The organism is Micromonospora sp. NPDC050495 (genome assembly GCF_040655175.1).
Lineage (GTDB): Bacteria > Actinomycetota > Actinomycetes > Mycobacteriales > Micromonosporaceae > Micromonospora.
The window spans coordinates 1-56,217 of record NZ_JBFAJK010000029.1; the positions used below are offsets into that span (position 1 = coordinate 1).

50 protein-coding genes (1 of these 50 only partly in view) are annotated in these 56,217 nt (G+C 74.1%); 24 read left to right on the plus strand and 26 right to left on the minus strand.

What is annotated here, in order from left to right; genetic code table 11:
• Positions 1-88 precede the first annotated feature (88 nt).
• The 5 genes from AB0I11_RS23825 to AB0I11_RS23845 all read left to right on the plus strand — a co-directional run bounded on the left by AB0I11_RS23825 (position 89) and on the right by AB0I11_RS23845 (position 5,794).
• Positions 89-1,450, plus strand: coding sequence for an ABC transporter permease (locus AB0I11_RS23825; protein ID WP_357324471.1), 1,362 nt, complete (start codon positions 89-91; stop codon positions 1,448-1,450).
• 2 nt (positions 1,451-1,452) lie between these two features.
• Positions 1,453-2,733, plus strand: coding sequence for an ABC transporter permease (locus tag AB0I11_RS23830; protein ID WP_357324475.1), 1,281 nt, complete (start codon positions 1,453-1,455; stop codon positions 2,731-2,733).
• A gap of 93 nt (positions 2,734-2,826) precedes the next feature.
• Positions 2,827-3,540: a cytidine deaminase gene (locus AB0I11_RS23835; protein WP_357324478.1), complete on the plus strand. Its 714-nt coding sequence runs from the start codon at positions 2,827-2,829 to the stop codon at positions 3,538-3,540.
• Between the two features lie 193 nt (positions 3,541-3,733).
• Complete coding sequence (locus AB0I11_RS23840; protein WP_357324481.1) at positions 3,734-5,017, plus strand: thymidine phosphorylase; 1,284 nt, start codon at positions 3,734-3,736, stop codon at positions 5,015-5,017.
• Positions 5,018-5,113: 96 nt separating this feature from the next.
• Complete coding sequence (locus tag AB0I11_RS23845) at positions 5,114-5,794, plus strand: DUF4272 domain-containing protein (RefSeq protein WP_357324484.1); 681 nt, start codon at positions 5,114-5,116, stop codon at positions 5,792-5,794.
• A 5-nt stretch (positions 5,795-5,799) separates the two neighbouring features.
• Here the strand turns inward: AB0I11_RS23845 and AB0I11_RS23850 are convergent, their stop codons facing one another.
• Complete coding sequence (locus AB0I11_RS23850; RefSeq protein ID WP_357324487.1) at positions 5,800-6,657, minus strand: putative RNA methyltransferase; 858 nt, start codon at positions 6,655-6,657, stop codon at positions 5,800-5,802.
• 1 nt (position 6,658) lies between these two features.
• Entirely contained in the window at positions 6,659-7,138 is a 480-nt protein-coding gene (locus AB0I11_RS23855; protein ID WP_357324490.1) for a MarR family transcriptional regulator, read from the minus strand.
• Between the two features lie 57 nt (positions 7,139-7,195).
• On the opposite strand from AB0I11_RS23855, the gene AB0I11_RS23860 reads away from it, so the two are divergent.
• Genes AB0I11_RS23860 through AB0I11_RS23875 form a run of 4 tightly spaced genes read left to right on the plus strand, consistent with a single transcriptional unit; the run spans position 7,196 to position 9,920 of the window.
• Entirely contained in the window at positions 7,196-7,825 is a 630-nt protein-coding gene (locus AB0I11_RS23860) for a hypothetical protein (protein WP_357324493.1), read from the plus strand.
• Positions 7,813-8,382, plus strand: a complete 570-nt coding sequence (locus tag AB0I11_RS23865; protein WP_357324496.1) for an NAD(P)H-dependent oxidoreductase — start codon at positions 7,813-7,815, stop codon at positions 8,380-8,382. The genes AB0I11_RS23860 and AB0I11_RS23865 overlap by 13 nt, the downstream gene beginning before the upstream one ends.
• The gene (locus AB0I11_RS23870; RefSeq protein WP_357324499.1) at positions 8,379-8,792 is read left to right on the plus strand and encodes a PPOX class F420-dependent oxidoreductase; all 414 of its coding nucleotides are present in this window, start codon (positions 8,379-8,381) and stop codon (positions 8,790-8,792) included. Before AB0I11_RS23865 ends, AB0I11_RS23870 begins: the two co-directional genes overlap by 4 nt.
• A 51-nt stretch (positions 8,793-8,843) precedes the next feature.
• Positions 8,844-9,920, plus strand: coding sequence for an adenosine deaminase (locus tag AB0I11_RS23875; protein WP_357324502.1), 1,077 nt, complete (start codon positions 8,844-8,846; stop codon positions 9,918-9,920).
• On the opposite strand, the gene AB0I11_RS23880 is transcribed toward AB0I11_RS23875, so the two are convergent.
• Positions 9,921-10,337, minus strand: a complete 417-nt coding sequence (locus AB0I11_RS23880; protein WP_357324505.1) for a hypothetical protein — start codon at positions 10,335-10,337, stop codon at positions 9,921-9,923.
• Between the two features lie 385 nt (positions 10,338-10,722).
• Between AB0I11_RS23880 and AB0I11_RS23885 the strand changes: the two genes are divergently transcribed.
• From AB0I11_RS23885 to AB0I11_RS23900, 4 genes are all read left to right on the plus strand, one after another.
• A complete protein-coding gene (locus AB0I11_RS23885; protein WP_357324508.1) occupies positions 10,723-14,352 on the plus strand; it encodes a nitrate- and nitrite sensing domain-containing protein in 3,630 nt (1,209 codons plus the stop codon).
• Positions 14,349-14,753, plus strand: a complete 405-nt coding sequence (locus AB0I11_RS23890; protein ID WP_013283992.1) for a roadblock/LC7 domain-containing protein — start codon at positions 14,349-14,351, stop codon at positions 14,751-14,753. Before AB0I11_RS23885 ends, AB0I11_RS23890 begins: the two co-directional genes overlap by 4 nt.
• 100 nt (positions 14,754-14,853) lie before the next feature.
• The gene (locus AB0I11_RS23895) at positions 14,854-15,231 is read left to right on the plus strand and encodes a DUF742 domain-containing protein (RefSeq protein WP_091061496.1); all 378 of its coding nucleotides are present in this window, start codon (positions 14,854-14,856) and stop codon (positions 15,229-15,231) included.
• Position 15,232: 1 nt separating this feature from the next.
• On the plus strand, positions 15,233-15,826 hold the full coding sequence (locus AB0I11_RS23900) for an ATP/GTP-binding protein (RefSeq protein WP_357324512.1): 594 nt from the start codon (positions 15,233-15,235) through the stop codon (positions 15,824-15,826).
• A gap of 145 nt (positions 15,827-15,971) precedes the next feature.
• Here the strand turns inward: AB0I11_RS23900 and AB0I11_RS23905 are convergent, their stop codons facing one another.
• The 3 genes from AB0I11_RS23905 to AB0I11_RS23915 all read right to left on the minus strand — a co-directional run bounded on the left by AB0I11_RS23905 (position 15,972) and on the right by AB0I11_RS23915 (position 20,705).
• Positions 15,972-17,195, minus strand: a complete 1,224-nt coding sequence (locus AB0I11_RS23905; RefSeq protein ID WP_357324514.1) for an ABC transporter substrate-binding protein — start codon at positions 17,193-17,195, stop codon at positions 15,972-15,974.
• Positions 17,196-17,350: 155 nt separating this feature from the next.
• A complete protein-coding gene (locus AB0I11_RS23910; protein ID WP_357324517.1) occupies positions 17,351-19,654 on the minus strand; it encodes a transposase in 2,304 nt (767 codons plus the stop codon).
• A 40-nt stretch (positions 19,655-19,694) separates the two neighbouring features.
• Positions 19,695-20,705 carry a DNA primase gene (locus AB0I11_RS23915; protein WP_357324520.1) on the minus strand — a complete coding sequence of 337 codons (1,011 nt, stop codon included), beginning with the start codon at positions 20,703-20,705 and terminating at the stop codon, positions 19,695-19,697.
• A 148-nt stretch (positions 20,706-20,853) separates the two neighbouring features.
• On the opposite strand from AB0I11_RS23915, the gene AB0I11_RS23920 reads away from it, so the two are divergent.
• Positions 20,854-21,192 carry a helix-turn-helix transcriptional regulator gene (locus AB0I11_RS23920; protein WP_357324523.1) on the plus strand — a complete coding sequence of 113 codons (339 nt, stop codon included), beginning with the start codon at positions 20,854-20,856 and terminating at the stop codon, positions 21,190-21,192.
• A gap of 96 nt (positions 21,193-21,288) precedes the next feature.
• Here AB0I11_RS23920 and AB0I11_RS23925 read toward each other — a convergent pair whose 3' ends face one another.
• The 10 genes from AB0I11_RS23925 to deoC all read right to left on the minus strand — a co-directional run bounded on the left by AB0I11_RS23925 (position 21,289) and on the right by deoC (position 32,939).
• Positions 21,289-21,960, minus strand: a complete 672-nt coding sequence (locus AB0I11_RS23925) for a permease prefix domain 1-containing protein (RefSeq protein ID WP_357324525.1) — start codon at positions 21,958-21,960, stop codon at positions 21,289-21,291.
• 99 nt (positions 21,961-22,059) lie between these two features.
• A complete protein-coding gene (locus tag AB0I11_RS23930) occupies positions 22,060-24,081 on the minus strand; it encodes an ATP-binding cassette domain-containing protein (protein WP_357324683.1) in 2,022 nt (673 codons plus the stop codon).
• Between the two features lie 131 nt (positions 24,082-24,212).
• Entirely contained in the window at positions 24,213-25,889 is a 1,677-nt protein-coding gene (cydD, locus tag AB0I11_RS23935; protein ID WP_357324528.1) for a thiol reductant ABC exporter subunit CydD, read from the minus strand.
• A complete protein-coding gene (locus tag AB0I11_RS23940) occupies positions 25,886-26,926 on the minus strand; it encodes a cytochrome d ubiquinol oxidase subunit II (protein WP_357324531.1) in 1,041 nt (346 codons plus the stop codon). Before AB0I11_RS23940 ends, cydD begins: the two co-directional genes overlap by 4 nt.
• A gap of 11 nt (positions 26,927-26,937) precedes the next feature.
• The gene (locus AB0I11_RS23945; RefSeq protein WP_357324534.1) at positions 26,938-28,185 is read right to left on the minus strand and encodes a cytochrome ubiquinol oxidase subunit I; all 1,248 of its coding nucleotides are present in this window, start codon (positions 28,183-28,185) and stop codon (positions 26,938-26,940) included.
• Positions 28,186-28,285: 100 nt separating this feature from the next.
• Complete coding sequence (locus AB0I11_RS23950) at positions 28,286-29,191, minus strand: M56 family metallopeptidase (protein ID WP_357324537.1); 906 nt, start codon at positions 29,189-29,191, stop codon at positions 28,286-28,288.
• Positions 29,192-29,201: 10 nt separating this feature from the next.
• On the minus strand, positions 29,202-29,645 hold the full coding sequence (locus tag AB0I11_RS23955; RefSeq protein ID WP_046566475.1) for a BlaI/MecI/CopY family transcriptional regulator: 444 nt from the start codon (positions 29,643-29,645) through the stop codon (positions 29,202-29,204).
• An 81-nt stretch (positions 29,646-29,726) separates the two neighbouring features.
• Positions 29,727-30,551: an aldehyde dehydrogenase family protein gene (locus tag AB0I11_RS23960; RefSeq protein ID WP_357324541.1), complete on the minus strand. Its 825-nt coding sequence runs from the start codon at positions 30,549-30,551 to the stop codon at positions 29,727-29,729.
• Positions 30,544-31,974 carry an aldehyde dehydrogenase family protein gene (locus AB0I11_RS23965; RefSeq protein WP_357324543.1) on the minus strand — a complete coding sequence of 477 codons (1,431 nt, stop codon included), beginning with the start codon at positions 31,972-31,974 and terminating at the stop codon, positions 30,544-30,546. The genes AB0I11_RS23960 and AB0I11_RS23965 overlap by 8 nt, the downstream gene beginning before the upstream one ends.
• Before the next feature lie 5 nt (positions 31,975-31,979).
• Complete coding sequence (deoC, locus tag AB0I11_RS23970; protein WP_357324546.1) at positions 31,980-32,939, minus strand: deoxyribose-phosphate aldolase; 960 nt, start codon at positions 32,937-32,939, stop codon at positions 31,980-31,982.
• A gap of 126 nt (positions 32,940-33,065) precedes the next feature.
• Here deoC and upp point away from each other — a divergent pair, with 126 nt between their 5' ends.
• Positions 33,066-33,698, plus strand: a complete 633-nt coding sequence (upp, locus tag AB0I11_RS23975; protein WP_357324549.1) for a uracil phosphoribosyltransferase — start codon at positions 33,066-33,068, stop codon at positions 33,696-33,698.
• Between the two features lie 99 nt (positions 33,699-33,797).
• On the plus strand, positions 33,798-34,475 hold the full coding sequence (locus tag AB0I11_RS23980) for a GPP34 family phosphoprotein (protein ID WP_357324552.1): 678 nt from the start codon (positions 33,798-33,800) through the stop codon (positions 34,473-34,475).
• A 76-nt stretch (positions 34,476-34,551) separates the two neighbouring features.
• On the opposite strand, the gene AB0I11_RS23985 is transcribed toward AB0I11_RS23980, so the two are convergent.
• Positions 34,552-36,216 (minus strand): phospho-sugar mutase, encoded by a 1,665-nt coding sequence (locus AB0I11_RS23985; protein WP_357324554.1) that lies wholly within the window; start codon positions 36,214-36,216, stop codon positions 34,552-34,554.
• Positions 36,217-36,264: 48 nt separating this feature from the next.
• Positions 36,265-38,346 (minus strand): serine/threonine-protein kinase, encoded by a 2,082-nt coding sequence (locus AB0I11_RS23990; protein ID WP_357324557.1) that lies wholly within the window; start codon positions 38,344-38,346, stop codon positions 36,265-36,267.
• Positions 38,347-38,553: 207 nt separating this feature from the next.
• Between AB0I11_RS23990 and AB0I11_RS23995 the strand changes: the two genes are divergently transcribed.
• The gene (locus AB0I11_RS23995) at positions 38,554-40,137 is read left to right on the plus strand and encodes a methylmalonyl-CoA mutase family protein (protein ID WP_357324560.1); all 1,584 of its coding nucleotides are present in this window, start codon (positions 38,554-38,556) and stop codon (positions 40,135-40,137) included.
• Between the two features lie 683 nt (positions 40,138-40,820).
• On the plus strand, positions 40,821-42,080 hold the full coding sequence (locus AB0I11_RS24000; protein WP_357324562.1) for an amidohydrolase: 1,260 nt from the start codon (positions 40,821-40,823) through the stop codon (positions 42,078-42,080).
• Here the strand turns inward: AB0I11_RS24000 and AB0I11_RS24005 are convergent.
• A complete protein-coding gene (locus AB0I11_RS24005) occupies positions 42,037-43,047 on the minus strand; it encodes a DUF4349 domain-containing protein (protein ID WP_357324565.1) in 1,011 nt (336 codons plus the stop codon). The two genes, AB0I11_RS24000 and AB0I11_RS24005, sit on opposite strands and share 44 nt — an antisense overlap.
• Positions 43,048-43,167: 120 nt before the next feature.
• Here AB0I11_RS24005 and AB0I11_RS24010 point away from each other — a divergent pair, with 120 nt between their 5' ends.
• From AB0I11_RS24010 to AB0I11_RS24025, 4 genes are read left to right on the plus strand one after another with little or no spacing between them, the layout of a single operon-like run.
• Positions 43,168-43,797, plus strand: a complete 630-nt coding sequence (locus AB0I11_RS24010; RefSeq protein ID WP_357324568.1) for an MBL fold metallo-hydrolase — start codon at positions 43,168-43,170, stop codon at positions 43,795-43,797.
• 3 nt (positions 43,798-43,800) lie between these two features.
• Positions 43,801-44,739 (plus strand): hypothetical protein, encoded by a 939-nt coding sequence (locus tag AB0I11_RS24015; protein WP_357324571.1) that lies wholly within the window; start codon positions 43,801-43,803, stop codon positions 44,737-44,739.
• Between the two features lie 43 nt (positions 44,740-44,782).
• Entirely contained in the window at positions 44,783-45,529 is a 747-nt protein-coding gene (locus AB0I11_RS24020; protein WP_357324574.1) for a hypothetical protein, read from the plus strand.
• 38 nt (positions 45,530-45,567) lie between these two features.
• Positions 45,568-46,533: a GNAT family N-acetyltransferase gene (locus AB0I11_RS24025; RefSeq protein WP_357324577.1), complete on the plus strand. Its 966-nt coding sequence runs from the start codon at positions 45,568-45,570 to the stop codon at positions 46,531-46,533.
• A gap of 70 nt (positions 46,534-46,603) precedes the next feature.
• Here the strand turns inward: AB0I11_RS24025 and AB0I11_RS24030 are convergent, their stop codons facing one another.
• Complete coding sequence (locus tag AB0I11_RS24030; protein WP_357324580.1) at positions 46,604-47,059, minus strand: gamma-glutamylcyclotransferase; 456 nt, start codon at positions 47,057-47,059, stop codon at positions 46,604-46,606.
• 224 nt (positions 47,060-47,283) lie between these two features.
• On the opposite strand from AB0I11_RS24030, the gene AB0I11_RS24035 reads away from it, so the two are divergent.
• Complete coding sequence (locus AB0I11_RS24035) at positions 47,284-48,687, plus strand: NAD(P)H-quinone dehydrogenase (protein ID WP_357324583.1); 1,404 nt, start codon at positions 47,284-47,286, stop codon at positions 48,685-48,687.
• On the opposite strand, the gene AB0I11_RS24040 is transcribed toward AB0I11_RS24035, so the two are convergent.
• From AB0I11_RS24040 to AB0I11_RS24055, 4 genes are all read right to left on the minus strand, one after another.
• Positions 48,665-49,342 carry a DUF998 domain-containing protein gene (locus tag AB0I11_RS24040; protein ID WP_357324586.1) on the minus strand — a complete coding sequence of 226 codons (678 nt, stop codon included), beginning with the start codon at positions 49,340-49,342 and terminating at the stop codon, positions 48,665-48,667. The genes AB0I11_RS24035 and AB0I11_RS24040 overlap by 23 nt on opposite strands.
• Before the next feature lie 96 nt (positions 49,343-49,438).
• Positions 49,439-49,771 carry a helix-turn-helix transcriptional regulator gene (locus AB0I11_RS24045; RefSeq protein ID WP_357324589.1) on the minus strand — a complete coding sequence of 111 codons (333 nt, stop codon included), beginning with the start codon at positions 49,769-49,771 and terminating at the stop codon, positions 49,439-49,441.
• A complete protein-coding gene (locus AB0I11_RS24050; RefSeq protein WP_357324592.1) occupies positions 49,768-50,136 on the minus strand; it encodes a type II toxin-antitoxin system RelE/ParE family toxin in 369 nt (122 codons plus the stop codon). The genes AB0I11_RS24045 and AB0I11_RS24050 overlap by 4 nt, the downstream gene beginning before the upstream one ends.
• 65 nt (positions 50,137-50,201) lie before the next feature.
• Positions 50,202-50,825 (minus strand): VTT domain-containing protein, encoded by a 624-nt coding sequence (locus AB0I11_RS24055; RefSeq protein WP_357324595.1) that lies wholly within the window; start codon positions 50,823-50,825, stop codon positions 50,202-50,204.
• Between the two features lie 493 nt (positions 50,826-51,318).
• Here AB0I11_RS24055 and thrS point away from each other — a divergent pair, with 493 nt between their 5' ends.
• Entirely contained in the window at positions 51,319-52,536 is a 1,218-nt protein-coding gene (gene thrS / locus AB0I11_RS24060; RefSeq protein ID WP_357324598.1) for a threonine--tRNA ligase, read from the plus strand.
• Positions 52,537-52,690: 154 nt separating this feature from the next.
• Here the strand turns inward: thrS and AB0I11_RS24065 are convergent, their stop codons facing one another.
• Complete coding sequence (locus AB0I11_RS24065; protein WP_357324601.1) at positions 52,691-54,730, minus strand: ABC transporter ATP-binding protein; 2,040 nt, start codon at positions 54,728-54,730, stop codon at positions 52,691-52,693.
• Positions 54,727-56,217, minus strand: the 3' portion of a protein-coding gene (locus AB0I11_RS24070) for an ABC transporter ATP-binding protein (protein WP_357324605.1). 243 nt of this gene lie beyond the right edge of the window; 1,491 of the gene's 1,734 nt are visible here — the last part of the coding sequence; its start codon lies off the right edge, out of view; its stop codon occupies positions 54,727-54,729. Before AB0I11_RS24070 ends, AB0I11_RS24065 begins: the two co-directional genes overlap by 4 nt.

Consider the following 56,217-nt stretch of genomic DNA (forward strand, 5'->3'; position numbering starts at 1 on the left):
CCTCACGAGTCGAGCGAGCAGGGCGATGGCCCGACGGTCACCGGTGCACTCGAACCAACATCAGCTCGAGTGAGACAAGGGTGCACCAATGAGCGACGTGAACCCGGTCTCCGGCTCCCCGGACAAGGAGCCGGCGACCGAGGCGCAGGAGGCGCGCAGCGAGGCACGGGCCACCCCGACCGCGCCCGCCGGCGACCCCGAACGCGCGGTGCCGGCCACCGCGACCAAGGCGCCGGACGCCGACAAGGAGTCCCGCCCCACCCTGGGCCGGCTCTTCCTGGAGAACCTCTGGGCGGCCAACACGGTCACCGTGACCGTGCTCGCGGTGCTGCTGGCGATGCTGGTCGGCGCGGTGCTGATCATCGTGTCCGACCCCGAGGTGCTGAGCACCTTCAGCTACATCACGGCCCGCCCGGCGGACGCGTTGAACGCCAGCTGGACGGTGGTCAGCGAGGCGTACGCGAACCTGTTCAAGGGGGCCATCTTCGACCCGGACGCGGTCGGCTTCACCGCCACGCTGAGCCCGATCTCGGAGACGCTCACCTACACCGCGCCGCTGGTCTTCACCGGCCTGGCGGTGGCGCTCGCCTTCCGCGGCGGCCTGTTCAACATCGGCGCCCAGGGCCAGGCCACCATCGGTGTCATCCTCTCCGCCGTCGCCGGCTTCGCGCTGCCGCTGCCGGTGGGCGTGCACCTGCTGGTCGCGCTGATCGCCGGCGCGCTCGGCGGCGCGCTCTGGGGCTTCATCCCGGGCATCCTCAAGGCGCGCACCGGCGCGCACGAGGTGATCAACACGATCATGCTCAACTACGTGGCGGTCTACTTCCTGTCCTGGATCATCATCCAGAGCGGGGTGCAGAACCCGAACCGGTCGGACGCGATCAGCAAGCCGGTCGAGTCCTCCGCCCAGCTGCCCCGGCTGCTCGGCGCCGACCTGCGGGTGCACAGCGGCATCCTGGTCGCGGTGCTGGCCACCTGGTTCATCGCCTGGCTGCTGAACCGCTCGACGCTCGGCTTCGAGCTGCGCGCGGTCGGCGAGAACCCGGACGCCGCCCGGACCGCCGGGATCAGCGTCACCAAGACGTACGTGCTGGTCATGGTGATCTCCGGGCTGCTGGCCGGGCTCGGCGGGTCGAACATGGTGCTCGGCTCGACCGCGAACGCGCTCACCCCGCTGGTGATCGCGCAGATCGGCTTCGACGGCATCCTGGTCGCGCTGCTCGGCCGGGTGAAGCCCTGGGGCGTGCTGCTGGCCGCGCTGCTGTTCGGCGCGCTACAGGCCGGCGGCAACCGGATGCAGTCGTACTCCGGGATCTCGCTGGAGCTGGTCACCGTGCTCCAGGCGCTGATCGTCATCTTCATCGCCGCGCCGGCCATGGTGAAGGCGATCTTCCAGCTCCGGGCGGCCCGCGCGGCCCGGCTGCAGACGAGCCTCGCGAAGGGCTGGTGAGCATGTCCACCACCGCTGTCCCCGAGGTCGCCGTGACCGCCGTGGACGAGGGTTTTTGGACCCGCGCCCGCAAGACCGGAGCCGTCCTGCTGGGTCTGGGCGTGCTCGCGGCGGTCCTGTTCGGTGCGCTCGCCACCGGCCAGCAGGCCCGGTTCACGCTCAGCGAGACCGAGGGCGGCGCCGCCCTGGAGATCAACGGCACGGTCGGCGCGATCCTGTTCGGGATCATCGCGGCGGCGGCCGGTGCCGCCCTGCTCGCCGGGGTGCCGAAGCGCTGGTTCACGCTGGTGCTCGGCGTCGGGCTGGTCGCGTTCGTGCTGAGCTTCCTGTGCTGGCAGGTGTCCGCCGCCCCCGAGGGCCGCAACTTCATGCCGCTGGTCAACGTCGTCCGGGGCACCTTCATCCTGGCCCTGCCGCTGATCTTCGGCGCGCTGGCCGGCGTGCTCTGCGAGCGTTCCGGCGTGGTGAACGTGGCGATCGAGGGCCAACTGCTGATGGGTGCCTTCTCCGGCGCGCTCTTCGGCAGCATCACCGGCAGCGTCTGGGTGGGTCTGGTCGCCGCCGCGATCGGCGGCGCGCTGATCTCCCTGCTGCTCGCCGTCTTCGCCATCCGCTACCTGGTCGACCAGGTGGTCATGGGCATCGTGCTGAACCTGCTGGCGGTCGGGGTCACCGGCTTCCTCTACGAGCGGCTGATGCAGACCGACGCCACGAAGTACAACAGCGCGCCGCGGTTCAGCAACTGGGAGATCCCGCTGCTCAAGGACATCCCGCTGCTCGGCCCGGCGCTGTTCCGGGGCAACATCTTCCTCTACGTCGGCCTGCTGCTGGTGCTGGTCATCCACCTCGCGCTGTTCCGTACCCGGTGGGGCCTGCGGACCCGGTCGGTGGGCGAGCACCCGACTGCGGCCGACACGCTCGGCGTGCGGGTGCTGCGGCTGCGCTACCGCAACGTGATCATGGCGGGCATGGTGGCCGGCATCGGTGGCGCGTCGTACACCCTGGCGCTCTACTCGTTCACCAAAAACATGATCGGCGGTAAGGGCTTCATCGCCCTGGCCGCGCTGATCTTCGGCCGGTGGAGCCCGACCGGAGCGCTGCTCGCGGCGCTCTTCTTCGGCTTCGCCGACCAGCTCGCCACCTACCTGGGTGCGATCGGCAGCAGCATCCCCAGCCAGTTCCTGGCGATGCTGCCCTACCTGGCGACGATCCTGGCCGTGGCCGGGCTGGTCGGCCGGGTCCGGGCGCCGGCCGCCGACGGCAAGCCGTACATCAAGGGCTGACGGCCCTCGGCGCAGCGTGCCCGGTGGGGGGAGACCCGCCGGGCACGCCCGTCTCCGGCGGGCAGCGCGACCGATCGGGGTGAATTGGGCAGAATGGGAGGCGTGATGGAGATCGACTGGGAGCGGCTGCGGGCCGCCGCCACCGAGGTCATGCGACACGCGTACGTGCCGTACTCGAAATTCCCGGTCGGGGCGGCCGCCCTGGTCGACGACGGCCGGGTGGTGGTCGGCTGCAACGTGGAGAACGCCGCGTACGGCGTGGTGCTCTGCGCCGAGTGCGGCGTGGTCTCCTCGCTGCACGCCACCGGCGGCGGGCGGATCGTCGCCCTGTCCTGCGTCGACGCCACCGGCGAGCCGCTGATGCCGTGCGGCCGGTGCCGGCAGCTGCTCTGGGAGAACGGCGGCCCGGAGTGCCTGATCGAGGCGAAGGGCGGCACGCTGCGGATGGCCGAACTGCTGCCGCACGCGTTCGGCGTGGAGGACCTGGAGGCGGTGACCGGCGAGACGCCGGTGCCGGTGGTCCCGGAGCGGCTGGCCGCGTGGCGCGGGCGGGGCACCGTCTTCGTGCATCCGGACCTCTCCGCCGGGCAGCAGGTCTGGACGGCGTACTGGGAGCGGTCGGCCGGGGACTCCGAGGGCGCCGAGACCGGCGTGCTGGAGGAGGGCCCGTCCTGGGAGGACTCGGCGGAGGCGATCACCTGGGGGCTGGCGCGGACGCCGCGGGTCGTCGTGGTGGACGCGTCGGGCACCATCTTCTGGGCGGGTGAGGGTGAGCCGCCCGCGGAGATCCCGGTTCGTTGGGGTTGAGCTGATGGGGATCGGGGCCTGCCGTGACCGGCTCCGGGCGGTCGGGGGTTGAGCTGGTGGGGATCGGGCCGAGGGTGACCGGCTCCGGGCGGTCAGGCTTGATCCCTGCGCCGGTCACCCTCGGCCCGATCCCTCGGTGGTCCTCCTTCGCGGGTCGGTGCGACCCCGCACGATTACTGATTGGAACTCAAAGGTGAGTGTGTTCACGGCGGTTGACGTCATTCGGGCCAAGCGGGACGGGGGTGTGCTGAGCGACGGGCAGATCGACTGGGTCGTCGACGCGTACACCAAGGGGCTGGTGGCCGACGAGCAGATGTCGGCGCTGGCCATGGCGATCTTGCTGCGCGGGATGACCGCGCCGGAGATCGCCCGGTGGACCGCGGCGATGATCGCCAGCGGGGAGCGGCTGGACCTGTCCCCGGTGACCCGGCCGACCGTGGACAAGCACTCCACCGGCGGCGTCGGCGACAAGATCACCCTGCCGCTGACCCCGTTGGTCGCCGCCTGCGGCGGGGCCGTGCCACAGCTCAGCGGCCGGGGCCTCGGGCACACCGGCGGCACGCTGGACAAGCTCGAGTCGATCCCCGGCTGGCGGGCGACGCTGCGCAACGACGAGTTCATCGCCCAGCTCCGGGACGTCGGCGCGGTGATCTGCGCGGCCGGTGCGGGGCTCGCCCCGGCCGACCGCAAGCTGTACGCGCTGCGCGACGTCACCGGCACCGTCGAGGCCATCCCGCTGATCGCCAGTTCGATCATGAGCAAGAAGATCGCCGAGGGGACCGGCGCGCTGGTCCTCGACGTGAAGGTCGGCTCCGGCGCCTTCATGAAGAACGTGGCCGATGCCCGCGAGCTGGCCCGGACCATGGTGGAGCTGGGCGGGGCGCACGGGGTCCGCACGGTGGCCCTGCTCACCGACATGTCCACCCCGCTCGGCCGGGCCGTCGGCAACGCGGTCGAGGTCACCGAGTCGGTGGAGGTGCTGGCCGGCGGCGGCCCGGCCGACGTGGTGGAGCTGACCCTCGCCCTGGCCCGGGAGATGCTGGCCGCGGCCGGTCTGCCGGACGTCGACCCGGAGGCGGCGCTGCGCGACGGCCGGGCGATGGACGCCTGGCGGGCGATGATCCGCGCGCAGGGCGGCGACCCGGACGCGCCGATGCCGACCGCCCCCGAGGTCGAGGTGGTCCGCGCCACCGAGGACGGCTACGTCGCCGAGGTCGACGCGTACGCCATCGGGGTGGCCGCGTGGCGGCTCGGCGCGGGCCGGGCCCGCAAGGAGGATCCGGTGAGCATCCCGGCCGGCGTGGTCCTGCACAAGCGCCCCGGCGACCCGGTACGCGCCGGCGACCCCCTCTACGAGCTGCGGGCCGAGCACGCCGCCCGGATCCCGGCCGCCCTCGACGAGGCGCAGCGGGCGGTCCGGGTGGCGCCCACGGCTCCCGCCGCGAAGCCGCTGGTCATCGAGCGGGTCGGCGGCTGATCCCGGTCATGGTGCGGCGCCGGTCGAGGGGCTATCCTCCCTGGTCGAGGGGGAAAGACCGGCGCTGAGCCGATGCGAGCAGACAGGGACTGAGCCGTGCGCGTACCCGCCCCCGACCCCCGGGCCGTCCGTGAGGCGAGCCTCGACGAGCTGTCCCGGCTGGGCCTGCCCCTGCCGCCGCCGCAGTATCCGCTGGTCTGGGAGCCGGGGGACGAGATCGAGTTGCGGCCCACGCCCGACATCGAGGCCCGGATCGCGGTGCTGCACCTGATCCTGGCCCGCTGCTTCGGGATGCCGCCGCAGGCGGCGATGAGCTGGCTGCTGGATTCGCACCTCGTCGAGTCCGTCACCCCGCCCGAGTGGCAGTTCGTGATGGGCGGCAAGGGCGACCACCGTTCGTTCGTGCTGCACCACGACGCGCTCTTCTCGCTGGCCTGGGTGCTCGGGCTGACCAAGGAACTGGACCCGACGGTCCCGGTGGACCCGCGGCTGGTCGAGCGGATGCCGAACCTGGTCGGCGGGGAGACCTTCCCACAGTGGCGGGCGCGCATCCTGGCCGCGCCGCAGCACCCCGGCGACGCCGCCGCCCTGCTCGACCTGCACTACTGCCTGGACTGGGCGTACCTGGAGTCGGAGCAGGCCGGCCGGGCGCTGCCCGGGCTGGTCGACGCGAACGCCATCGGGCAGCGCCGCTGGGCGCTGGAGTGGGCGGTGGTGCTGCGCGGGCCGTACCACGAGGAGCCGCCGGGCTGGGAAGAGGTCGACCTCTCCACCTGAGCCGGTCAGCGCGGCCGGTGGACGCCGAGCCGCACGGCGAGGGTCACCTCGACCGGCTCGGGCAGCGCGGCGATCCGGCCGGCGAGCCGGGCCGGGTCGGTGTGCCAGGCGCTCGGTCCCATCCCGACCAGGGTGGCCACCTCGGCGCGGCTGAGCGCGAGCCGGCGGCGGTGCTCGGTGCCGGACTCCTCGGTGAAGTGCCCGGCCAGGCTGCCGGCGACCCGGTCGGCCTTGGCCGGGTCGACCCGGAGCAGGTCGAGCGCGTCGACCAGCTCGCCCAGGTGCGCCGTCGCCGGGGTGACCACCAGCAGCGCGCCGGCCGGGTGGAGCACCCGGTGGAACTCCGGGCCGTTGCGCGGCGCGAAGACGTTGAGCAGCACGGCGGCCGAGCCGTCGGCCAGCGGCAGCCGCTGCCAGGTGTCGGCCAGCGCGGCGGCGGCGCGGGGATGGGCCCGGGCCGCGCGGCGCAGCGCCGGCTTGGCGACGTCCAGCGCCAGACCGACGGCGTCGGGCAGCGCCGCCAGCACCGCCGCGAGGTACCAGCCGGTCCCCGCGCCGGCGTCCACGACCAGCGGGTACGCCTGGTCGGTGCGGGCGGCGTGCGGCGGCGCGGCGGCGGCCAGGGCGGCGGCGACCGGGTCGTAGTGGCCGGCGGCGAGGAAGTCGGCGCGGGCCGCGACCATCTCGGCGCTGTCCCCGGTGTGCGGGGCGCGGCCGGCGAGCAGGTTGACGTACCCCTGGCGGGCGAGGTCGAAGCTGTGCCGGCGCGGGCAGCGCAGCGCCCGGGCGGTGCCGGCGGTGGTCTCGGTGAGGGGCTCGGCGCAGACCGGGCAGCGCAGCCGGGCCAGGATCCGGGGGTCCATCTCAGGCGTCCGCCCGGGCGGGGCGGTCGCCGGCGAGGTGGTCGACCACCCGGTGGGTCAGCGCGCCGAGCGCGGCGATCTCCTCGGGGGTGAGCAGGTCGATCAGGTGCCGGCGGACGGCGGCCACGTGGCCGGGGGCGGCCGCCTCGATGGCCTGCCGGCCGGCGGGGGTGAGGGTCACGATCGAGCCGCGCCCGTCCGACGGGCACTCCTCCCGGCGGACCAGGCCGCGCTGCTGCATCCGGGCCAGGTGGTGGGAGAGGCGGCTGCGGGACCAGAGCATCCGGTCGGCCAGCTCGCTGAGGCGCAGCCGCTGCTCGGGCGTCTCGGAGAGGTCGGAGAGGACGTCGTAGTCCGGCTCGGAGAGGCCGGCGTCCTGGGTCAGCTCCCGGGCCAGCTCGAGGTCGAGCAGGCGGCGCATCCGGCGGTAGCCGCGCCAGGCGCGCTCCTCCCGCTCGTCCAGCCAGCGTGGTCCGTCCATGCGCCGATCCTAGCCGTGTGGTTGACATGTCACCAAGGCATCCGTACGGTCGATGACATGTCAACCACATTGCCGGCGAGACTGGCCCGGCTCCTGGCCGGCCTCGCGCTCTTCGGCGCCAGCGTGGCGCTGATGGTGCGGGCCGATCTCGGCCTCGCCTCCTGGGACGTCCTGCACCAGGGCCTCGCCGCCCGCACCGGGCTGCCGATGGGCGTGCTGGTCAACGGCGTGGCGCTGGCCGTCCTGCTGCTCTGGATCCCGCTGCGTCAGCGGCCCGGTGTCGGCACCGTCGCCAACGTCGCGCTGGTCGGCCTGGCCCTGGACGCGGTGCTGGCGGTGCTGCCACCGGTCGACTCGCTCGCCGTCCGTGTTCCGCTGCTGCTCGCCGGGATCCTGCTCAACGGCGTCGCCACCGCGCTCTATCTCGGCGCCCGGCTGGGCCCCGGCCCGCGGGACGGCCTGATGACCGGCCTGGCCACCCTCGGCCTACCGATCGGACGCGCCCGCACCCTGATCGAGCTGGCCGTGCTCGCCGTCGGCTGGCTGCTCGGCGGCACCGTCGGCCCGGGCACCCTGCTCTACGCGCTCGGCATCGGCCCGCTCGCCCAGTTCCTCATCCCTCGACTCGCCACGCCGGCCGCCGGCCGTCCCGTCCCGACAGGAGTGACCCCGCCATGCCCCGCCTGAACGTGATCGTTGCCAGCACCCGCCCCGGTCGGGTGGGCCGGCGGATCGGTGACTGGTTCACCGCGGCCGCCGTCCGCCACGAGGGCTTCGACGAGGTACGCCTGGTCGACCTCGCCGAGGTCGGGCTGCCGTTCCACGACGAGCCGCACCACCCCTCGGAGGGGCTCTACCTGCACCCGCACACCCGGGAGTGGAGCGCCACGACCGCGGCCGCCGACGCCTTCGTCTTCGTCATGCCGGAGTACAACTACGGCTTCAGCGCACCGCTCAAGAACGCGATCGACTACCTCTACCATGAGTGGCAGCACAAGCCGGTGGGCTTCGTCAGCTACGGCATGACCTCCGGCGGTCTCCGCGCGGTCCAAATGATCAAGCAGGTGGTGACCACGTTGAACATGATGCCGGTGAACGAGGCGGTGACCATCTTCCTGCGCCAGGCCCTCGACGAGGCCGGCGAGCTGGTGCCGGACCCGGGCCGAGAGGCCGCCGCCGAGGTCATGCTCGACCAGCTCGCCCGGCTGGCCGTCGCGCTCGCGCCGCTGCGGGTGCCGGCGTGACCGCCCGGCTGTGGGAGCTGTTCGGCGAACGGGGGCGCGGGGTGCTGGTCACCCTGCGCCGGGACGGCCGGCCGCAGCTCTCGAACGTCGACTACCTGGCCGAGCCGGGGTTGATCCGCTGCTCCACCACCGGCGACCGGGCCAAGGTGCGCAACCTGCGTCGCGATCCGCGGGCCAGCTTCCACGTCACCACCGCCGACGGCGGGGCGTACGCGGTGGCCGAGGGCACGGTGACGGTGACCCCGCCGGCCGCGGCCACCGACGATGCCACGGTCGAGGAGCTGGTCGAGGTCTACCGGCGGATCCGCGGCGAGCACCCGGACTGGGCGGACTACCGGACGGCCATGGTGGCCGACGGCCGGGTCGTGCTCCGCCTGGCGGTCGAGCGGGTGTACGGCTGGCGCCCGTGATCCGACCCGGTCCGTTGCCGGGTCCGGACCGGCGGTGACTAGGGTCTGAGCATGGTCGCAATCTCGTACGCGGACATCGTTAAGGTCCCCAAGGCGCTGCTGCACGATCACCTCGACGGCGGGCTGCGGCCCGCCACGATCGTGGAGCTGGCCACCGAGGTCGGCCACGAGTTGCCCACCACCGATCCGGCGGCGCTGGGCCGCTGGTTCGTCGAGGCGGCCGACTCCGGCTCGCTGGAGCGCTACCTGGAGACCTTCGCGCACACCGTGGCGGTCATGCAGACCGCGTCGGCGTTGCGCCGGGTGGCCCGCGAGTGCGCGCTCGACCTGGCCGCGGACGGGGTGGTCTACGCGGAGGTCCGGTTCGCCCCCGAGCAGCACCTGGAGCGGAACCTGACCCTGGACGAGGTGGTCGAGGCGGTGGTGGCCGGCTTCGCCGAGGGCAGCGCCCTGGCCGCCGAGGCGGGCACCCCGATCCGGGTCGGCACCCTGCTCACCGCGATGCGGCACGCCGCCCGCTCGCAGGAGATCGCCGAGCTGGCGGTGCGGCACCGGGACACCGGCGTGGTCGGCTTCGACATCGCCGGCGCCGAGGCGGGCTTCCCGCCCACCCGGCACCTGGACGCCTTCGAGTACCTCCAGCGGGAGAACTTCCACTTCACCATCCACGCCGGCGAGGCGTTCGGGCTGCCGTCGATCTGGCAGGCGATCCAGTGGTGCGGCGCCGACCGGCTCGGCCACGGCGTCCGGATCGTCGACGACATCACCCCGGGCGATCCGCCGGTGCTCGGCCGGCTGGCCGCGTACGTGCGGGACAAGCGGATCCCGCTGGAGCTGTGCCCGTCGTCGAACGTGCAGACCGGGGCGGCGGCGTCGATCGTCGAACACCCGATCGGGCTGCTGCGCGACCTGCGCTTCCGGGTGACGGTCAACACCGACAACCGGCTGATGAGCGGCACCTCGATGTCCCGGGAGATGGCGTTGCTGGTGGAGGCCTTCGGCTACGGCTGGAAGGAACTCCAGTGGTTCACCATCAACGCGATGAAGAGCGCCTTCATCCCGTTCGACGAGCGGCTGGCGATCATCGACGAGGTGATCAAGCCGGGGTACGCCAAGCTGATCGGCTGATCAGGAATGCTGCTGCGGGTGGCCGGCGAGCAGGTCGGCCACCCGGCGCAGCACCTCCCGGGCCCGGGCCGCCTCGGCGCCCAGCCCGGTCTGCCGGCGCAGCACGTGCGGCTCGGTCCGCAGCAACGCCAGCCCGCGGCGGAACAGCACCCCCGGCGCCTTGCGCTGCTCGGCGAGGTCGCGGGCCAGCCGGCGGAGGAAGGTCGCCCCGCGCGGGCGGCGCAGCGCGTACGCCCCGGCGAGCAGGCCCCGGCGGCGGCACTCCGCCACGATCTCGGCGGCGAAAATCCCTTCGGCGATGAAAAATGGCGATCCGGTCACGTCGAATGGCCGGGTGGCCACCCTCCGGTCCGCGCCGATCGCATAAACCGGCACTTCGGCCTTGCCCTCCCGGGCCAGTCGGGCAATGGTTTCCACCGCTGTGTCCGCATCCCAGGACAGCGGGGACTCCCAGTCCACCTGTCCGTTCTGGCGTGGACACGTAGGGTCATCGGCGTCCTTGTAGAAGTCGTCCAGGCAGAGGACGGGAAGTCCGGTTCGTTTGGCAATGTAGGACTTTCCGGAGCCGGAAGGCCCGGCGAGCAGGACGACGCGGTGAGGGTGTGCCATTACTTTGAGTGACTCCGGCCAGACGGATTGCTATCAAATTGCATCAACATCTCATCACACCACCGGCGAGGTACAACCTGGTCTTTCTCTTTGCGGGGCGGCGTGATGGAATCTCGGAGGTCCGACCCGCCGGGTCGGTCGCTCGGCGTTGCCCACAGGCAACGCCCGGGCGCGGTAATGCGAGGGCGGTGACGTGAGCAAACGGCCAACGACGGCGGGCTCCTTCCTGTCGCGTCTACGTCGGCCGGCCAGCCGGCTCCGCGACATGCCGATCTGGTCCAAGCTCGGTCTGATCATGATCGTGCCGACCATCGCCACGGTTGTGGTGGGCACCAGCGGGCTGGTCGACCACCTGCAGACGCTCAACAATGCCAACCGGGCCGGGAACCTGGCCAACCTCATCGAAACGTCCGGTGACCTGGTCGACAGCCTGCAGGACGAGCGGGTGGCGGCGGTGCTCTGGCTGGGCGCCAACCGCAAGGGCCAGACGACGGCCGAGCGGACCCAGAGCAACGCGCAGTACCAGGAGGCGTACAACCGGGCGACCCAGCGGGTCGACCAGCGGAAGAACCCGTACTCCGACCAGCGGCTCGACATCGAGGGCCTGCCCTCGACCTTCGAGCAGCTGCTGGACGACATCGACCAGAGCCTCGCCGACCTGCCCGGCACCCGCAGCCAGGTGCTCAACGGCAAGATGACGATCCCCGAGGCCCAGCAGATGTACGCCGGCCTCATCAGCGGCCTGCTCGGGATCCGGGACTCGTCCAGCCAGCTCGCCGGCGACACCAACCTGAGCGACCAGATGCGCGCCGCGGCCGCCACGGCGCGGCAGAAGGAATACATCGCCCAGCGCCGCGTGGTGGTCCACCGGGCGCTGGTGCAGGGCACCCTCACCCCGGCCCTGCGCGACGACTACATCGCCACCGTCACCGGCGAACAGCAGGCCGCCGAGACCTACAAGTCCGTCGCCAGCCAGGCCGACCAGGACTTCTACCAGCAGACCGTCGCCGGCCCCGACCTGCGCGAGTCGGTCAACTACCAGAACGAGATCAGCAGCAGCAGCGGCGACCTCTCCGAGCTCCGCTTCGGGTCGGACCAGTGGGACCACGCCATGGTGGCCAACACCGAGCTGATCCGTACCGTCGAGTCGCGGCTCGACGCCAACGTGGTCCGCAAGGCCGAGCAACTCCGCTCGAACACCCAGACGCAGGTGTTCCTGGAGACCGGCCTGCTGCTCATCATGCTGCTGCTGGCCATCCTCTTCGCCTACCTGGTGGCCCGCTCGATGGCCCGCTCCCTGCGGGAGCTGCGGCAGGGCGCCCTCTCGGTGGCCCAGTACGGCCTGCCCCAGGCGGTGGCTCGGCTGCGTGACCCGCAGGTCACCGGCCAGCTCTCCCCGATCCAGCTGGCCAACCAGATCGCCGAGCCGCTGCCGGTCCGCAGCAAGGACGAGTTCGGCCAGGTGACCGAGGCGTTCAACGCCGTCCACCTGGAGGCGGTCCGGACCGCGGCCGAGCAGGCCGCCCTGCGGGCCTCCGTCGCGACCATGTTCGTCAACCTGGCCCGCCGGTCGCAGATCCTGGTCGACCGGCTGATCGGCCACCTCGACCGGCTGGAGCGCGGCGAGGAGGACCCGGACCGCCTCGCGGAGCTGTTCCAGCTCGACCACCTGGCCACCCGGATGCGCCGCAACGACGAGAACCTGCTGGTTCTCGCCGGCGCGGACTCCACCCGCGTGCAGCGCGAGCCGGCCGCCCTGATCGACGTGCTGCGCGCCGCGCAGTCCGAGGTCGAGCACTACACCCGGATCGAGTTCGGCGTGATCGACCGGGACATCGAGATCGCCGCGCACGCGGTCAACGACCTCGTGCACCTGGTCGCCGAGCTCTTCGACAACGCGACCGCCTTCTCCCCGCCGGACAGCCACGTCATGGTGGAGGCCCGCCGGGTGGGCGACCGCGCCTCCCTCTACGTGGAGGACCGCGGCATCGGCATCGGTCCGGAGCAGCTGCGCGAACTCAACGAGCGGCTCGCCACGCCGCCGCAGGTGGACGTGGCGGTCTCCCGGATGATGGGCCTGGTCGTGGTCGCCCGGCTGGCCTCCCGGCACGGCGTCAAGGCCGAGCTGCGGCCCGGCGCAGACCGGGGCACCGTCGCCGACGTCACGCTGCCCCCGTCGGTCCTCGTGCCGCGGGCGCTGAGTGGCCGGGGCCACCCGGCGGCCGCGCTGCCGGCCGCCGGCCCGCAGCAGCCCGGCCCGGCGCCCGCCTTCGGCGCGCTGGCCGCGCTCGGCAACGGCCCGTACACGCCGCCCGCGCCGCCCGCGCAGCGGCCCAGTGGCTCCGGCAACCAGGTCACCCTCGGCGGCCGGGCGTTCGAGCCCGCGCCGCGGAACGGCTCCGGCACCCCGGCCAACACGGGCGGATCGCGCGGGATGCCGGCCTGGTCCGACCTCACCGGCGCCAACGCGCTGGCCGGCGGGGACGGGTTCCCGCCGCGGCCGTCCAACGGGCAGTCGGTCGACCCGCTGCCGCAGCGGCGCGGCCCGGAGGGCGACCCGAGCAGCACCGGCCAGCAGCCGGCCATCCCGCGGCAGCTGCCGAGCAGCCCCGAGCGGCCGTACAACCCGCCGCCGGTCTCCGCGCCGCCGGTGCCGCCGGTGTCGGCCCCGCCGCTGCCGCCGGTCTCCGGCGCCCCGGTCTCCGCCTCGCCGGTCTCCGGTTACCCGGTCTCGGCCTCGCCGGTCTCCGGCCACCCCGTCTCCGGTCAGCCCTATCCGGGCTACCCGGTCTCGGCGCAGCCCTACTCGGGCCAGCCCTACTCCGGTCAGCCCTACCCGGGCCAGCCGGTGTCGGCCGCGCCCGCGTCCGGCCAACCGGGCTCGGTGCCGCCGGCCAACCAGCTGCCGTCGCGGCCGGTCCCGCAGGCCGGTACCCAGGGTGCCGGTGCGCCGCCGGCCTGGCCGCCGGTCGCCGCGCCCGACCAGGGTGCCCCGCCGGTGCCGGAGCGTCTCGCCGCCGGCCTGGACATGACCACCGAACTGCCGCGGGTGACCCGGCCGGAGCCGCGGCAGGCCGCCGCGCCGCCGGCGGCCAGCCGCCCGATGGCCGCACCGGCTCCGGCGGCCCGGCCGACTCCGCAGCAGGCGGCCAACCGCCAGCGGTACGCGGACGAGACCATGGAGCTGCCGATCTTCCGGGAGCTGGAATCGGCCTGGTTCCGCACCCGCCGGCCAGGGCCGAACGAGGAGACAACCGCGCCGCAGGCGGCCGCCACGAACGCCGCCGCGACCCAGCAGTTCGCCAAGGTCGACGTCGCCGGTCCGGCCGCGCAGCAGCCAACACCCGCAACGACAGGTAACACGCCGATGGCACACACCCCGGCGGCCGGCGCAGGGCCCCGCGAGAACGGTTCGGCCAACGGGGGCGGGCGTTCCGGCTTCGCCGAGGCGCTGCCGAACCGCCGGCCCCAGCAACCGCAGTCGCCCGGCTGGCAGACCGCGGCCGACGACGGCTGGCGGGCGGCCACGGCCGCCACCGAGGTCCCGGTCGCCGAGACGACCCAGAAGGGTCTGCCCAAGCGGACCCCGATGGCGCAGCTCGTGCCGGGTGGCATCGAGAAGCCGTCGGCCTCGGTCCAGCGCCGGACGCCGGAAGGCGTACGGGGCCTCCTGTCGGCCTACCATCGAGGTGTGCAGCGGGGGCGTAGCAGCCCCACCGACAGCAACTCGACCGGTCCGGAGGGCACTCCGGACGGGCAGCAGTCCTCGCAGTCTGGCTCAGGCCCAGTGGCCGGGAGCGGGCAGAAGGAGCAACAAGGATGACAACTACGCAGGATCTCGGATGGCTGCTCGCCAACTTCGCTGACCGGGTGCCCGGCGTGGCGCACGCGGTCGCGGTCTCCGCCGACGGCCTGCTCCTGGCCTCGTCCCGGGACCTCCCGCGGGACCGGGCGGACCAGCTGGCGGCGATCGCCTCCGGTCTGGTCAGCCTGACCCAGGGCGCGGCCCGCTGCTTCGAGGGCGGTGCGGTGCTCCAGACGGTGGTCGAGATGGACAACGGCTTCCTGTTCCTGATGTCCATCAGCGACGGCTCGTCGTTCGCGGTCCTCGCGGCCCGCAGCTGCGACGTCGGTCAGGTCGGCTACGAGATGGCTCTGCTCGTCGACCGGGTGGGTGACGCCCTGACCCCGCAGCCGCGTACGGCTGTGGGGATGATGGGCTGATCGACGCGCTGACCGGTGGGTCAGGAGCGGCAACAACTACGACATCGACGGACACCACCGGGGAGAGCCGGTGCCGGGTACGAAGGAGGTGAGCGGCGACATGGTCGATCGTGACGAACCGACCGGAGCGTTGGTCCGTCCATACGCCGTGACCCGCGGTCGTACCCGTCCCCGGCTCGACATTGCCCTGGAGGCGCTCGTCGAGACGACGGTGCGCGGTCGCGCCGTTGCCACCGGCAACGGCGGCCAAGGCCGTGAACACCAGTACATCGCCGCGCTGTGCGACGGACGTGTGCAGTCACTCGCCGAGATCGCGGCGCGTATGCAGCTTCCGCTCGGCGTGGCCCGGGTGCTCATCGCCGACATGGCGACGGACGGCCTGGTCGCGGTCCACGAGCCGACCATCCTGGACGACTCCGACGACGCGGTGGGCACTGAACTGCTGGAGAGGGTGCTGAGTGGACTTCGCAGGCTCTGACATGTCGCACCGGCCGCCGGCCCCGAGCGGGCGCGTGACGTCAGCGAAGATCGTTATCGCCGGCGGGTTCGGCGTCGGCAAGACGACGCTGGTCGGCTCGGTCTCGGAGATCACGCCGCTGACCACCGAGGCGATCATGACCTCCGCTGGTGTGGGTGTCGACGACAACCGGCAGGTGCCGGGTAAGACGACGACCACGGTGGCGATGGACTTCGGGCGTATCTCGATCGACCGCGACCTGATCCTGTACCTGTTCGGTACGCCGGGTCAGACCCGGTTCTGGTTCATGTGGGACGAACTGGTCCGCGGCGCCATCGGCGCGGTGGTGCTGGTCGACACCCGCCGGCTGGCCGACTGCTTCGCCGCCATCGACTTCTTCGAGCATCGGCGGCTGCCGTACCTGGTGGCCATCAACTGCTTCGACGGCATGCAGTACCACGACCCGCAGGACGTCCGGGACGCGCTGGCGATCTCGCACGACGTGCCGGTGGTGGCCTGCGACGCCCGTAACCGGGAGTCGACCAAGCACGTGCTGATCTCCCTGGTCGAGTACGTGCTGACCATGCGGCGCTCGCGGGCGGTCGCGCCCGCCTGACGGCGGCAGCACAAGCACCCGGTGACCTGAGGTCACCGGGCGCTTATCGCTGTCCACGTCACGGCCGCGCCGCTGGGCGGGCCCGCCACCCCGACCGGCCCGGGTGGACGGTCAGGCGTAGCGCTCCGGCTGCCGTGCTGGACGATCAGGCGTAGCGCTCCCAGACGCCCTGGTGGACCTGGTAGATGCCGAGTGAGTCCGGTTCCATGCCGCCGTGCCGGGTCGGCGTGAACGCGTAGGCGCCGGCCATCCCCTCGACCACCTGGGCCTGTAGGAACGCCCGCAGCCGGCCACGGTCGACATTGGTCGCCATCCGGGCCGCGGAGACGAGCAGTTGCAGGGCGTCGGACGCGTACGGGGCGAAGCCGGTGTAGCTGCCGTGCCGCCGCAGGTAGCGGTAGGTGAAGTCCTTGCGGGCCACCTCCGCCGAGTTGGCCGCGGTCAGCGGGGAACTGCTCAGGCAGGCCGGGTGGACCACGTAGGCGCCCTCTACGGCGGCCGCGTTGGGCCGGGCCAGGGTGTCGTCGGCGACCGCCCCGGCGTCGAAGAAGAGCGGCCCCCGGTAGCCGGCCCGACGCAGCTCGCGGGCGGCGGCACCGGAGTCGGGCGCGGTGCCCCAGACGATCACGCCGTCCGGCTTACCGGCGGCGGCCCGTGCCGCGGCGGCGCCGAAGTCCTGCCCGCCGGCCGGCAGCCGGACGGTCCGGGCCAGTTGGACGTCGGCGCGGGGCAGCGCGGCACGGACCGCCCGTACCCCGGAGTCGCCGTGCAGGCCGTCGGCGGCCAGCAGGGCCACCCGCCGGATCTCCAGCGTGCCGAGCAGCCGGGCCAGCCGCCGGGCGACCTCCGCGGCGTCGGGGGTGAGCTTGAAGACGAAGGTGCGTTCGGCCAGCGGCAGCGCGATGCCGTCGCCGGCGGCCAGCGACAGCAACGGCGTCCGGAGTTCCTCGGCCACGTCGATGACGGCCATGGAGGTCTCGGCGAGGGTGCCGCCGATCAGGGCGTGCGCCTGGGTCCGCTGGACCAGGTCGGTGGCCTGCTGCGCGGCCTGGGCGGGGTTGCCGCCGTTGTCGCGGATCTCCAGCCGCACCGTGCGGCGCAGCTTGCCGACCGGGAAACCGGTGACGTTCAGCGTGTCGGCGGTGATCTCCAGGGCGCGCTGCTGGAGCACGCCGAGGGCGGCGCCCCTGCCGGTCAGCTCCAGGCTCGCGCCGACCACCAGCTCGTGGTCGTCCGGTGCGTCGCTGGCCGGGCCGTCGTCGGGCCGCTGGCCGGGCTGTCCGCACGCGGCGAGGAGCAGGGTGCTCGCCGCCGCGGCGAGCACGCCGCGCCGGGTCAACACGGACGGGTCGAATGCCGGTGTCGCCATTGGAGTCGCCTTCCCACCCCGGCGACGCCCGCGCCGGCTGGTCCGCCGGGTATGGTTCCGGCCGGCCAGACCCGACGTCAAATTATCCGGGTGTGGGCAGGAACACCCCGGTAGTCCGGAGTGCCGCGCTGCTCAGGAACGGAGCGAGGCGGTGCTCAGGAGCGGTACCCGGCGGAGCGGTACTCGTACTCCCGGTCATCGTCGCGGTCACCGGAGTCGCGGGTGAAGTCCCAGCCGCCGGCGGCCTCGCGACCCGGGCGGCCGCCGACGGCGAAGCCGCCGATCTCCTGACCGCGCCGCCAACCCCGGAAGTAGCCGGTGGTGTTCTCGGCGAGGCTGGCCGCGTTCCGCACGATCCGTAGTGGACGCTCGTCGCGCAGCGGCGAGCCCGGCACCAGGTTGGCCTGGGGGACCCGCTTGGGCAGGCCGGCCTTGGTCTCGTCGCCGACCGCCGGGCGGGCCGCCTGCTCGGCGGCCTGCCATCCGGTGTCGGCCGTGCTCGCCCACTCCAGGTCGGCCTCGTCGCCGTGCCCGACGAACCAGGCGGACTTCGCCTGCGCGAAGATCAGCAGGTCGCCGTCGCCCTCGTCGGAGACCGGCGGGGGCCGGTGCTCCTTCGGCGCGGGACGCCGCTCCAGCGGGGGCGGCAGCTCGGCCCGGGGGGCCGGCGGGCCGGAACGCTCGGCGCCCCGCTCGACCAGCCGCAGCGGCGGGGTCTCCAGCCCGGGATCGGTCGGCGGGTTCTGCTCGTCCCGCAGCGCCCGGTCGGCCAGTGGCGGCGGCTCGACCAGCCGCAGCATCGGCGGCTCCTGCGGCAGGTCGTCCGCGAGCCACGGCGGGGTGACCCGGCCCGGGTCGCTCGGCGCGTCCACGCTCCGGCCGCCGTACCCGTAGCCGGGCGCGGCCTCCTTGGCGCGGTCGTCCTCGTCGCCGGTGTTGACCAGCGGCCAGTTGGCCCGGGAACCGGGGGGAGCGGACTCCTGCCCGGGACGCGGCGCCGGCACCGGGATGGTCAGGTCGGTCGCGCTGAAGCCGCCGGTCGGCGACTCCGGCGTGATCTTGGGCCGGGGTGGGATGACCGTCCGCTGGCGCTCGGCCCGGGCGCTGTTGATCGCGGCCGTGGTCAGCGTCGGGCGGAACGGCTCACCGGCCTCGGCCGGCGGCACGGTGCCGCGCTGGGCCGGGGTGATCGGGGTGATGCCCGGCGGTGGCGGGGGCGGCGCGGAGATCGGCCGATTGGTCGGGGCGTCCACCCGCGACGGCAGCGGCGCGCCGGCCGGCTCGGGACGGGTGGCCGGCCGGTTGGCGGCGGCCGCCGGGGCGACCGGAGCGGGCGCCACCGGCGGTGGCGTGACCGGGGCCGGGGCGACCGGCGGCGGCGCGAGCGGCCGCGGCGAGGGTGGCGCGGCGGGACCGGAGACCGGCTCGGGACGGCTGCGCCGGCCCACCGGCTCGGGCCCGGCGGGGCGGCCCGGGCGCAGGCCGGTCAGCTCGCCGACCGACTCGCCGCGCCGGGCGGCCGCCCGGCGACCGGCGGTCGGGGCGGGTGTGGTGACCCGGGCGGCGAGCGCACCGACGAGCGAGTCGCAGCCGGCGTCGCAGGCCCGCACGGAGGCGACCGCCTGCCGCACGGTCTCGGCGACGGCCGCGGTGAGCGCCCGGTTGACGGTGGCGCGCCGGGGGGTCTCCGAGATGGCCACCCGCAGCGCGGTGACCGCGTCGTTGACGGTGTCGGCGTCGGCGACGCCCTCGGCCGTGAGATGCGCGGCGACGGCGTCCGCGGCGACCGGGACGTCCCGTCCGCCGGCCACCGTGCCGCTGAGCATGCCCGGCTCGGGCAGCGCGTCCAGCACCGCCAGGGAGACCGGCTCGGCCGGGTCCGGATAGGCCCGCAGGGCCGCCGGGTAGAGCTCGCGGAGCACCTCGCGCAGCGTCACGGCGGCGGAGTGCCGCCCGCTGGCCAGCGCCGCGTGCGCGGCGAGAACCTGCTTGTAGCCGGCGAGGTCGCGGGGCGCCGGGAGGGTGATCGCGGAGAGCGCGCCGGCCTGGAGGGCGCGGGCCAGCCCGACCGCCCGACGCTCGGCCGGCGGGGACTGCATCTCCTCCAGCGAGTCGTCATCGGCGAAGCGCTCGGCGAAGTCGTCGACCGAGTCGTCGTCCGCGATCGCCAGCGGTCGGCCGGCCGCGCTGAGCAGCGACGTGACCGTGTGGTCGTCGCTGTCCGCGGCGATCGCCGCACCGCTCGGGCCGCCCGATCGCTCGACGAGCAGCGCGACCAGCTGGGCGTAGCCGGCGGGGTCGTCGCCGATCTCGCAGACATGCAGCAGCCGGCCTGCGTCGTCGACCACAGCGGACGTCAACGTCGAACCGGCCGAAGCCGGCCGGTCGGCCGGATCCGCCGAGGCCAGACCGCAGTACACGCGCACGAGCGCCAAGGCGTCGTCCTCCTCCCGGGACACAAGGCTTTCTCTGCCAGAGACTGATGCTCCCCGCTTCGGGTCAGTCGCGCCAGTCCACAACCGCAGAGATCTTGCCGACAATGGTGCGCCAACCCAGACTTGCGGTTTGTGCCCCGATTTTCTTCAACCGGCGCCGGCCGAGGAAACCACCGATTCCGCCGTTGACACTGGCCCGCAGCGCCTCGTCGAGGTCGTCCAGGCTGGAGCCCGCGGAGAGCATGTCCAGCACGGCGGGTAGCCGCAGCGCGTACGCCAGGTCACGGGCGATCTCGCCGGCCTCGATCAGGAGCGTGGGATCCCAGGCGTCGTGGCCGCCGCGCAGGTTCTCCACGACCAGGTCGAGCTCGTAGGTGTCCTCGTCCAGCGGCGTGATGTCGGCCGGCTCCACCCGTTCGGACAGTTCATTCCAGCTGTCCAGTTGAGACAGATCGTTGGGCGCACCGGAACGGATGAATGACACCAACGATTCCGGGCTCTTGAAGAGCAGCAGCTTGCCGCGGTGGGTGAGGAAGGCCGGCACCTCCTCGTCGCCGGCGTCGTCCGCCTCGTCCTCGTCCTCGTCCGCCTCGTCCTCGTCCGCCTCGTCCTCGTCCGCCTCGGCCGCCGCATCGGCGTCCTCGTCGGTCTCGGCGTCGACGTCCTCGGCCGTGTCGGTGTCGGTGTCGGTCGCCGCCGACTTGCCGCGCCGGCGGCCCGCGGGGCGCTCCTCGTCCTCGTCCTCGGCGGTGAGGGCGGCGTACTCCTCGTCGAGGATCACCACCTCTTCCTCGTCCTCGGTGTCGACGACCTGGCGGCGGGCCAGGAACGGGTCGTCCAGGTCGCGCTCGGCGACGTCCGTCGGGGTCAGCTCCCGCGCCGACCGGTACGCCCGCAGCGTGTAGCCGGTGCCGGCGGGCAGGTCGATCTCCACCGGGTCGATGCGCAGCTCGTCCCAGAGCGTGCGGTCCGGGGCCGGGCGGTCGACCTCGACCTCGTCATCTGCGGCCGACGCGGTGGTGTCGTCGAGCTCGGGCTCGTCGGCGTCGGGCCGTTGGGGCGACTGGCGGGCCACGCTGACCTCCGGGTGCTTTCGGGTTGCCCACGCGGCGGCCCCTTCCGGCCGCCGAGTGACTCTGCGCACATACCCTAGTGGGCGACGCGGCGGACTGGGAGCGCACCCCGGTGGCGTCCCGAGCGGCGGACAAGTAGTCTTGCTACACATGAGGGCCCAGGCGCTGCACGGACACCTGGACGCGCTGCTGCTGGCGGTGCTGGAGCAGGGCGAATTGCACGGCTACGCGATCATCGAGGCGCTCCGGGCCCGCAGCGGCGGCACCCTCGACCTGCCCACCGGCACCATCTATCCGGCGCTGCGCCGCCTCGAGCGCGCCGGATACGTGGCCAGCTCGTGGAGCACGGTCAACGGCCGGGAACGGCGCACCTACCGGCTCACCGACGCCGGGGTGCGGGCGCTCGCCGGCGAACGCGCCGGCTGGCGCGAGTTCAGCGACACGGTCGGCCGCTTCCTCGGCACCGACCAGCCGCCCGCCCCGGCCTGACCCGCCCACCCCCGCCTGACCCGCCCACCCCGGCCTGATCCTGCCGGGGCCCGGGCGGCCGGGCGGGCGTCGCGGTGGAACCGGCAGGCCCGGCCGTCAGCGGACCGCCACCAGCCAGCAGCGGGCCGCCCTGGCCAGCGCGAACCAGCCGGCGCTGACCAGCACCGCCCCGATGATCATCGGGGGCCAGGTCAGGGCCGCGTCCCAGAGACTGACCGACCAGCCGAACAGCGCGCCGCCCGCCACGGCACCGCCGGCCAGGCCGGCGGTCAGCCCGTAGCCGGCCGCGCGGGCGAGCCGGGGGAGTCGTGGCGACGGGTGCCGGGCGGCGAGGAACCCGAGCAGCAACCCGGCGACCGCCAGCCCGGCGACCAGGCTCCAGATGCCGTTGAGGGAGGTGGAGAGGAGCTGGTAGCCGGCCGGCGGGTGCGGGCCGTCGCTCCAGCTCGACCCCTGCCAGGTCAGGTCGCCGGCGGCCAGCAGCACCCCGGCCACGGCGAGCGCGCGCGCCGCCAGCCCGCGCAGCGCCCCGGCGGCCAGCTCGGCCTGGTAGTCGGGGGCGAGCTGGGCGGCGCTGCCGAACTCGGCCACCGCCCGCCGCTCGGCCTCCGCCGCCGGCAGCCCGTCCTCCCGGTACGCCTCGACCGCGTCCCGCAACGCGTGCCGTGCCTCGGTCAGCAGATCGGACTTGAGGCGGGCCGGACCCCGCAGCCGGCCGGCCAACTCGTCCAGCCGCTCCTCGACCAGCACTTCCGCGTACCCCCGCATGCGACCACCCTGCCACCCGGCGCCGCCCGCCGCGTCCGGGGTTTTCCCGGAATGGGATCGGGGTCCACCCGGGCCGGCGATCCGGGCCGGGCGAGGGTGTCAGGCGGCCGGTCCCAGGGCGAGGTAGCCGCGCTCGGCCGCCTCCTGGAGCAGCCACTGGTCCCGGTACCAGCCGGGCCGGGCGATCAGGTCGGCGTGCCGGCCGCGCTCGGTCACCCGGCCGGCGTCGAGGACCAGGATCTCGTCCAGCCCGGCCAGGCCGCTGAGCCGGTGGCTGATCAGCAGCACCGAGTGTCCGGCCGGGGTGGCTGCCAGCGCCGAGGCGAGCACCGCGTCCGCGGCGGCCGGGTCGAGCCCTTCGGTCGGCTCGTCCAGCACCAGCACGGCCGGGGCGGCCAGCAGCGCCCGAGCCAGCGCGAGCCGCTGCCGCTGCCCGCCGGAGAGCTGCCCGCCCTGCTCGCCGACCACGGTGTCCCAGCCGTCCGGCTGGGCGCGTACCCAGTCCAGCAGGCCGGCCGCCCGGGCCGCGGTGGTCAGCTCGGCCTCGTCGGCGCGGGGCCGACCGAGCAGCAGGTTCTCCCGGACGGTGGCGTGGAAGACGTACGCCTCGGCGAGCAGCCCGCCGATCGCCCGGGGCAGTTCCTCGGGCGGGTACCCGGAGACGTCCACCCCGTCCAGCGTCACCCGGCCGGCGTCGGGGCGCACCGCGCCGGTGAGTACGGCCGCGAGGGTGCTCTTGCCGGCGCCGCTCGGCCCCACCACGGCGACCCGGCGGCCGGCGGGCAGGTCGAGGTCGACCCCGGCCAGGGCCGGCGGGGCGCCGGGACGGTACCGCACGGTCACGCCGGCGAACCGCACGTCGTGGCCGGCCGGTGTGGGGCCCGGCCCGGCGGGGGCCGGCTCCCCGCCGACCCGTTCGCCGGCGGCCGGAACCGCCGCACGGCCGGCCGGAACCGCCCCGGCGACGGTCGGCTCGGCGGCGGTCGGCTCGGGAGCGGTGGGCTCGGGAGCGGTGGGCCCGGCGGTGGAGGGCTCGGCGGTGGTGGGCTGCGAGGCGGTGGGCTCGGGGGCGGTGAGCAGGGCGGCGACCCGGTCCAGGCCGGCCCGGAGCTGGGTGCGCTGCCGGGCGGCACCGACCAGCGCGAGGGCGATCTCCACGGCGGTCAGGGTGCCCACCGCCAGGACGCCGACCAGCACCCCGCCGACCCCGGCGCGGAGCGCCACGTACACCACGGCGGCGGCGGTCAGCCCGGCGACCAGCACCCCGACCGCGTCGACCGCGAAGCCGGCCGCGGCGAGCCGGCGTTCGAGCCGGGCCAGGCGGTTGGCCCGCGCCTCGGCGGCGGCCAGCGCCGTGCCGGTCGCCCCGAACGCGGCCAGGTCGGCGGCTCCGTGGGTCAGGTCCACCGCGTCGACGGCGAGCGCGCCGCGCAGCGGGGCCACCTCGTCGGCGGCCCGCCGGGTGAGCGCGGTGGCCAGGGCGGGCAGCACCGCGCCGGCCACCAGGAGGCCGGCGGCGAGCACGCCGGCGGCCGGCGGTGAGATCAGCGCGGCGCTGCCGACGGCGAGGATGCTCACCAGCATGGCCGCCGCGCCCGGCACCAGCACCCGCAGCAGCAGGTCCTGCACCGCCTCCACGTCGGAGACCAGTCGGCTCAGCGCGTCGCCGGTCCGCTGGGTGGCGGCGTCCCGCCGGGCGGCCAGGGTGCCGAAGACCCGGGCCCGGACGTCGGTGATCATGCGGAGTACGGCGTCGTGCCCGGCGAGCCGTTCGGTGTAGCGGAACACGCCCCGGCTGACGGCGAGGGCGCGGACCGCGACGATCGCCACGGTGAGCCGGTCCAGCGGCGGCCGGCCGGCGGCGCTCATCAGCAGCCAGGTGGCGGTCGCCATCAGGGCCAGCCCGGCGAACTCGGTGGCTGCGGCGAGCAGTCCGGCGCCGACCAGCCGGCCCAGGTAGGGCCGGGCCAGCCGCAGCACCGCCCGCTCGGCGCGCAGCCCGGCCGGGCGGCCGTCGGGGGCGGCGGCGGCGGTGGTCGGGGCGGGCCCGCCGGGCAGCAGCTCCGACGGGTTCGGCTCGCCGGCGGTCGGCACGCCGGGGTCGCGCCCGGCCGGGGTCATCCCGTCCCCGGCGACCCCGCCCGGCACGGCCCGCACCGGCTGGTCGGGACCGGGCCGCACACCCGCCGGCCCGGACGCGCCGTGCGGTCCGGGGCCGGTCGCCGGGTCGTCGGGTCGGTTGGTCGCGTCGGTCATCGGGTCGCCGCCTTCGTGGCCGGGGTCAGCTCGATGACCCGGCCGTCCTCCACCCGCAGGATCCGGTCGGCGTCCGCCAGCAGCGCGGGCCGGTGCGCGACCAGCAGCGCGGTACGTCCGGCGACCAGCCGCCGGGTGGCGGCCAGCACCACCGCCTCGCTGGCGGTGTCCAGCCGGGCGGTCGGCTCGTCGAGGAGCACCAGCGGGGCGTCCCGGAGGAACGCCCGGGCCAGCGCCACCCGCTGCCGCTGCCCGCTGGAGAGCCCGTGGCCGCGCTCGCCGAGCACGGTGGCCAGCCCGTCGGGCAGGGCGGTGACCACCTCGTCGAGCGCGGCGTCGGTGACCGCCCGGGCGAGCACCGGCTCGGGGGTGTCCGGCGCGCCGAGGCGGATGTTGTCGGCGAGCGAGCCGGCGAAGAGGTGCGCCCGTTGCGGTACCCAGGCCAGCTGCCGCCGCCAGTCGTCGGGGTCCACTCCGGCGAGGTCCACGCCGTCGACGGTGACCCGGCCGGCGGTCGGGGTGACGAAGCCGAGCAGCAGGTTGAGCAGGGTGGTCTTGCCGGCCCCGCTGGGCCCGATGACGGCGATCCGCTCGCCGGGCCGGATGGTGAGGGTGACGTCCCGGAGCGCGGTGGTCCGCTCGTACGCGACGGTGACGCCCTCGAAGCGGATCTCGCCGCGGCCGTCGGGAGCCGGGCGAAGGGTGCCGGCGGGTGCGGCGTCCGCCGGGGGCGCCGAGAGGGTGAGCGCCTCGTCCAGCGCGGTGAGCCCCTCCATGCTGGCGTGGAACCGGCTGCCGGCCGCCCGCAGCGGCAGGTACGCCTCGGGGGTGAGCAGCAGCACCAGCAGCGCGGTGGAGAGGGTGAGCCCGCCGCCGAGCAGGCGGATGCCGACCGGCACCGCGACCAGCGCCACGGAGAGGGTGGCGACCAGTTCGAGCACCAGCGCGGAGAGGAAGGCGATCCGGAGCGTCCGCATGGTCGCCTGCCGGTGCCCGTCGGCCATCCGGCGGACCACGTCGACCTGGGCCCGGGCCCGGCCGAACGCGCGCAGCGTGGGCAGCCCGGCCACCATGTCGAGGAAGTGCCCGCCGAGCAGTGACAGCCGGCGCCACTGCCGTTCGGTGGCGGCCTGCGCCTGCCAGCCGAGCAGCGCGCCGAAGACCGGGATCAGCGGGATGGTCAGCGCGATGATCAGCGCCGAGCTCCAGTCGGCGAGGACGATCCGGGCCAGCACCGCGAGCGGCACGGTGACGCTCAGCACGAGCTGGGGAAGGTAGCCGGTGAAGTACGGGTCGAGCGCGTCCAGGCCGCGCCCGGTCAGCGTGGCGAGCTGGCCGGCCCGCTGGCCGGCGACCCAGGTGGGGCCGTGCCGGCCGACCGCGCGGAGCAGGTCGGCGCGGAGCGCCGCCTTGACGGTGGCCGCGGCCCGGGCCGCCACCGTGCCCTGCCCCCAGCTGACCAGCGCCCGCGCGCCGACCGCCGCCACGAAACCGGCCAGCGCCGTGCGGTGCAGCCGCCCGTCGATCGCCGTGGCCAGCAGCGTGGCCAGCGCGGTGGCCTGCGCGACCACGAGCAGCGCGGTGAGCCCGCCCAGCACCGCGAGCACGGCGAGATCGCGCCGGGCCGCGGGGACCCGGCGCAGCACACGCGGGTCGAACGGGCGGCGGTTCACCAGTACACCGGTGCCCTGCCGTCGGTCCGTCCCCGGAACACCCACCAGCACATCGCCTGAAAGCCTAGTAGGGCCGGCACGAGCGGCAGCGCGAGCCAGCCCAGCAGTGACAGGGTCGGTCCGCTCGCCGCCGCGTCGGCGACGGTGAGCGAGGCGGCCGGGTCGACCGTGGAGACCAGCACCCGGGGCCAGAGCGCCGCGCCGACCAGCGCCACCGGCAGGGCCAGCGCGGCGCTGATCGCCGCGAAGGCCACCCCGGCCCGGCCCCGGCCCAGCGCCGCGCGGGCCACCAGCAGCGCGGCGACCAGTGCCACCAGCAGGAGTACGGCGACCGCCGGTCGCGCCACGGCGGCGCGTACCCGATCGGAGAGCAGGCCGAGGACGGCGGCCGTGCCGACCGCGGCGAGTGCCACCGGGATCAGCCGGCGGGCGAGCCGGGCGACCGCCGGCGCGTCGGCGGCCGGCAGGCGGAGGGTGAGGAAGGTCGCACCCTGCACGGCCACCAGCGCCAGCACCGCCAGCCCGGCGGCGGCCACGAACGGGGTGAACACGTGGCCCACCCCGGTGACGTGGCCGGATGCCGTCCGCGGCACGCCCTGCAGCAGGCCGCCGAGCAGGGCGCCCCAGCCGAGCGCGGCGAGGGCGCTGCCGGCCACCACCACCCGGTCCCAGCCGGCGCGGGCCGCCTGCGCGCGGGGCCGGCTGCGCAGTTGCACGCCGGCGGTCACCAGCACCACCCCGGCCAGCGCGCCGAGCACGACCGGGTAGAAGCCGGAGAGGAGTTCGCCCTCCAGGATCGGGAAGGCGCCGAAGAGGATGCCGACGGCGGCCACCAGCCACACCTCGTTGCCGAGGAAGAACGGCCCGACGGCGTTCAGCGCGGCCCGGCTCGACGCGTCCGCCGCCCGGCCGTGGTCCGGCGTGGCGGGCGGGGCGGGCCGCCGGGCGAGCAGCAGGCCGACGCCGTAGTCGTAGCCGCCGAGGACGAGGTAGGTGGCGAAGAAGAGGCCGAGCAGGGCGTACCAGGCGAGTTCCACGGCGGGCTCCCTCAGGCGAACACGGGGTGGGGACGGGCGTCGGTGTCGGGCGCGGGCGGCCGGCCGAGCGCCGGGTCGGCGGCGCCCCGGGCGGCGTGCCGGGCCAGCAGGGTCCAGTTGGTGACCGTGAGGGCGCCGAGCAGCAGGGTGAAGCCGATCAGCGAGGTGAGCATCAGTCCGCTGCTCACCGGCGAGACCGCCTGATCGGTCGGCAGCAGCCCGTACGCCACCCAGGGCTGGCGGCCGACCTCGCGGGCGAGCCAGCCGAGGAGCACCGCCACGAAGGGCAGCGGCAGGGCGAGCAGCAGCAGCCAGAGCGGGAACTTCAGCCGGATGATCCAGTCCCGCCAGAGCAGCGGCAGCAGCAGCCAGACGCAGCCCAGGGTGAAACCGATCAGGATCATGAAGCCGAGCCCGACGTTGGAGAGCACCGGCGGGGTGTAGTCGCCGGGCCCGAACCGCGCCGTCCACTCGGCGACCAGCGCGTCCCGGTCCGCGCCGCCGCCGAACTTGGTGGGCTGGAGGGTCCCGACCGGGCCGAACTGGGCGAAGCCGAAGCCCTGGAGGGTGGGCACGGCGAGCGCCATGGTGATCAGGCCGAGCCGCAGCGAGGTGCGGAAGAGCAGGAAGTCCGGGGTGCGCCGGAGCAGGTGCCAGGCGCTGACCGCGGCCATCAGCGTGCCCCCGGTGACCAGGGCGGCCATCACCACGTGGCCGAACGCGTAGGTGAGCGTCGGGTTGGTGAGCAGCGCGCCGAAGTCGGTGAGGTGGGCGACGCCGTCGCGGACCTCGTAGCCGACCGGGTGCTGGAGCCAGGCGTTGGCCACCATGATCCAGTACGCCGAGGCGTACGCGGTGATCGCGACGCCCCAGAGCAGGGCGAGGTGGACGCCCCGGCGCAGCCGGTGCCAGCCGAAGATCCACATGCCGAGGAACGTGGACTCCAGGAAGAACGCGACCAGCGTCTCGATGGCCAGCGGCGCGCCGAAGACGTTGCCCACGTACCGCGACAGGCCGCTCCAGTTCAGCCCGAACTGGAACTCCATCACGATGCCGGTGGCGATCCCGAGCACGTAGTTGATCACGTAGAGCTGGCCCCAGAACCGGGTCAGCCGTTCGTACACCGGTTTGCCGGTGATGAACCCGGCGGTCTGCAACCCGACCAGGAGGGTGACCAGCCCGAGGGTGACCACCACGAAGAGGAAGTGGATCGAGGTGGTGGTGGCGAACTGCAGGCGGGCGAGGAGCAGGGAATCCATGGCCGTCCTCCCACGGGTTGACTCGCTTGTCATAGCGAGACTACACGTAGGCTCACTACCTATGACGGTGGGAGGGAGCGCCGGCCCGGCTTCCCGCCGGTCAGCTCAGGAACAGGGAGATCGGCAGCGCGACCAGCAGGGTCGCGACGGAGAGCGCGGTGGTGCCGAGCACGCGCGGCGGCCGGTCGGCGACCATCAGCCGCTGCACCCGGACGTCCAGGTCGCGGTCCCCGACGCCGAGCGCGCCGGCCGGGGTGACCCGGTGCCCGGCGGCGGCGAACCGCCGCAGCGCCCCGGCCAGGGGCTCATCGGCGTGCAGCTCACGGGCCTTGTCGTCGGCGCGCATCTCGACCAGCAGGGCCACCCGCTCGTGCGCGTCGCGAACCCAGCGGAACCAGGGCAGCGCGCGGCAGAGCGCGGTGAACGGCAGCAGCACCAGATCGTGCCGCTCCTGCGCGTGGGCCCGCTCGTGGGTGAGCACCGCCGCCAGTTCGGCCCGGTCGAGCAGGCTGAGCGTGCCGGCGCTGACCACCACCCGGGGCTTCACCCCGGGCAGGCAGTACGCGGCCGCGCTCGGGTGGTCCAGCACCAGCGCGCCGGGGACGGTCGGGTCCCGGCGGGCCACCAGGCTGAGCAGCTCGCGGTGCCGGCGCTGGGCCCGCACGGTGCCGTGGATGCTGCGGACGGTCGTGGTGAGCAGCACCGCGCCGATGCCGAAGCCGACCCCGACCAGGCCCAGGTGCGGCACGCCCAGCCCGGCCGGGAGGGTGCTGTGGGCCAGGTCGTCGGCGAGGGCCAGCAGCGCGCTGCCGGTCGGCAGGTCGTACGCGGCCAGGCCGAGCGCCATGGGCAGCCCCATGGCGGAGAGCCCGAGCGCCAGCCCGACCGCCTGCCAGCAGACGATCGCCACCCGCGGGGCCCGCCAGGTCCACCGCGCGGTGGCCAGGACCTGTGCGGTCAGCCAGCAGGCCAGGATGGTCGCGGCGAAGTGCAGGGCGTACGCCACGGCAGCCGCCCTACCGGTCCGTCGCCTCGTCGAGCGCCGGGCCGCCGGCCCGGGGGTCCTCGACCCGGTCGGTCAGCTCGGCGCCGGTCCCGCCCGCCTCGGCGCCGAGTGCGGCGCGCAGCACCTCCGCCTCGGTGCCGGTCACCGAGCGGGCGAAGCGCACCAGCGCGGCGTCCCGGCTGCCGCCGAGGTCGAGCGCGTCGAGCATGAGCTGGGCGATGTGCGCTTCGCGGGTGGCCGCCGGCCGGTAGCGCCAGGCCCGCCCCTCGCGTTGCCGCTGCACCATGCCCTTGCCGGCGAGCCGGTCGAGCACGGTCATCACCGTCGTGTACGCCAGTTCCCGCCCGTCCAGGGCGTCGGCGACCTCGCGGACGGTCACGCCGTCCGACGCGGCGGGCACCGTGTCCCACAGCACGTCCATCACCGCACGTTCGAGATCACCAAGCCGAGTCACCCGGCAATCCTACCCCGCGTAGTAGACGCCCCCCACGCCCCCAGCCCACCCACCGGAAGCCGAACCCCACCCGGAAGAGGATCAAACCCCCTTCGGATGCCACACCGTCTTCGTCTCCAGCAGCGTGGTCATCCGGGCGAGGCCTGGGTCGGCGTACCAGTCGTGGTCGGCCGGCGCCGGCCGGAGCACCCGCTTCAGGTTCTCCGCGGCCCTGACCTCCAGGTCGGCCGCCAGCTCGGCGTCGGCGACCCCGGACAGGTCGATGGCGTTGACGTCCATGTGCGCGGCCAGCGTGGGTACGGTCTCGCTGATCCGCCCGGTGAGGATGTTGACCACCCCGCCCGGCAGGTCGGAGGTGGCCAGCACCTCGGCCAGGGTCACCGCGGCCAGCGGCGCGTCCGGCGAGGCGGCCACCACCACGGTGTTGCCGGTGACGATCGCCGGGGCGATCACGCTGACCAGCCCGAGCAGCGCGGGCGCCGCGGGGGCCGCCACGGCCACCACGCCGGTCGGCTCCGGCGCGGAGAGGTTGAAGTACGGGCCGGCCACCGGGTTCGCGCCGCCGTACACCTGGGGGAGCTTGTCCGCCCAGCCGGCGTACCAGACCCAGCGGTCGATCGCCGCGTCGACCTCGTCGGCCGGGGCGCCGAGCGCGACGAACTGGTCGCGGCGGCCCTCCAGCATCTCGGCGACCCGGTAGAGGATCTGACCCCGGTTGTACGCGGTCGCCCCGGCCCAGCCCTTCACCGCGGCCCGGGCGGCGACCACCGCGTCCCGCGCGTCCTTGCGGGAGGCCAGCGACACGTTGGAGTCCTGCACGATGTACGACCGTCCCGACTCGCTGCGCGGGAACTTCCCGCCGATGAAGAGCTTGTACGTCTTGCGTACCGCGACCCGCTCAGACATTGAGGTACGCCTCCAGCCCGTGCCGGCCGCCCTCGCGACCGTAGCCCGACTCCTTGTAGCCGCCGAACGGCGAGGTGGGGTCGAACTTGTTGAACGTGTTGGCCCAGACCACGCCGGCGCGCAGCCGGTCGGCCGTCCAGAGGATCCGGGAGCCCTTGTCGGTCCAGATCCCGGCCGACAGCCCGTACGGCGTGTTGTTGGCCTTCTCCACGGCCTCGGCCGGGGTGCGGAAGGTCAGCACGGAGAGCACTGGGCCGAAGATCTCCTCGCGGGCGATCCGGTGCGCCTGAGTGACCCCGGTGAAGATGGTCGGTGCGAACCAGAAGCCGCGGTCCGGCAGCTCGCACGGCGGCGACCAGCGCTCGGCGCCCTCGGCGGCGCCGGCCTCGGAGAGCTCCCGGATGCGGGTCAGCTGGGCGGCCGAGTTGATCGCGCCGATGTCGGTGTTCTTGTCCAGCGGGTCGCCGACCCGGAGCTGGGCCATCCGCCGCTTCAGCGACTCCAGCACCCGGTCGGCGACCGACTCCTGGACCAGCAGCCGGGAGCCGGCGCAGCAGACGTGCCCCTGGTTGAAGAAGATGCCGTTGACGATGCCCTCGACGGCCTGGTCGATCGGGGCGTCGTCGAAGACGATGTTGGCGGCCTTGCCGCCCAACTCCAGGGTGAGCTTCTTGCGGGTGCCGGCGACCGCGCGGGCGATGGCCTTGCCGACCTCGGTCGAGCCGGTGAAGGCGACCTTGTCCACGCCCGGGTGCTCGACCAGCGCGCGGCCCGTGTCGCCGGCGCCGGTGACGATGTTGACAACGCCGGCCGGCAACTCGGCCTGCTGGCAGATCTCGGCGAAGAGCAGCGCGGTCAGCGGGGTGGTCTCGGCCGGCTTGAGCACCACCGTGTTGCCGGCCGCGAGCGCCGGGGCGATCTTCCAGGCCAGCATGAGCAGCGGGAAGTTCCACGGGATGACCTGCGCGGCCACGCCGAGCGGCCGCGGATCGGCACCGAAGCCCGCGTGGGAGAGCTTGTCGGCCCAGCCGGCGTAGTAGAAGAAGTGCGCGGCGACCAGCGGCACGTCGACGTCGCGGGACTCCTTGATCGGCTTGCCGTTGTCCAGCGACTCCAGCACGGCCAGCTCGCGGGAGCGCTCCTGGATGATCCGGGCGATCCGGAACAGGTACTTGGCCCGGTCCCGGCCCGGCATCGGGCCCCACACCTTCTCGTACGCCTGGCGCGCGGCGCGCACCGCCCGGTCCACGTCCTCCTCGCCGGCCTCGGCGATCTCGGCGAGGACCTCCTCGGAGGCCGGGTTGATCGACTTGAAGCTGCCCCCGTCGACCGGGTCGACGAACGTGCCGTCGACGAAGAGCCCGTAGGAGGGCTTGATGTCCACCACCGAGCGCGACTCGGGGGCGGGTGCGTATTCGAACATCACGTTCAGTCCAGGGTGAAGTAGTCGGGACCGGCGTAGACGCCGGTCGTCAGCTTGGTGCGCTGCATGAGCAGGTCGTTGAGGAGGCTGGACGCGCCGAACCGGAACCAGTCCGGGTCCAGCCAGTCCGGGCCCACGGTCTCGTTGACCATGACCAGGTACTTGATCGCGTCCTTGGTGGTCTTGATGCCGCCGGCCGGCTTCACGCCGACCTGCCGGCCGGTCGCGGCCCGGAAGTCGCGGACCGCCTCCAGCATCACCAGGGACACCGGCATGGTGGCCGCGATCGGCACCTTGCCGGTGGAGGTCTTGATGAAGTCGCCGCCGGCCAGCATGGCCAGCCAGGAGGCCCGCCGCACGTTGTCGTAGGTGGCCAGCTCGCCGGTCTCCAGGATCACCTTGAGGTGCGCGTCCCCGCAGGCCTCCTTGGTGGCGACGATCTCGTCGTACACCTCCTGGTAGCGGCCGGCCAGGAACGCGCCCCGGTTGATCACCATGTCGATCTCGTCGGCGCCGGCCGCGACCGCGGCCCGGGTGTCGGCGAGCTTGACATCCAGGGGGGCCTGGCCGGACGGGAAGGCGGTCGCCACGCTGGCCAGGTGGACGGCGCTGCCGCGCAGCACCTCGGCGACGTACGGGACCATGGCGGGATAGACGCAGACCGCGCCGACGTGCGGGCAGGACGGGTCCGCCGGGTCGGGGCGGAGCGCCTTGGCGGCCAGTGCGCGCACCTTGCCGGGGGTGTCGGCGCCTTCGAGAGTGGTCAGGTCGACCATCCGGATCGCCAGGTCGATGGCCTGGGCCTTCGCGGTGGTCTTGATGGAGCGGGTGCCGAGTTGCGCCGCCCGCTGCTCCGCGCCGACCTGGTCCACGCCGGGCAGGCCGTGCAGGAAGGTCCGCAGAGCGGTCTCGGATCGTCCCAGCTCGGAGAGGTCCGACCGGGCCGACGTCGCTGTCGCCGTCATGCCCCGAATACTACGCACCGGCGCGCCCTGTGATCTTGGTCACGAGCGGGCTCCGGTGGTGAGCGGCGTCGCTGCTCGACCGGCACCCGTACGCCGACCCGCCGCCGGGCGGTAGGTTGAGCGATCGTGGACGTACACGTCATTGACCACCCGCTCGCCCAGTCGCGGCTGACCGCCATGCGGGACGCCCGGACCGACTCGGCGTCGTTCCGGGCCGCGCTGCACGAACTCACCACGATGCTGGTGTACGAGGCGGCGCGCTCGTTCCCGGTCGAGAGGTACCCGATCCAGACTCCGGTCACCGCCACCGAGGGCACCCGGCTGGCGAACCCGCCGCTGCTGGTGCCGGTGCTGCGGGCCGGCCTCGGCATGACCGACGCCGCGCTCGGCCTGCTGCCCGAGTCGTCGATGGGCTTCGTTGGCCTGGCCCGCGACGAGGAGACGTTCCAGCCGCGCGCGTACATGGAGTCCCTGCCCCGCGACCTCAGCGGCCTGCCGGTGCTGGTGCTCGAGCCGATGGTGGCCACCGGCGGCTCGCTGGAGCACTCCTGCCGGCTGCTCGCCGACCGGGGCTGCACCGACATCACCGTGCTCTGCGTGCTGGTGGCACCCGTCGCCATCGAACGGCTGGAGCGGTCCGGCCTGCCGCTGCGCCTGGTCACCGCCTCCATCGACGAGGGCCTCAACGACCGGATGTTCATCGTCCCCGGCCTCGGCGACGCCGGCGACCGCCAGTTCGGCGGCATGCCCCGCTTCTGAGCCCCGCCGACCGGCCCGCGGCAGCCCCGGCGGGCCGGTCGGCTCCCGCGTCCGGCGAGTCCGTGCGCGGGGTGCGCGCAGCCGCTACCGTCTCGGGCCATGACTGGTGTTGCGCTCGCCGAAGAGCTGCTGCTCCTCGCCTACGACGACGAAACCGGCAAGGCGACCATGCCCCGGATCAGCCTGGACCTCGGGATGGCCGCCGCGGTGCTGGTCGAGCTGGCCCTGGCCGGCCGGATCGCGTACGCCGACGGGAACCTGGCGGTGATCGATTCCACCCCGACCGGCGAGCCGGTCGCCGACGACGTCCTGGCCAGGATGGCCGCCGACACCCCGCACAGCCCGTCCTCCTGGGTGCAGCGGCTGCGGCACGGCCTGCGCGACCGGATCCTCGGCGACCTGTGCGGCCGGGGCGTGGTCCGGGACGTCGACGAGACCGAGCTGGGCTTCATCCACGTGCACCGCTACCCGGTCGCCGACGCCTCGGTGGAGGCCGACATCCGGCAGCGGCTGGCCGCGGCGCTGACCAGCGGGCAACTCCCCGACGAGCGGACCGCCGCGCTCGCCACGCTGGTGGCGGTGCTGCGGATGGAACCGGCCCTCCGGCTCAGCGGCAGCGCCGCCGACGAGGCCGGCAAGCGGCTGGCGGAGATCGCCACCGGCGCCGGCTTCTCCGGCACCGTGAGCCTGGACGACTCCGTGGTCCGCCCCTCGATCAGCCTGGTCATCGCCGCCCTGGCGCAAGCCGTCGACGCCGCCCTGGGCAAACGCCCCTAGCTCCCGCTCTCCGTCCGGCTGCGGGCGGGGAGCGCGTTCCCCGCCCGCCAGCTTCCGGATCAACGGGGTGCGGAAGCTAGTGGCCGAGGGTGCTGGCGATCTCGGTGCGGAGGGTGGTGACGGCCTGCTGCGCGCGGGCGCGGGCGGCCGGGACGTCACCGTCGGAGACCGGCTCCACCACCTCGAGGTACGCCTTCAGCTTCGGCTCGGTGCCGGACGGGCGGATCACCACCCGGGCGGTGTCGGTGCGCAGGATCACCACGTCCGCGCCGGGCAGCAGGTCGACGACCTCGGTCACCGGGTGCCCGAGCAGCGTCTGCGGGGTGGCGGCCCGGACCCGGGCCATCATCTCGGCGATCATCCGCAGGTCCGCCACCCGCACCGAGAGCTGGTCGGTGTGGTGCACCCCGAACTCGGCGGCCAGCTCGTCCAGCCGGTCGGTGAGCGTCCGGCCCTGCGCCTTGAGGCCGGCGGCCAGCTCGGCGACGGTCAGCGCGGCGGTGATGCCGTCCTTGTCCCGGACGTGCTCCGGGGCGACGCAGTAGCCGAGCGCCTCCTCGTAGCCGAAGGCCAGCGGCGCGGTCCCGCCGCCGGCCCGGACGATCCACTTGAACCCGGTCAGCGTCTCGTCGTACGGCACGCCCCGCACCGCGGAGATCGCCCGCAGCAGCGACGACGACACGATGGTGGTGGCGTACAGGCCGGTCACGCCGCGGCGCATCAGGTGGTCGGCGAGGAGCGCCCCCACCTCGTCGCCGCGCAGCATCCGCCAGCCGGCGCCGTCCGGCACGGCCACCGCGCAGCGGTCCGCGTCCGGGTCGTTGGCGATGGCGAGGTCCGCGCCGATGGTGTCGGCCAGCGCCACCAGCCGGTCCACCGCGCCGGGCTCCTCCGGGTTGGGGAAGGCGACGGTCGGGAAGGCCGGGTCCGGCTCGGCCTGCTCGGGCACCACCCCCGGCACCGCGAAGCCGGCACGGGCGAAGGCGGCGGTGAGCACCGAGGCGCCCACCCCGTGCAGCGGGGTGTACGCCACCTTCAGGTCGCGCGGACCGGTCGGGTCGACCACCGCGGCGGCCCGCTCCACGTACGCGGCGACCAGGTCGTCGCCGAGCACCTCACCGGCCGGGCCGAGCGGCACCCGCGCCAGCGGGCCGACCGCCCGGATGGCCGCCTCGATGCCGGCGTCGGCCGGCGGCACGATCTGCGCGCCCGCGCCCAGTTCCCCGCCGAGCTGCGCGCCCAGGTAGACCTTGTAGCCGTTGTCCTGCGGCGGATTGTGGCTGGCGGTGACCATCACCCCGGCCACCGCGCCGAGCTGCCGCACCGCGAACGCCAGCACCGGGGTGGGCAGCGGGCGGGGCAGCAGCAGCGCCGGGCGGCCCGCGCCGGTGGCCACCTGAGCGGTGCGCTCGGCGAAGGCGCGCGAGCCGTGCCGGGCGTCGTACCCGATGACCAGCGGGCCCTCGCCGCTCTGGGCGGCGAGCCAGCCGACCAGGCCGGCGGCGGCCTGGGTGACCACGGCGAGGTTCATCCCGTTCGGGCCGGCGCGCAGCGGGCCGCGCAGCCCGGCGGTGCCGAAGGTCAGCGGCCCGGCGAACCGGTCGGCCAGCTCGGGTGCGCTGCCCGGTAGCCCGTCGAGGACGGCCCGCAGCTCGTCGCGGCTGGCCGGGTCGGGGTCGTCGTCGAGCCACCGCCGGGCCTGTTCGCGAAGTTCGTCAAGTTCCTTGGTATCCGCCGCCATTGCCTCTTGATAGCACGACGGCGGATCACCACGGTCCCGCGCCCTGGCTCAGGCACCCCCGCCGAACTTGAACGAGGTCGCCATCGCGTCGAAGATCGGCCGGCTGGCGGCGAAGTCGGCGTCGTTCGCGGTCAGGTAGAACGAGTAGACCTTGCCGCCCTGGACCACCCCGCGCCACACCCCGTGCCGCTTGGTGTCGCCGTCGCCGCAGGTGTATTCGAACTCGGCCGCCGGCTGGCCGGCCAGCGTGGTCTCGGTCATCGCGAGCTGGTCGTACGGCTTGGCGCAGGACTTGCTCTTCTCGCGCAGGTTGCGCGAGGCGAACTCGGCCCAACTGGTCGAACTGCCGGTCCACTTCTCGGCGAGGATGCGGACCTTGCGGCCGTCCTGCCGAGGGTCCACGAAGTCGACGAAGACCCCGCCGGCGTTCCGGTCCCAGCCCTTCGGCACCTGGAGGGTGACGCCCTTGACCGTCTGCTCCTGCATGTCCACCGGCGGTGCGGCCTGCGCCGTCCCGCTGGGCAGCGAGGTCACGATCGGCGGCGGGGCCTTGTCGTCACCGCCGGAGAGGGCGATCACGGCGACCAGCAGCAGCACGGCCACGCCACCGGCCACCCCGAGCTGGACCTTGCGCGGCCAGCCCTTGACGGTGCCGACCAGCCGGCCGCCGAGGCCCTTCGCCGTGCCGAGCGGGCCACCGGCCGGCGCCGCGGCCGGCGTGGCCCACGGCTGGCCGCTGCCCGGCACCGACCACTGGTTGCCGGCGCCGGGGTGCGGCGCGTCCGGCCCGCCGGGCTGGAGCTGCCGGCCGTACACCGGCTGGGTGGCGTCGACGCCGCGGCCGTACACCGGCTGGGTGGCGTCGGCGCCGCGGCCGTACAGCGCCTGGGTGGCGTCCGGCGGGGCGCCGTGCGGCAACTGCTGGGTGGCGTCCGGCGCGATCCGCTGGGTGGCCTCCGGGAGCCCGCCGGCGGGCAGGGCGCCGGTCGGCGTGTGCAGCGGGCCGGCCAGCGCGTCCGCGTTGGTGTCGTCGAACGCGGCACCGCCGGCCCCGCCGGTCGGCCCGGGCCGCTCGCCCCGGCGCAGCGCGGCGAGCCGGTCGGTGAGCGACTCACCGGGCGCGATCATGGCCCGGCCGCCGATCTGCCCGCTCGGCTTCGGCTGCGGGGTGGCGGCGGGCGGCGGCGCGGCGGGCCGCTGCACCGGCACCACGGCGTACGGGTCGGTGACCGAGTTGACCGCAGTGGCGTTGCTGGTCAGCGGGCCGGCGAGCAGCTCGCGGAGCATGCCGCGGGCGGTGTGCACGTCGAGCCGGCGGGCCGGGTCCTTCTCCAGCAGGCCCATCAGCACCCGGGTCAGCGGGCCGCTGCGCTGGGGGGTGGCCGGCGGGTCCTCGACCACGGCGTGCATGGTCTCGATCGGGTCGCCCTTGTCGAACGGCGGACGCCCCTCGACGGCGGTGTAGAGGGTGACGCCGAGCGAGAAGAGGTCGCTGGGCGGGCCGAAGTCCTGGCCCATCGCCCGCTCGGGCGAGATGAAGTGCGGTGAGCCGAGCACCATGCCGGGGGTGGTGAGCTGGACGTCGGTGGGCATCCGGGCCACCCCGAAGTCGGTCAGCACGCACCGGCCGTCGGCGCAGATCAGCACGTTGGCCGGCTTGACGTCGCGGTGCAGCACGCCGATCGCGTGCGCCACCTCCAGGGCGCCGAGCAGCGCGATGCCGATCTTGGCGACCGCCCGGGGCGCGACCGGCCCGTCCTCGATCACCATGTCGGCCAGGCTGCGCGCGTCCAGCAGCTCCATCACGATCCAGGGGCGGCCACCCTCGGTGACCACGTCGTACACCTGGACCACGGCGGGGTGCTGGATCGCCGCGGCGGCGCGGGCCTCCCGCAGGGTCCGCTCGTACATCGCGTCGCGGTCGCTAGGGGCCAGCCCCGGCGGGAGGACGACCTCCTTGACCGCGACGTCGCGGCGCAGCAGCGTGTCGGTGGCACGCCAGACCGTGCCCATGCCGCCGTTGCCCACGGGTGAGCGCAACGAGTAGCGCCCACCGATGGTGGTGCCGGTCGCGGCGCGGCCAGTGGGGGGACTGACTGGTCCGCCGCTCCACGTCGGGATCTGAGTCACAGAAGAGCCACCGGGGGATATCGAGGGGGCTGGGACACAACCCCCCTATATTGCTGGTTCCGGCGGCCGATGCGAAACCCGACGCGGCGGACGTTTACCTACTCGACCGTATGTGGCCAGGTACTCACGTCGGGTCCACGGCCGTCGCGGGCCCGATGTGCGCAATCCCTCATTCATCGATGTGCCGTCGCGTCCTACCATCCGGTGATGAGCGAACGGCGGCAAAGCGAGTCGGGCTTCCCGATCAAGGGCGTGTACACCGCGGCGGACCTGCCCGGGGAGCTGGCGGAGCGGCTCGGTGCCCCCGGCGAGTTCCCGTACACCCGCGGGGTCTACCCGACGATGTACACCTCCCGCCCGTGGACCATGCGGCAGTACGCCGGCTTCGGCACGGCCACCGAGTCCAACGCGCGCTACCACCAGCTGCTGCGCGCCGGCACCATGGGTCTCTCGGTCGCCTTCGACCTGCCCACCCAGATGGGGTACGACTCCGACGACCCGATCGCGCACGGCGAGGTGGGCAAGGTCGGCGTGGCCATCGACTCCATCGACGACATGCGCACGCTGTTCGGCGGCATCCCGCTGGACAAGGTCTCCACCTCGATGACCATCAACGCGCCGGGCTCGGTGCTGCTCCTGCTCTACCAACTGGTCGCCGAGGAGTCCGGGGTGCCGGGCTCGGCGCTCAACGGCACCATCCAGAACGACATCCTCAAGGAGTACATCGCCCGGGGGACGTACATCTTCCCGCCGAAGCCCTCGCTGCGGCTGGTCGCGGACACCTTCGGGTACTGCCGCAAGGAGGTGCCGAAGTGGAACACCATCTCCATCTCCGGCTACCACATGGCCGAGGCCGGCGCGTCGCCCGCGCAGGAGATCGCGTTCACCCTGGCCAACGGCGTGGAGTACGTCCGGGCGGCGCTCGCCGCCGGGCTGGCCGTGGACGACTTCGCCCCCCGGCTGTCGTTCTTCTTCGTGGCCCGCACCACGCTGCTGGAGGAGGTCGCCAAGTTCCGCGCGGCCCGGCGGATCTGGGCCCGGCTGATGCGCGACGAGTTCGGGGCGAAGAACCCGAAGTCGATGATGCTGCGGTTCCACACCCAGACCGCGGGCGTGCAGCTCACCGCGCAGCAGCCGGAGGTGAACCTGGTCCGGGTGGCGGTCCAGGGCCTCGGCGCGGTGCTCGGCGGCACCCAGTCGCTGCACACCAACAGCTTCGACGAGGCGATCGCGCTGCCCACCGAGAAGGCGGCCCGGCTGGCCCTGCGGACCCAGCAGGTGCTGGCGTACGAGACGGACCTGACCGCCACGGTCGACCCGTTCGCCGGCTCGTACGTGGTGGAGGCGATGACCGCCGAGATCGAGGCGGCCACCGACGAGCTGATGCAGCGGGTCTTCGACCACGGGTCGGCGGTGGACGCCATCGAGGCCGGCTTCCAGAAGCGGGAGATCGAGCAGTCCGCGTACCGCATCGCGCAGGAGATCGACTCCGGCGAGCGGGTGGTGGTCGGGCTCAACCGGTTCCAGATCGACGACGAGGAGCCGTACGAGCCGCTGCGGGTGGACCCGACGATCGAGGCGGCCCAGGCGGAGCGGCTGGCGAAGCTGCGTGCCGAGCGGGACTCCGGCGCGGTCGAGCGGGCGCTGGCCGAGCTGCGGGCGGCCGCCGAGGGCGACGCCAACGTGCTCTATCCGATGAAGGAGGCGCTGCGCGCCCGGGCGACCGTCGGCGAGGTCTGCGGCACGCTGCGCGACGTGTGGGGGACGTACCGGCCCAGCGACCGGTTCTGATCCGTCAGCCCGGCGGCCCCGCACCGGCACCCGCGCGTGCCGGCGCGGGGCCGCCGTCGCGTATCCGACCTGGTCAGGCGGGGTTTTTCCGGCGTACAGTCGGTGGTCTCCCGACGCTCGGGCGGGGGCGGTGCGGCACCGGGTGGGGCCTGCCGGGCGACGCGGCCCGGCCCGTTCGACCCGGCCCGGGGGCGTGCGGCCCACGCCGGGGCCGGGGTGCGCGGCCGGTGACTCCGGGTGACGGTGTGGCGCGGACCCGCCGGGCCCCGAGTGGCCGGCCGGAATGCGGGTAAACCGTTCGGGTGACCGGGACGGACAGCGTGTCCGGTCGCACTCCGGACCGGGATGTCACCGTCGGGAGTCGCCCGACCGCCGAGGGTTGTCGGGCAATTGGCCGAGCGCCAGTTAATTGTCGCGACTAATGCGACAATTCGGAACGATGGCCCGGGTTTTGGTGACCGCTGAAACGGTTACGCGTTGTAGGAGGTGGGGGGCAGATGACGGCGTTCGACCGCGATCTACCTGCTGTCCCGCAGATTTTCGAGCCCTCCCACCAGGGCATTCGTGACGCTGCGCGGTCCGATCGCTACCCGAAAGATGTTGCGCAGCGTCACCGGCGGAGGTCTAGGCTGTCTGCTGTTCTCCCTGATGATCCATCCATCTCTAGTGATCGAGAATTCGACGTGACGAGTGCGTTGACGCTGCCGTCGAGCAGCCCACTGGCATCGTCCTGGCCGGAGCCGCCGTCCGGGTCCCAACCCCTGCCCTTCGAGCTGGACCACCTGCTCGCCCTCCGGGTACCCGGGCTGATCGCCACCCGCCGTCACATCCACTCCCACCCGGAACTGTCGGGCGAGGAGTTCGAGACGGCCGCCCTGGTCCACCGGGAGCTCTCCCTCGCCGGGCTCAAGCCGCGCCTGCTGCCCAAGGGCAACGGCGTCATCTGCGACATCGACGGGCGCCCGGACGGCCCGGTGATCGCGCTCCGCGCCGACATCGACGCGCTGCCGCTGAGCGACCCGAAGGACGTGCCGTACCGCTCCACCGTGGACGGCGTCTGCCACGCCTGCGGCCACGACGTGCACACCTCGGTGATGCTCGGCGTCGGCATGCTGCTCGCCCAGCTCGCCGACCTCGGCCAGCTCGACGGCCGGGTCCGGCTCATCTTCCAGCCGGCCGAGGAGATCCTGCCCTGCGGCTCCCTCGAGGTCATCGAGGCCGGCGGCCTCGACGACGTGGTGCAGATCTTCGCCGTGCACTGCGACCCGAACCTGCCGGTCGGCAAGGTCGGCCTGCGGGTCGGCCCGATCACCGCCGCCGCCGACAACGTCACCGTCCGGCTCACCGGCCCGGGCGGCCACACCGCCCGCCCGCACCTCACCGTCGACCTGGTCGACGCGTTGGGCCGGCTGGTCACCGAGGTGCCGACCCTGGTCAGCCGCCGGGTGCCGGCCAACAGCGGGCTGCTGCTGGTGTTCGGCCACGCCTCGGCCGGCACCCGGTACAACGTCATCCCCTCCGAGGCGTGCGCGGCCGGCACCCTGCGGGTGATGGACCGGGACACCTGGGACAAGGCGCCGAAGATCGTGGCTCAGGTGGTCCGCGACGTGCTCGCCCCGACCGGGGCCACGGTCGACCTGGAATACCTGCGCGGCCGGCCGCCGGTCACCAACGACGCCCGCGCCATCGGGGTGCTGACCGCCGCCACCGCGGCCGCGCTCGGTCCCGAGGGGATCGCGGAGACCCCGCAGAGCATGGGCGGCGAGGACTTCTCCTGGTACCTGGAGCACGTGCCCGGCGCGCTCGCCCGCCTCGGCGTCGGCCGGAACGGGCCCAATGTGGACCTGCACCGGGCCTCGTTCGACGTGGACGAGCGCGCCATCCCGGTCGGCGTACGCCTCATGGTGCAGACCGCGTTGCGGGCACTGGCGGCGGCCCGCTAGGCGACGGACCATCCACCGGACCGGCCGGCGTCGGCAGCATCGGCGCCGGCCGGTCCGGGGGCGTCCGGCGTGCCCGCCGGCGCGACCAGCGCAGCAGCAGCACCAGCGGCACCCCGATCACCACCAGGAACGGCAGCAGGGCACCCAGCACGGTGAGCGCGACGCGTACCGCGCCGACGAACGCATCCCACCCGCCGCGCAGCCCGACCAGGAAACCCAGCTCGCTCTTCTCCTCCGGCTCGACGGCCGCCGCGTCGGGGCCGACGAAGGTCACCGTGATGGTGGAGAGCGCCGTGAGGTCGGCCAGCCGGCGCTTCTTCGCCTCCAGCGACGCCAGGTCGGCCTCCCGCCGGCCCACCTCGTTCTCCAGGTTCACCAGGTCGCCGATGGTGCTGGCCTTGGCCAGCAGGTTCCGGGCGCTGGCCACCCGGGCGCGCTGGGTGGCGATCCGGGCGTCCAGGTCGACCGTCTCCTCGGTGACGTCCTGGGTGCGGATCTCGCGTTGCTCCTGCCGGCCCAGCCCGGCCAACTGGTCGATGATTGCGGTGAACCGGTCCGCCGGCACCCGCAGGGTCAGCTCCGCCCGGGCGTCGGCGGAGTCGCTGTCGCGCTGGTCGCCGCCGACGAAGCCGCCCGCCGTACGGACCCGGTCGGTCGCCTCTCGGGCCGCCCGCTCCACATCGGTCACCCGGACCCGCATCGTTCCGGTGTAGATGATGGACCGCTGGTCGACCCGCAGGTCCGCGCCGCCGGCACCGCTCTCGGCCGGTGCCGCCTTGCCCGCGCCGGCCGGCGCGCCGGCGTCGGCGCCGGCGTCCGCGTCCCGGGCGCCGCCCGCGGCCGGCGCGGCCCCGGAATCCGTGGCCGTGCCCCCGCCGTCCGCGCCGCAACCCGCCAGCGCCAGCACCGCGGCCAGCCCCACCGCCGCCAGCAGCGCGCCCCGGCGGCGTGTTCCTCGTACGCTCATCTCCCCGCTCCGATCCTCCGCGGCCCCACCCGGAGCCGATACGTCGGACGTGGCGCGCTACCGCGCCGGTTCCGGCAGACTGCGACGAGGACATCACGATTCGATAATCGAGGAGTCACGATGCAGGTCACCAAGTACGCCCACTCCTGCCTCCGGATCGAGCACGACGGGGGAGTGCTCGTGGTGGACCCCGGTGTCTTCAGTGACACCGCCGCGCTGGACGGGGTGGACGCGGTGCTGATCACGCACGAGCACCCGGACCACGTGAACGTCGAGGCGCTCACCCAGGCGCTGGAGCGCCGCCCGATCCCGGTCCACGGGCCCGCCTCGCTGGTCGGCGTGCTCGGCGACGCCGCCGAGACCCTGACCGTGGTCACGCCCGGCGAGTCGTTCACCGCCGCCGGCGTGCCGGTGCGGGCCTACGGCGGGCAGCACGCCGTCATCCACCCGGACATCCCGGTCGTCCCGAACGTGGGCTACCTGGTCAACGACGTGGTCTACCACCCGGGCGACGCCCTGGTCGTGCCCGAGGACGTCCAGGTGGACACGCTCTTCGCCCCGATCCACGCGCCCTGGAACAAGTTCTCCGAGGTGCTCGACTTCATCCGGGCGGTCGCCCCGCGCCGCGCCTACGCGCTGCACGACGCGCTGCTCAACCACAACGGCCTCGGGGTGCTCGACCGGCAGTACGCCGCGATGTCGAAGACCGACTACCGCCGCCTGGAACCGGGCACCCGGATCGACGCCTGAGCGATGCCCGACCCGTCCCGTGAGCTGATCCGGCGGCTCTACGCCACGCCGCCGGACCGGTTCGTCGCGGCTCGGGACGCCGCGGTCGCCGAGGCCCGCCGCGCCGGTGACCCGAAGACCGCCCGGGAGATCGGCAAGCTGCGCCGGCCCACCGTCGCCGCCTGGCTGGTCAACCTGCTCGCCATCCGCCGCCCGGAACTCGTCGCCGACCTGGGCCAGCTCGCCGAGTCGCTCCGCTCCGCCCAGCGGGAGCTGCGTGGCAGCCGGCTCCGCGAGCTCTCCGCGCAGCGCCGGGCCGTGGTCGGCGCCCTCGTCGCCGAGGTACGCAAGCTGGCCGCCGCCGAACCCGACACCCCGCCGGCCGGCAAGCTGCCGCTGGGCGAGGTCGAGGCGACGCTCAACGCCGCGCTCTCCGACACCGAGGTCGCCGACCAGATCCGTGCCGGCCGGCTGCTCCGCGCCACCCATTACGCCGGCTTCGGCGAGGTGCCCCGGCCACAGCTGCGGCTGGTCACCGGCGGGGTCGAGGAGCCACCCGCACCGGAGCGGGCGGCCGAGCGGGCCGGCGACCGGCGGGCGCGCGACGAACGGGCCGCCGAGCGGGCCGCCCGCGCCGAGCGGGCCAAGCGCCGCCGGGCGCTGGACCGCGAGCTGGCGAAGGCCCGCGAGGACCAGGACCGGGCCGAGCGGGAACTGGCCGGGACGGTCCGCGCCGAGCAGGACGGCGCCGCGACCCTGGACCGGATCGAGACCGAACTGGCCGAGCTGGAACGCCGGCGGGCCGTCGCCGAGCAGGAGTTGAGCCGGGCGAAGCTGGCCCGTCGCGGCGCCGAACGGTCGGTCAGCGCGGCCCGCCGGCGGACCGGCGAGGTCGAGGCCGCAGTGGAGGCGTTGGCGGCCGAAGAGGGGGATGTCGCGGCGGGTGATCCGCAGGCAGACTGACGGTGATGGATGACCATGGTGGACACCCGGCGGTGCGGCGTCGATGACTCCCGAGCAGGTCGCCGCCGCCAGCAAGCCGCTGGTACTGGAGTTGGGGGAGGCGTTCGCGCGCTGTCCGTCGACGCTGCGCCGGGCCCGGCTGCTCGGCATCTCCGGGTGGGCGTTCTACATCACCGGCCGGGCCGGCGCGCTCGGCGACGTCCGCGCCGAGACCGTCGCGGCGGCGCTCGGCTTCATCGCCCCGGACGCGGTCGCCGACGGCTGGGACGCCGCGGCGCGTACCGTCCGGCCGCTGGCGGTGGCCGAGGCGAACCTGGCCGAGTGCTGCCGGTGGGGCGCCGACCGGCTGGGCGACGCCCCCGGGGTGCCCCGCCTGGCCGGCCTGCTGGAGCGTGCCGTCGGCGCGGCCGAGGCCAGCGGGATGCCGCTCTTCGCCGCCTGGCGGGCCATGCCGGTGCCGGACCGCTCCCCGGGGGCCCGGGCCGCGGTCGGGCTGCTGCTGCTGCGGGAACACTTCGCCGGGGCGCACCTGCTCGCGGTCCGGGCCGCCGGGATGACCCCGCTGGAGGCGGTGCTCGCCGGCCCGGAGGGGGAGGCGGGGGCCGCGGCCTGCGGGTGGCCACCTCCGTACCCGCCGGTCGGGCCGCTGGTGCGACGGCGGCTCTGGGCGGAGGCGGTGACCGACCGGCTCGCCTCGGTCGCGTTCCGGGCGCTCGCCCCCGGCGAGGGGGCGGAGCTGCTCAACCTGCTCTCCGCCGCCCGGCTGCACCAACGCGGCCGGCAAAAATGAGCGGCGCCACCGCCGGGCGGACTGCCACTATCGCCGGCGTGACGCTTCCCGCCGGCTGGACCGCCCGCCGCCCCACCCTCGATGACGTGCCCGCGATCCTGGCGGTGGTGCACGCCGCGGACACCTTCGCCGTCGGCTACCCCGACTTCGACGCCGAGGACGTCCGGGACGCCCTGACCGCGCCCTTCGTCGACATGACCCGCGACTCCTGGCTGGTCACCGACCCGGACGGCACCGCGGTGGGCTGGACGATCCTGAGCAACCCCACCGGGGTGGGCCGGGAGTTCGTCGAGGTCTACGTCGATCCGGAGCGCGGCGCCGGGCTGCGCGCCCCGCTGCTGGCCCGACTGCTCGACCGGGTCGCCGAGCGGGCCGCCGAGCGCGGCCTGCCCGCCCTCACCACCCGCACCGCCGTCTTCGCCCCGGAGACCCGCTGGGCGGCGGAGCTGGCCGAGGCGGGCTTCACCCGGATCAAGCGGTACATCCGGATGAGCCGGTCGCTGGCCGACCTGCCCGCCGAGCCGGCGCCCCCGCCCGGGGTGACCATCCGGACCGTGAACGCCGACGACGAGGCCGACCTGCGGCTGTTCCACCGGATCTTCGACACCGCGTTCCGGGACACCCCGGACTACGAGCCGGTCGACTTCGAGCAGTGGCGGTCGCAGCTGCCGTCCTACGGCAAGATCTGGGACGAGTGGTTCCTGGCCGAGGTCGACGGGGCGCCAGCCGGTGCCCTGCAATCCTCCGACCAGGCCCTCGACCAGGATCTGGGCTGGGTCCGGACGCTGTCGGTGCTGCCCGCGTACCGCCGGCGCGGGGTCGGGGCGGCGCTGCTGCGCCGGGCCTTCGCGGTCTACGCGGCCAAGGGCCGGACCGGGGCCGGGCTCGGCGTCGACCTGGCCAACCCGACCACCCCGGTCACCCTCTACCGGTCGGTGGGGCTGGTCGAGACGCGCTGGACCGACATGTACGACCGGAGTGTCCCCGCCCGGACTGTGGGATAGCCGACCCCCGCCGGGGCCGCCGGCCGGCCGGGATCCCGGCCGGAGCAGACTCGGTGGCGTGAGAAATCGGCTAGGCCGACGCGGTGCCCGTGGGGCGGGACCGCAGCTCGGTGACGTAGTCGTCCGGCGCGCCCGCCTTCTCGGCCGCGTTCGCGATCTCCGACAGGTACCACGAGGTCGGCAGGCCACCCTCGTACCCGTCGAAGACGTAGACCCAGGCGGTCACGTCCCCGTCCAGCGTCGAGACCCGGACGGTCAGTCGGCGGTACGTCTCGGCGGTCACGCCCTCGATCTCGTCGAGCTGGGCGGCGTCGTACGGGTGGATGTCGTAGAGCGCCACGAAGACCCGGTCGCCCGGGGACTCGACCACGGTGCTGACCGAGCCTTCCCAGCCGATCACGTCCTCGCCCGCGAAGGTGAGCCGCCACCCCTCCAGCCAGCCGGTATCCACCATCGGCGAATGCGGACAGTAGGCACGCATGCGGGCGGGATCCAGGTTTGAGCCATAGGCGGCGTACAGACGCACGGCGATGACGATAGCCCGGCCGGCCGGTGGGGGAGAATACGACGGTGCGTGTCGAGCGCGATGGGGAGAAGAAAGTCACTGTGAGCACTGACGAGGGGCGAGCGCGGTGAGCGCGAGGAGCGCAGCGGAGCGGAGCCCCGCAGTCGCGAACGAAAGGATGGCTCGGTGAGCGCGAGGAGCGCAGCGGAGCGGAGCCCCGCAGTCGCGAACGAAAGGATGGCCCTGTGAGCCAGATCGTGATCATCGGCGGGGGGCCGGCCGGGTACGAGGCGGCGCTGGTCGCCGCCCAGCTGGACGCTGATGTCACCGTGGTCGAGGCCGAGGGCGCCGGCGGCGCCTGCGTGCTCTCCGACTGCGTCCCGTCGAAGACCTTCATCGCCAGCTCCCAGGTGGTCACCGGCTACCGGGACACCGAGGAGTTCGGGGTGGACTCCGACGGCCTGGAGGCGGTGACCGTCGACGCCCGCGCGGTGCACGAGCGGGTGAAGCGGCTCGCCCTGGCCCAGTCCGCCGACATCCACGACAAGCTGGTCAAGGCCGGCGTCGAGTTCGTGGCCGGGACGGCCCGGCTCGGCGAGGACACGCTCGGTCACACCCACCGGGTGAACGTGACCCCGGCCGGCGGCGGCGCGGAGTACGCGATCGCCGCGTCCACCGTGCTGATCGCCACCGGCGCCACCCCGCGCCAGCTCCCCACCGCCGTGCCGGACGGCGAGCGGATCCTCACCTGGCGCCAGGTGTACGACCTGCCGGAGCTGCCCGAGCACCTGATCGTGGTCGGCTCCGGCGTGACCGGCGCCGAGTTCGCCAGCGCGTACCTGGCGATGGGGGTGCCGGTCACCCTGGTCTCCAGCCGGGACCGGGTCATGCCGCACGAGGACGCCGACGCGGCCTCGGCGATCGAGCGGGTGTTCCGCAACCGGGGCATGACCATCCTGAACAACTCCCGGGCCGAGGCGGTGCGCCGGGTCGGCGACGGCGTCGAGGTGGTGCTCGGCGACGGCCGGGTGGTGGCCGGCTCGCACGCGCTGATCGCGGTCGGCTCGATTCCCAACACCGCCAACCTGGGCCTCGCCGAGTACGGCGTCGAGCTGGCCCGGGGCGGTTACGTCACGGTCGACCGGGTCTCCCGCACCAACGTCCCCGGCATCTACGCGGCCGGCGACTGCACCGGGGTGCTGCCGCTGGCCAGCGTCGCCGCCATGCAGGGGCGGATCGCCATGTGGCACGCGCTCGGCGAGGCGGTCCGTCCGCTGCGGCTGCGTACCGTCGCGGCGAACGTCTTCACCGACCCGGAGCTGGCCACCGTCGGCGTCTCGCAGGACGAGGTGGACGCCGGCAAGGTCCCGGCCCGCCAGGTGATGCTGCCGCTGTCCGGCAACGCCCGGGCGAAGATGGACGACCTGGCCGACGGCTTCGTGAAGCTCTTCTGCCGGCCGGCCAGCGGCCAGGTGATCGGCGGCGTGGTGGTGGCGCCGAAGGCCAGCGAGCTGATCCTGCCGATCACCATGGCGGTGGAGAACAACCTCACCGTCAACGAGCTGGCCCAGACCATCACCATCTACCCGTCGCTGTCGGGTTCGATCACCGAGGCCGCCCGCCAGCTCATGCTGCACGAGCTGGAGTGAGGTCGCGCCCGCGCGGCGCGGTGCCGGCCGGGCTGGGCTGCTCCCCGACCCGGGGCGCCGCCGGCGCGCCGCCCCCGCGCCGCACCAGCGTGGCCGCGACGACCGCGAGCAGGGCCACCTCGGCCAGCACGAGCAGGCGTTCGGCGAGACCGATCAGGACCCGGTCGCCGGGGTAGGCGGACCAGATCATGGCGGCGGCGAGCAGCAGGCTGGTGACGGTGAGCCCGCGCAGCCAGCCGGCGGCCCCGCCGCCGAGCCGCCGGGCGAGCAGCCAGCCGGCCAGCGGCAGGGCGAGGAAGGCCACCACCGACGCGTACCGGTGCACGTAGGCGGCGGTGTCCATGGGCAGGCCGGGCTCGTTGGTGGGTATCACGGCGGCGGCCACCAGACCGGCCGACCACGCCGCGAGCAGGGCCAGCGCCGGCCGCGCCACGCCGGTCCGGCGCAGGCTCGGCAGGAGTACGACGGTGGCCCCGGCGAGCAGCGCCATGGCCACGTCGATGACCCCGCCCCGGTCCGAGACGGCGTAGTCGCTGACGGTCAACGACCAGGGGTTCAGGTCGTCGTTCACCTCGAGGTGACCGATCACCGCGAGCACCGCCGCCAGGGCGATCCCGCCGAGGGCCAACAGCCCGATCGTCCGGTTTTCACGCATGCCTCAGCCTGTCGCCGCCGGCACCCGAAACGGATCCGGGCCGGCCACCCACTTCCATCCCCGGGTCGCCCCCTAGAGGCCCGGGCGCGGGCGCGGTCAGGCGACGTTCAACTGGATGTTCCCGATCCGGGCGACGATGTCGAGGTGACCACCGAGGCCGGTCACGTAGGCCCGGAGTGTCTCGAGGCTCGTGCTCTCCCCGTTTTCAATCTGACTGATCCTGGCCTGGGTCAGGCCCGCGGCCTCAGCGAGCTGGATCTGCGTCATACCCAACTGCTTCCGGATCTCCGCGAGCTGAGCGCCGCTGACCGAGGCGAGCATCTGCTCCCGCATCCGCCCACGCCGAGCCACCCGATCAGGGGCGTCCCAGGCAGGGTCGATCTGCCTGGCCTTCGCCTTGACGTCCTGCCAGTTCTCTCCACCGGTCATGGCTGCGTTTCCTTGAGGCTGATCAGGTGCTCCTGGAACCGTTCGTCCGCCAAGGGTATGGCCGTCAGGTACCAGCTCTGCCACTGGCCCGACTTGTCCCCGGCAACCAGGAAGACGGCTTCCCGAAGGGGATCGAACGCGAAGATCATCCGTACCTCCGTCGAGCCGGTTGAACCGGGCCGCAGTTCCTTCATGTGATGGAAGCCGCTGCCCTTCAGGCGATCGACCAGTGGTCGACCGAGCGATGGACCGTGCTGCGCCAGTAGGTCGATTGCCTCACTGACCAGGTCCGCTGTGGTGGGGTCGGTGCTACAGAGGTCCAGAAACCACGACTCGACCTCGGGGTGCAGCCTTACCTCCCACATGCCGTCAATATAAGGTCAGCTTATATTGTTCAGGTCGATGACGCGCCGGCAAGTCGAAAGTCCGGTCAGTCGGCCGGGACCTCGACCGGGGTCTCGGTACGGGCGTTGCGGGCGCTGATCGCGGTCATCGCCCAGCCGGCCGCCGCGAACCCGGCCGCCGCGACGCCGCCGATCAGCAGCAGCCGCCACGCCGAGTGGGTCAACGCCGCCCCGCCGAGATGGCCGACCAGCGTGCCGTAGCTGGCCCAGGACAGGGCGGCGGCCGCCTCGTAGGGCAGGAAGAGCCGGTACGGGTAGCGGCTGCGCCCGGCCGAGAAGCAGGCCGCCATCCGGCCGCCCGGTACGAAGCGGCAGAGGAGGATGACCAGCGGTCCCGGTTCGCGTAGGCCCCGGGTGACCCGGGCGGCGGCGCGGCGGGCCCGGCCGACCCGCGCCCCCGGCCGGGGCGGCCGGCGATCCGGCGCGCGCCGGCCCAGCAGGTAGCAGGCGACGTCACCGGCGAAGACGCCGAGCGCGCCGACCAGGATGGTGAGCGGCAGGCTCAGGCCGCCGTACACGGTCAGCGCACCGCTGGTGATCATCACGAGCTGGGTAGGCACGACCGGCACGAACGCGTCGGCGATCAGCAACGCCAGCAGCACGGCGTACGCCCAGGTGGGCGACGCCATCTCAGAGATGAGTTGGGCCATGACCGCCACCTCGCCGGATCCCCCCGTTCGACTTCACTGAGCCTGACGGCATGTCCGGCGTCACCGCGGACAGGCCCGCCCCGCGGTGACCGCCGACACCCCTCGGCCACCTGGTCAGGACGACCCGGGGCGGCCGGACGTGACCGCCCGGCGGGACGCCGAGGGGCGGCGGGACGGCCGTTCCCGGCGTACCGTTGTCGGCGCGCGACCCCGCGGGCGTCGGGCCCCCCGTTCCTGACGGCCGGGTCGCCGCGGGTCGCCGGCAGGTCCCGTGCCGGCGACCCGCCCCTACCTCCCGAATTCCAGCTGCGCGAGCCGAGCCGGCGCGCGTACCGTCGTCGCATGCGCAGCGCGGTGGTGACCACGACGCCGGGAATCCCCGGCGCGCCGCACTGACGTAACCGTCGACGAGGCCCCGGGGCGAACCGCCCCGGGGCCTCGCGGCGTTCCGGACCAGGTCGCCTCCGGGTCGTACCCGATCAAGGAGAGCGACATGATCGACCACCGCAGGCTCGGCCGGGAGCTGGAGCTGTTCGTCTCGGACCCGCTGGCGGGCGCCGGGCTGCCGATCTGGCTGCCGGCGGGCGCCGCCGCCCGGCACGCCGTCGAGGAGTACGTGCGGGACCTGGAGCGCCGGGCCGGCTACCGGCACGTCTACTCGCCGCCGCTGGGCAAACGGGAGCTGTTCGAGCTCTCCGGGCACCTCGGCTATTTCGCCGACGACATGTTCCCGCCGATGCGGCTGAGCGCCGACGACGAGTTCGTGCTCCGCCCGGCGCTCTGCCCGCACCACGCGCTGGTCTTCCGGGCCCGGGGCCGCTCCTACCGGGAGCTGCCGCTGCGGATCGCCGAGATCGGCGGGATGTACCGGGCGGAACGCTCCGGGGTGCTCGGCGGGCTGTCCCGGGTGCGGGCCATCTCGCTCAACGACGCGCACAACTTCTGCGCGCTGGACCAGGTCGGCGACGAGGTGCGCGAGATCCTCCGGCTGATCCGGGAGGCGCACGCCGCGCTCGGCGTCCGGCCGGCCGGGTACCGGCTGTCGCTGCGCGGGCCGGGGGAGAAGTACGCCGGTGACGACGCCCAGTGGGCGCGGGCCGAGGAGTTGCTCCGCGCCGCGCTCGACGGGGCGGCGGTCACCGAGGCGCCCGGTGAGGCGGCCTTCTACGGCCCGAAGATCGACATTCAGATCGTCGACCCGGCCGGCCGGGAGTCCACCATCTCCACCGTCCAGCTCGACTTCGACAAGCCGGAGCGGTTCGACCTGTCGTACACCGGGCCGGACGGCAGCCGGCTGCGGCCGGTGATGGTGCACCGCAGCCTGGTGGGGAGCATGGAACGGCTCTTCGCGTACCTGATCGAGGCGCACGCCGGCGCCTTCCCCGCCTGGTACGCCCCGGTGCAGCTGCTGCTGCTCCCGGTCGACGACGGGCAGGTGGACGCCGCCGACGCGGTGGCCCGTCGGGGCGAGGCGGCCGGGCTGCGGGTGGAGGTCGACCGGGCCGGTTCGCTGGGCGCCCGGATCCGCGACGCGGCCCGCCGCCGGGTGCCGTACCTCGGGGTGGTCGGGGACCGGGAGGCGGCCGACGGGTCGGTCGCCCTGCGCCTGCGGGACGGGCGCCGGCTCGACCCGATGCCGGTCGCGGCCGCGCTGGACCTGATCGGCGCGGTGGTGGCGGCCCGCTCGGCGGACCTGCTCCCGCCCGGCTGAGCGGCGGCTCCCTGGGCCGGCGGGGCCGCCCCCGACCCGCCGGGGCCCGTGGACCGGGGCCGGGCGCCCCGGGGCGCCGCCCGGCGGTCGGCACCCCGGCACCGGCTCCCCGCCGTCGGGGCGGGGGGCCGGTGCCGGGCCGGTGGCGTTCACCTCAGCTCCCGGCCGGCGCCGCCGCCGGTCGGGACCCGCCCGGCCGGGCCGCCGGTACCGGCGCGGCGGCCTCCTCGTCGACCGCCGCGCCGGTGAACTGCGACCGGTACAGCCGGGCGTACGCGCCGTCGGCGGCGAGGAGCTGGTCGTGGGTGCCCTGCTCGACGATCCGGCCCTGCTCCATCATGAGGATCAGGTCGGCGTCCCGGATGGTGGAGAGCCGGTGAGCGATGACGAAGCTGGTCCGGTCCGAGCGCAGCGCCGCCATGGCCCGCTGGAGCAGCACCTCCGTGCGGGTGTCCACCGAGCTGGTCGCCTCGTCGAGGATCAGCAGGGACGGCTCGGCCAGGAACGCCCGGGCGATGGTGATGAGCTGCTTCTCACCGGCGCTGACGTTGCTGCCCTCCTCGTCGATCACGGTGTCGTACCCGTCGGGAAGGCTGCGTACGAAGCGGTCCACGAAGGTGGCCCGGGCCGCGGCGAGGATCTCCTCCTCGGTGGCGTCCGGCCGGCCGTACGCGATGTTGTCCCGGATGGTGCCGCCGAAGAGCCAGGTGTCCTGGAGCACCATGCCGATCCGGCCGCGCAGCTCGTCGCGGCGCAGCGTGGTGATGTCCACCCCGTCCAACGTGATCCGGCCGGCGTCCAGCTCGTAGAAGCGCATGACCAGGTTGACCAGGGTGGTCTTGCCGGCGCCGGTCGGGCCGACGATGGCCACCGTGTGGCCCGGCTCGGCGACCAGGGACAGGTCCTCGATGAGCGGGGTGTCCGGGGTGTACCGGAAGGAGACGTGCTCGAACTCGACGCGGCCGTGCGGTTCGGCGATCCGGGCCGGCTCGGCCGGCTCCGGGCTCTGCTCGTCGGCGTCGAGCACCGCGAAGACCCGCTCGGCCGACGCCACCCCGGACTGGAGCAGGTTGGCCATCGAGGCCACCTGGGTCAGCGGCTGGGTGAACTGGCGGGAGTACTGGATGAAGGCCTGCACGTCACCGAGGCTCATCGAACCCGAGGCGACCCGGAGACCGCCGACCACGGCGATCGCCACGTAGCTGAGGTTCCCGATGAAGAACATCGCCGGCATGATGATCCCGGAGACGAACTGCGCGCCGAAGCTGGCCTGGAACAGCTCGTCGTTCTTGGCCCGGAAGGCGGCCTCCACCTCCTTCTGCCGGCCGAAGACCTTCACCAGCTCGTGCCCGGTGTACGCCTCCTCGATCTGGCCGTTCAGCTCGCCGGTGTGCTTCCACTGGGCGATGAACTTGCGCTGCGAGCGCTTCGCGATCTGGCTGGTGACCACCACCGACAGCGGCACCGCCACGAGGGCCACCAGGGCCAGCAGCGGCGAGATCCAGACCATCATGATGAGTACGCCGACGACCGTGAGCAGCGCGTTGAGCAGTTGGCTCAGCGTCTGCTGGAGGGTCTGCGAGATGTTGTCGATGTCGTTGGTGACCCGGCTGAGCAGCTCACCGCGGGGCTGCCGGTCGAAGTAGGGCAGCGGCAGCCGGTTGAGCTTGTCCTCCACGTCGGCCCGCAGCCGCAGCACGGCCCCCTGCACGACGTCGTTGAGCAGCCAGCCCTGCCCCCACATGAGCACGCTCGCGCCCAGGTAGAGGAGCACCGCCAGGGCCAGCACCGAGCCCAGCCGGTCGAAGTCGATGCCGACGCCGGGCACCACGTCCATCCGGGCCAGCATGTCGGCGAAGTTCTCGTTGCCGGCCGCCCGGGCGGCGGCCGCCGCCTGCTCGACGGTCGTGCCGGCGGGCAGCCGCCGGCCGATCAGCCCGCTGAAGATGATGTCGGTGGCGTGCCCGAGCACCTTGGGCCCGATCACGCTGAGCGTGACGCTGGCCACGGCCAGCGCGACCACCGCGCTGATCCGCGCCCGGTGCGGCCGCAGCCGGGCCAGCAGCCGGCGGGCGGACGGCCCGAAGTTCATCGCCTTCTCGGCGGGCATGCCCATGCTCATGTGTGGCGGGCCGCCGCGCCGGCCGCCGGGTGGCAGCCGCTTCGGCGACTCCTTCTCCTGCACCGCCGTCATGCGGCCACCTCCGCGGTCTGCTGGGACGCCACGATCTCGGCGTACGTGGGACAGGTCTGTACCAGCTCGTCGTGCCGGCCCATCCCGACGATGCCGCCGTCCTCGAGCACGATGATCTGGTCGGCGTCGACGATCGTGGAGACCCGCTGGGCCACGATCACCACCGCCGCGTCCACGGTGACCGGCTTGAGCGCGGCCCGCAGCCGGGCGTCGGTGCCGAGGTCGAGCGCGGAGAACGAGTCGTCGAAGAGGTAGATCTCCGGCTTGCGGACCAGCGCGCGGGCGATGGCCAGCCGCTGCCGCTGCCCGCCGGAGACGTTGGTGCCGCCCTGCGCGATCGGCGCCTCCAGCCCGCCCGGCATCTCCGCCACGAAGTCGCGGGCCTGGGCGATCTCGAGCGCCGCCCAGAGGTCGGCGTCGGTGGCGTCCGGGTTGCCGTAGCGCAGGTTGCTGGCCACCGTGCCGGTGAACAGGTACGGCCGCTGGGGCACCAGCCCGATCCGCCGCCACAGCTCCTCGGCGGCCAGCTCCCGGACGTCCACGCCGTCGACCAGGACCGCGCCGACGGTCGGGTCGACCAGCCGGGGGATCAGGGTGAGCAGGGTGGTCTTGCCCGCGCCGGTGGACCCGATGATCGCGGTGGTGCGGCCGGGCTGGGCCCGGAACGAGATGTCGTGCAGCACCGGGGCGCTGGCGCCCGGGTACTGGAAGCCGACCCCGCGCAACTCCAGTTCGCCGTGGCCGGTCACCTCGGTCACCGGCCGGGCCGGCGGCACCACCGAGGAGTCGGTGTCCAGCACCTCGACGATGCGCTCGGCGCAGACCGCCGCGCGGGGCACCATCATCAGCATGAAGGTGGCCATCATGACCGCCATCAGGATCTGCATCAGGTACTGGAGGAAGGCGGTGAGGGCGCCGATCTCGATCTGACCGGAGTCGACCCGGCCGGCGCCGAACCAGAGCACCGCCACGCTGGAGACGTTGAGCACCAGCATCACGGTGGGGAAGATCAGCACCTGGAGCCGGCCGATCCGCAGGGCGGTCGCGGTCAGGTCGGCGTTCGCGACCCCGAAGCGCTTCGTCTCGTACGGCTCGCGGACGAAGGCGCGGACCACCCGGATGCCGGTGATCTGCTCGCGCAGCACCCGGTTGACCGTGTCGATCCGGGTCTGCATGAGCCGGAAGGCCGGCACCATCCGGCGGGTGAGCAGGCCCAGCGCGACCGCCAGGACCGGCACGCTCACCAGCATCAGCCAGGAGAGCCCGACGTCCTCGCGCAGCGCCATCACCACCCCGCCGACGCTCATGATCGGCGCGGCGACCAGCATCGTGCAGCTGAGCAGCACGAGCATCTGTACCTGCTGGACGTCGTTGGTGTTGCGGGTGATCAGCGAGGGGGCGCCGAAGTGGGCCACCTCGCGGGCGGAGAACCGGTTGACGTGGTGGAAGATCGCGCCCCGCACGTCCCGGCCGAAGCTCATCGCGGT

What these genes read in the sequence shown, in the direction of transcription:
- AB0I11_RS23920 (WP_357324523.1), top strand. Translation starts at nt 20,854, where the DNA reads ATGAGGGCCCAGGCGCTGCACGGACACCTGGACGCGCTGCTGCTGGCG.
- AB0I11_RS24055 (WP_357324595.1), bottom strand. Translation starts at nt 50,825, where the DNA reads ATGGCCCAACTCATCTCTGAGATGGCGTCGCCCACCTGGGCGTACGCC.
- AB0I11_RS24015 (WP_357324571.1), top strand. Translation starts at nt 43,801, where the DNA reads ATGCCCGACCCGTCCCGTGAGCTGATCCGGCGGCTCTACGCCACGCCG.
- AB0I11_RS24020 (WP_357324574.1), top strand. Translation starts at nt 44,783, where the DNA reads ATGACTCCCGAGCAGGTCGCCGCCGCCAGCAAGCCGCTGGTACTGGAG.
- AB0I11_RS23900 (WP_357324512.1), top strand. Translation starts at nt 15,233, where the DNA reads ATGTCGCACCGGCCGCCGGCCCCGAGCGGGCGCGTGACGTCAGCGAAG.
- AB0I11_RS24040 (WP_357324586.1), bottom strand. Translation starts at nt 49,342, where the DNA reads ATGCGTGAAAACCGGACGATCGGGCTGTTGGCCCTCGGCGGGATCGCC.
- AB0I11_RS23960 (WP_357324541.1), bottom strand. Translation starts at nt 30,551, where the DNA reads ATGTCTGAGCGGGTCGCGGTACGCAAGACGTACAAGCTCTTCATCGGC.
- AB0I11_RS23850 (WP_357324487.1), bottom strand. Translation starts at nt 6,657, where the DNA reads ATGGACCCCCGGATCCTGGCCCGGCTGCGCTGCCCGGTCTGCGCCGAG.
- AB0I11_RS23905 (WP_357324514.1), bottom strand. Translation starts at nt 17,195, where the DNA reads ATGGCGACACCGGCATTCGACCCGTCCGTGTTGACCCGGCGCGGCGTG.
- AB0I11_RS24045 (WP_357324589.1), bottom strand. Translation starts at nt 49,771, where the DNA reads ATGACCGGTGGAGAGAACTGGCAGGACGTCAAGGCGAAGGCCAGGCAG.
- AB0I11_RS23965 (WP_357324543.1), bottom strand. Translation starts at nt 31,974, where the DNA reads ATGTTCGAATACGCACCCGCCCCCGAGTCGCGCTCGGTGGTGGACATC.
- AB0I11_RS23890 (WP_013283992.1), top strand. Translation starts at nt 14,349, where the DNA reads ATGACAACTACGCAGGATCTCGGATGGCTGCTCGCCAACTTCGCTGAC.
- AB0I11_RS23835 (WP_357324478.1), top strand. Translation starts at nt 2,827, where the DNA reads ATGGGAGGCGTGATGGAGATCGACTGGGAGCGGCTGCGGGCCGCCGCC.
- deoC (WP_357324546.1), bottom strand. Translation starts at nt 32,939, where the DNA reads ATGACGGCGACAGCGACGTCGGCCCGGTCGGACCTCTCCGAGCTGGGA.
- AB0I11_RS24050 (WP_357324592.1), bottom strand. Translation starts at nt 50,136, where the DNA reads ATGTGGGAGGTAAGGCTGCACCCCGAGGTCGAGTCGTGGTTTCTGGAC.
- AB0I11_RS23825 (WP_357324471.1), top strand. Translation starts at nt 89, where the DNA reads ATGAGCGACGTGAACCCGGTCTCCGGCTCCCCGGACAAGGAGCCGGCG.
- AB0I11_RS23995 (WP_357324560.1), top strand. Translation starts at nt 38,554, where the DNA reads ATGAGCGAACGGCGGCAAAGCGAGTCGGGCTTCCCGATCAAGGGCGTG.
- AB0I11_RS24005 (WP_357324565.1), bottom strand. Translation starts at nt 43,047, where the DNA reads ATGAGCGTACGAGGAACACGCCGCCGGGGCGCGCTGCTGGCGGCGGTG.
- AB0I11_RS23925 (WP_357324525.1), bottom strand. Translation starts at nt 21,960, where the DNA reads ATGCGGGGGTACGCGGAAGTGCTGGTCGAGGAGCGGCTGGACGAGTTG.
- AB0I11_RS23945 (WP_357324534.1), bottom strand. Translation starts at nt 28,185, where the DNA reads ATGGATTCCCTGCTCCTCGCCCGCCTGCAGTTCGCCACCACCACCTCG.
- AB0I11_RS23930 (WP_357324683.1), bottom strand. Translation starts at nt 24,081, where the DNA reads ATGACCCCGGCCGGGCGCGACCCCGGCGTGCCGACCGCCGGCGAGCCG.
- AB0I11_RS23985 (WP_357324554.1), bottom strand. Translation starts at nt 36,216, where the DNA reads ATGGCGGCGGATACCAAGGAACTTGACGAACTTCGCGAACAGGCCCGG.
- AB0I11_RS23895 (WP_091061496.1), top strand. Translation starts at nt 14,854, where the DNA reads ATGGTCGATCGTGACGAACCGACCGGAGCGTTGGTCCGTCCATACGCC.
- AB0I11_RS23865 (WP_357324496.1), top strand. Translation starts at nt 7,813, where the DNA reads ATGCCCCGCCTGAACGTGATCGTTGCCAGCACCCGCCCCGGTCGGGTG.
- AB0I11_RS23980 (WP_357324552.1), top strand. Translation starts at nt 33,798, where the DNA reads ATGACTGGTGTTGCGCTCGCCGAAGAGCTGCTGCTCCTCGCCTACGAC.
- AB0I11_RS23860 (WP_357324493.1), top strand. Translation starts at nt 7,196, where the DNA reads ATGTCAACCACATTGCCGGCGAGACTGGCCCGGCTCCTGGCCGGCCTC.
- AB0I11_RS23855 (WP_357324490.1), bottom strand. Translation starts at nt 7,138, where the DNA reads ATGGACGGACCACGCTGGCTGGACGAGCGGGAGGAGCGCGCCTGGCGC.
- AB0I11_RS23830 (WP_357324475.1), top strand. Translation starts at nt 1,453, where the DNA reads ATGTCCACCACCGCTGTCCCCGAGGTCGCCGTGACCGCCGTGGACGAG.
- thrS (WP_357324598.1), top strand. Translation starts at nt 51,319, where the DNA reads ATGATCGACCACCGCAGGCTCGGCCGGGAGCTGGAGCTGTTCGTCTCG.
- AB0I11_RS24065 (WP_357324601.1), bottom strand. Translation starts at nt 54,730, where the DNA reads ATGACGGCGGTGCAGGAGAAGGAGTCGCCGAAGCGGCTGCCACCCGGC.
- AB0I11_RS23875 (WP_357324502.1), top strand. Translation starts at nt 8,844, where the DNA reads ATGGTCGCAATCTCGTACGCGGACATCGTTAAGGTCCCCAAGGCGCTG.
- AB0I11_RS24010 (WP_357324568.1), top strand. Translation starts at nt 43,168, where the DNA reads ATGCAGGTCACCAAGTACGCCCACTCCTGCCTCCGGATCGAGCACGAC.